We start from the raw sequence: 55928 nt of genomic DNA on the forward strand, positions 1-55928 counted from the left end.
CGGGATCGAGGGACTCGCCTGGGTCATCGGCGTGATGCTGAGCGTGGTGACGCTCGTGTTCCTGCTGTTCCTGACCGCCGGCCTGCTGGAACGCGCCCTGGGGCGGACCGGCATCAACGTCATCACCCGCCTTCTGGGGATGCTGCTGGCCGCGCTGGCGGTTCAGTTCGTGCTGGACGGATTGAAGGGGTTTGGGCTGGCGGGCTGACGCGCCGCTGCTTATATCTTGCGCCATGACCGGAGATGACACCGCACGACTGATCTACCTCGCGCTGCTCGGCGCAGCAGTCGTCGCGTGGTTTTTCGCGCAGAACCGCACCTCGCTGGGCAAGAACATGCAATATGTCGTGGTCTGGGGTCTGATCTTCGTGGGCGCCATCGCCGCCGTCGGGCTTTGGGGCGATATCCGCAACACCGCAAGCCCCGCATCCTACACGACTTTGGGCGAAGATCAGATCGAGTTGCGCCGGGCGCTGGACGGGCATTACTATGTCACGGCCGAGGTGAACGGCGCCCCGGTGGATTTCGTGGTGGACACCGGCGCGACGCTGATCGTGCTGACCCGGGCCGATGCCGAGAGCGCCGGCCTAAACACGGACGACCTCGCTTTCATCGGGCGGGCCGGCACCGCCAACGGCACGGTCAGCACCGCGCCGGTGCGCCTGGACAGCCTGAAGATCGGCCCGCTGGAGGACCGCGGCATCGCGGCGTCGGTCAATGGCGGCGAACTGGACCGATCGCTTTTGGGCATGAGCTATCTCGAGCGGTTCTCGAATGTGCAGATTTCCGACGGAAAGATGATCCTGACCCGCTAGACGGAAGCGCGTCCCTCACGCCTCGGCTTTCTTCTCCCACCGGCCCGACTCCTCGGACCAGTATTGCGCAGAACAACTCGCGCCAGTCAGGGTCTTCCACTGGCCACGGGCGTGGTTCAGAGCCTGGTCGTCGTTGCCGTCGAACAGGATGCAGGTCCGTTCCAGCGCCTGCACCTCGTCGGGTGACACCTCGGCGCCGTCGACGCTCATGATGCAGACGGCGCCGTTGGTCACCGCGCCGGTGCTCAGCAGGATCGGCTGGCGGGTATCATGCGGCCCGCCCGCGCGCCCGTGCGGAAGAAAGCCCTCCTCGGGCCCCAGCCACAGTTTTTCGTCCAGCCAGTCCAGCCGCGCCTCCTGCGTGCCGCGCACCAGCACGCGCCATCCCGCGCCGCGCGCCTTGTCCAGCAGCATCGGCAGCGTCGCCTCCAGCGGACGGCGGGTCAGGTGATAGAAATAAACCGCGCCCATCACTCCCCTTCGTATTGATCGGCCACAAGCCGGTCGAGGCTCATGACGCCCCAGCCGGTCGAGCCCTTGGGGGCGAAATCCGTGTCCTTGGTCACCCGCGCCACGCCCGCGATATCAAGGTGGATCCAGGGCGTCCCTTCCTCGACAAAACGTTGCAGGAACTGCGCCGCGGTGATCGAGCCGGCGGGCCGTCCGCCCACGTTCTTCATATCGGCGATGTCGGACTTGAGCTGCTTGTCATAGGCCTCGCCCAGCGGCAGGCGCCAGGCCCCCTCGCCCTCGTTCTTGGCGGCACGCAGGAACTTGTCGCAGAAATTGTCGTCGTTGGAAAAGACGCCCGCGTTCTCATGCCCAAGCGCAATGATCATCGCCCCCGTCAGCGTGGCGAGATCGACGATCGCGGAGGGCTTGTAGGTCTGCTGCGCGTACCACAGCACATCGGCCAACAGCAGGCGTCCCTCGGCGTCGGTGTTGATGATCTCGACCGTGTCACCCTTCATCGAGGTAAACACGTCACCGGGGCGATAGGCCTCGCCCGAGGGCATGTTCTCGACCAGCCCGACAAGGCCCACGACATTGGCCTTGGCCTGGCGCAGCGCGAGGGCGCGCATCGTGCCGACGACCACGCCTGCGCCGCCCATGTCCATGGTCATGTCCTCCATGCCCGTGGGCACCTTCAGCGAAATGCCCCCGGTGTCGAAAACCACGCCCTTGCCGACCAGCGCCAGCGGCGCATCGCCGTCGCGGCCGCCAGACCATTCCATCACTGCAACCTTCGTGGGCGAAGCCGACCCCTGCCCCACGGCCAGCAGCAGCCCCATCCCCTGCCTTTCAAGCTCGTCTTCTTCAAGGATGGTGATCTTCAGCCCTAGGCTCTCCATCTCCTTGATGCGCTTGGCGAATTCGGCGGTGGTCAAGTGGTTCGCCGGTTCCGACACCAGGTCGCGCGTCATCAACACGCCCTCGGCCACCGCCAGGGCGGATTTCGCCGCCTCGGTGGCCTCGTCGGGCTTGCCGACCATGATTGACACCGCGCCCGGTTCCTCGGGTTGCTTCGACTTGCGCGCATCGAACGAGTAAGCCCGCAGTGCGATCCCCTGCGCCAGCTCGCCCAGCCGCCGCGCGGTGCCCGCCAGCACCAGAAGCGGCGCCTCGCCCTTCAACTTGCCCAGGGCCGCACCAGCCTTGCGCGTCTCGACCGGGTCCGCCCCGCGCTCCAGGCACAGCACGTCCAGCGCCTTGGCAGCCAGGCCCGTGGGCCAGGCCAAGGTCACCACTTGCCCGGGTTTGGTCTTTTCCCACGCCTCGCTTTCCAGCAGGCGCTTGACCGCCCCCTTGGTCAGCCGGTTCACGCGCCGCGCACCGGGGCCCATCTTGCCGCTGGGTGTGACGATCACCGCGACGCGGCCTTCCGCTGCGGCAATGGCGTCGAGGTCCAGGTCGGTGAAGGTGACGGAAACGGGCGTGCTCATGGGATGCTCCTTGCGCGGAAATTGTCTGTCTTTCGTCACCAGACCTAGCGCCTCGCGAAGTGGAAGGCCAGTGCCGGCCGCAAACCGCCGGCCCGCGTCGCTTTATCGGTTTTCCCCCGCAATCAAATCGCATAACTTCCCCTGAAATGCTGCTAGACCGCGGGGGGAAAGCGTGACCAGATTCGACAGGTACATGCTGTCGCAATTCATGGTGCTGTTCGGGTTCTTCGCACTTGTGCTGGTGTCGATCTTCTGGATCAACAAGGCGGTGCGGATGTTCGACCGGCTGATCGGCGACGGCCAGCCTGCCTGGATCTTCCTCGAGTTCACCGCCCTGACCCTGCCCGGCGTAATCGGCGTGGTCCTGCCCATCGCGACCTTCGCCGGGGCGGTCTATGTCACCAACCGGATGACCACGGAGTCCGAGATGACGGTGATGCAGGCCACCGGCTATTCGCCCTGGCGCCTGATCCGCCCGGTGCTGATCTACGGGATCCTGATCGCGCTCATGATGTCGGTGCTCAGCCACTACCTGATCCCCAAGAGCCTGAGCCAGTTGCGCCTGCGCCAGGCCGAGGTCAGCCAGAACATCACCGCCAAGCTCCTGACCGAGGGAGAGTTCCTGCACCCGGCCCCCGGCATTACCTTCTATATCCGCGACATCACGCCCGAAGGCGAATTGCGCGATGTCTTCCTGTCGGACCGGCGCAACGCCCAGACGCCGGTAACCTACACCTCCACCCAGGCCTATCTCGTTCAGGAAGGCGGCGGTACCAAACTGGTGATGGTCGAGGGGCTGGCACAGAACCTGCGCGCCGAGGGCAACCGCCTGTTCACGACCCATTTCGACGATTTTTCCTATGACATCAGCAGGCTCATCTCGCGCGATCCCACGAACCTGAACCGCGTGGACTTCGCGCTGACCGGCGATCTGCTCTTCCGCTCGGCCGAGATGGCCGAGATCACCGGCAGAACGGTGCCCGAGGTTCTCTACGAGGCGCATGGCCGCATTGCGCAGGCCCTGATGTGCATCGTCGCCGCCCTGATCGGGTTTGCCACGCTGCTGGTGGGCACCTACAGCCGGTTCGGCGTCTGGTGGCAGATCGTGGGCGCCTTCACCTTGCTGGTGATGATCAAGATGGTCGAGGGCGCCGTGTCGGGCGCGGTCCTTGCGAGCGCAACCGCCTGGCCCCTGATCTACCTGCCGACCGGCATCGGCGCGGGGCTGACCGTGATCCTGCTCTACCTTGCGGCGCATCCCGGCTTCGTGCGGCGGCTCTGGCCGTTCGGGCCGCGCCGCGGCCCCTCGGGCCCGGCGGAGGGCGCGGCATGATCCTGCACTATTATTTCGCCCGCAAGTTCCTGTGGACCTTCGTCGCCATCGCATCGGTCTTCGTGATCCTTCTGGCCTTGATCGACCTCGTGGACGAGCTTCAGGACTTTCCCGACCTGCCCTTCGTGGATGTGCTTGGCGTCGTATTGCTCAACGTGCCGCACGCCAATTACGAAATCCTGCCGCTGGTCGTGATCCTGTCCGCCGTCGCCCTCTTTCTGCGGCTGGCGCGGTCGTCCGAACTGGTCGTGACGCGGGCCGCGGGCCGCTCGGCCCTGCGCAGCCTGGCCGCACCCGTCACGGTGGCGGCGCTGATCGGGGTCTTGTCGATCACCATGCTCAACCCGCTCGTCGCGGCGGCGTCGAAACGCTACAACGACGTGGTGAACACCTACATGGGCGGCGGCACCAGCGTTCTGGCCATCGCGTCCGAGGGCCTGTGGCTGCGCCAGGGCAGTTCCGAGGGCCAGACCGTGATCCACGCCGCTCGGGCCAGTTCCGACGTCACCACGCTCTATGACGCGACGTTCATCAACTTTTCCCCCGAGGGCGAACCCGAGCAGCGCATCGTGGCCGAGACGGCAAGCCTCGCGGCCGGCCAGTGGGACCTGAAGAACGCCAAGATCTGGGATCTTTCGCCAGGCCGGAATCCCGAGGCGTCTGCCGAGGAGATCGCGCAGCTAGAGCTTCCGTCGGCGCTCACTCAGGACCGCATCATCGACAGCTTCGGCAAGCCGGAATACATCTCGCTGTGGGACCTTCCCGCGTTCATCAATCAGCTGGAAGAGGCCGGATTCTCGGCCCGCAGGTACGCCGTGTGGTTCCAGATGGAGCTGTCGCGCCCGCTCTTTCTGGTGGCGCTCGTCATGGTCGCCGCCGCCTTCACGATGCGGCACGCGCGGCTCAGCAACACCGGCGTCTCGGTGCTGATCGCGGTGATGCTGGGCTTTACCCTGCATTACATCCGCAACTTTGCTCAGATCCTTGGAGAAAACGGACAGATCCCGGTCTACCTCGCGGCCTGGGCCCCGCCGGTGGCGTCCTTCATGCTGGCGGCTGGCATCCTGCTGCACCTGGAGGATGGATGAGGCGCGGGCTGGCCATATGCGCGGTGCTGACTGCACTTGCCTTCGGCTATGGCGCCGGCGCCGATGCGCAGGGCCGAGTCGACGGCGCGCTGCCGGCCGGGTCCGGGGAATCGGCGCAGCCGGCAGTGCTGGTGGCCGATGACGTGTTCCTCAACGGAAACGAGCAACTGGTGGCCACCGGCAATGTCGAGGCGCTCTACGACGGTCGCAGGCTCAAGGCATCACGGATCGTCTATGACCGGACAACCGAGACCCTGAGTGTCAGCGGACCGATCTCGCTGGAAGAAGCCGACGGCACCATGTTCGTTCTGGCCGACAGTGCGGAACTGGACCGCGAGATGCGCAATGGCCTGATGACCGGAGCCCGGATCGTGATGGACGACCAGATTCAACTGGCCGCCAACGAGCTGGCGCGGGTTAACGGCCGCTACAACCAGCTTTACAAGGCCGCCGTCACCTCGTGCCGGGTCTGCAACTCGCAAAGTCCACCGCTCTGGCAACTGCGCGCGCGCCGGGTCGTTCACGACCAGCAGGAAAGGCAGCTTTACTTTGACGGTGCCCAGTTCCAAGTGTTGGGCACGCCGGTCTTCTACCTGCCCCGCCTGCGCCTGCCCGATCCGACGCTGGAACGCGCCACCGGATTCCTGGTGCCGACGCTAAACAACTCGTCGCTTCTGGGCTTCGGGGCGCGGGTGCCGTATTTCATCCGCATCGGCGATCACAAGGACCTGACCGTGACGCCGTATATCTCGACCGAAACCCGCACACTGGAACTGCGCTACAGGCAAGCGTTCCGTAACGGCCTAGTCGAGGTCGAAGGCGCGCTCAGCGACGATGATATCGGTGGGCGCAGCTTCAAATCCTACGTTTTCGCCGAGGGTACCTTTGCCCTTCCGCGCGATTTCACCCTGCGCTTCGACATCGAAGCCGTGAATGACGACACCTACCTGCTGGATTACGGGTATTCCGGCAAGGACCGGCTGGACAGCGAGATCTCGGTCGAGCGCGCCCGGCGCGACGAATACATCCGCGTGGCACTGACAGGGTTTCGGTCGCTGCGCGCCGGAGAGAGCAATTCGACCCTGCCCACAATCGTGTCGAACGGGGAGTACGAAAAGCGCATCCAGCTGGCCTATGCTCCGGGCGGAGAGATTCGCCTCGGCTTTCTCAGCCACGCGCATTATCGCTCGTCCGACCTTGCGATCGACGGGCCCGATTTCGATCCCTTCGCCGATGGGCGCGACGTGGGCCGCTTTACCCTCAGCGCGGACTGGCACCGAAGCTGGACCCTTGGCCCCGGCGTGCTGGCCTCGGCGCAGGTGGGCTTGGCAGTCGACAGTTTCCACATTAGACAGGCCGGTCTCACCAGCCGGTCGGACGCGGTCGAAGTCACGCCCTCCGCCTCGGTCGAGCTGCGCTGGCCGCTTGTGAAAACCACCTCGAACGGTGCAACGCACGTCGTTGAACCGGTGATGCAGCTGGCCTGGGTCGGGGGCAGCAACCCCTTTGTGCCCAATGACGAAAGCACGCGGATCGAATTCGACGAAGGCAACCTGTTCGCCACATCCCGCTTTACCGCGCCGGACCGGCGCGAACGCGGCTTCAGCTCCGCCTACGGGCTAAGCTGGACCCGCTATGGGAACAAGGGCTGGCAAAGCACGTTCGCCGTCGGACAGGTGGTCCGCGACGAGGTGCAAATCGATCCTGCCGGCGGGTTTGCCTTTACCAATTCCTCGGGCCTGCAGGACCGCTATTCGGACCTTCTGATTGCGGGACAATTCAAGACCGACGACGGCCTGGCCATCACCGCGCGCGGTCTTTTCGACGACGATTTCGTCACGACCAAGGCCGAGGCGCGGGCAAGCTGGCGCAACGACCGCGCCCAGGTGGGCGGCACCTATATCTGGCTGCGCAATGACGTGGCCGAGGCCCGACCGAACAATATCTCCGAATGGGCGTTCGACGCCTCCTACCGACTGTCCCGGCACTGGACCGGCAGCGCCGACTGGCGTTACGACGTGGCCAGCGACGAATCCGTCCGCGCCGGGATCGGGGTCACATACACCAACGAGTGCGTGGATATCTCGCTTTCGGCCTCGCGTCGGTTCACCTCTTCCACTATCCTCGTGCCATCGACCGATATCAGTTTCACGGTGGGGCTTCGTGGCTTCACCACCAAGACAAGAGACAAGAGTTACGTCCGGACATGCGAGCAATGATGCCAAGACCTTCCTTTATTCACTCCGCGCTTCTCGTGCTGTTCGCAATTGCGGCCGGCACATTTTCCGGCGCGGCGCAGGCGCAGCAAAATCCCTTCGAGGCCGTGATCAAGGTCAACGACCTGGCCATCACCCGCTACGAGGTCGCCCAGCGGGCGCGGATGCTTCAGCTGTTCCGCGCCCCGGGCAACCCGCAGAAACTGGCCCGCGAGCAGCTGATAGAGGACCGCCTGAAGCTGGACGCCGCCACCAACGCCGGTTTCGTCCTGGAGGATGAACAGTTGATGGCCGGGATGGAGGAATTCGCCAGCCGCGCCAACCTGAGCGCGGAAGAGATGGTCACATCCCTGGGACAGGCGGGCGTGGACGAATCGAGCTTTCGCGACTTCGTCCGAGCCGGGATGACATGGCGCGAGTTCTCACGCGCGCGGTTCGCACCTCAGATCAACGTCGACGAAGACGACATCGCCCGCGCCCGGCTGTCGATCGGTAACCAGACCAGCGTGCGCGTGCTTTTGTCAGAGATCATCATGCCGCTGGGCAACGGCGACCCGCAAGCGATCCAGGACCGTGCCAACCAGATCAGCCAATACACCACCGAGGCGGAATTCGCCGCCGCCGCGCGCCGTTACTCGGCCACTGAGAGCGCCGGCCGTGGCGGCCGCATGGAGTGGGTCGCGATCAACGATCTGCCCGAAGGTCTGCGTCCGGTCGTGCTGGGCCTTGCCCCGGGCGAGGTCAGCGACCCCTTGCCGCTGCAGGGGGCCATTGCGCTTTTTCAGCTGCGCGACATCGAGGAAACCGACCAGCCCGCGCGCGAGTACGAGGAAATCGAGTATGCTGCCTATTACATCGACGGTGGCCGCACGGAGCAGGCCCTGGCCCGCGCCGCCCGGATCGACGCCGATACCGACACCTGTGATGACCTCTACGGCATCGCCCATGGACAACCCGAGCAGGTGCTGGAACGCGGCAGCAAGGCACCAAGCGAAATCCCGGACGACATCCGTCTGGCGCTGACAAAGCTGGATCCGGGCGAAATATCGACCGCGGTGACCCGGTCGGGCGGTCAGACGCTGGTCCTGCTGATGCTGTGCAGCCGAACCCCCAAGACCGACGGCGAGGCGCCCGGCGTCGAACAGCTCACCAATTTCATCCAAAGCCGCCGTCTGGACAGCTACGCCAGTGCCTATCTCGAGGAATTGCGGGCCGAAGCGCGGATCGTCGAACTGGAATGACCGCAAGGTCCGCCGCGTTGCCTGTCGCCATAAGCTGTGGCGAACCCGCGGGCATCGGGCCTGAAATCGCGGCCCGTGCCTGGCACGCGCTGAAAGAGGAGGTGCCGGTCCTCTTCCTGGGTGACCCGGACCACCTGCCCATGGATGTGCCGGTTACCCGGATCGACGCCCCGGAAGACGCGCCTCAATATGCGACAAGCGCCCTGCCGGTGCTCGCGCATCGCTTCGAGGGGCCTTTGACGCATGGGCAGCCAAACCCCGACCATGCCCGCTCGGTCATCGAGATGATATCGACGGCGGTCACCCTGCTGCGGCGCGGCGCCGTCAGCGCGCTTTGCACCGCGCCGATCCACAAGAAAGCGCTTCAGGACGGTGCGGGGTTCGCCTTTCCGGGACATACAGAGTTCCTGGCGGACCTTGCAGGTGAAAAGCATGTCGTGATGATGCTGGCCAGCGACCAATTGCGAGTCGTGCCCGCCACCATTCACATGCCGCTGTCTCAGGTGCCCGCCGCGTTGACGCCGGACAGCCTCGAACACACGATCCGCATCACCCATGCCGGTCTGATCCGCGACTTCGGAATCGTGGTTCCGCGCATCGCGGTTGCGGGGCTCAATCCCCATGCCGGCGAAGGCGGCAAGATGGGGCGCGAAGACATCGAGATCATCGCGCCCGTTCTGGACAAGCTGCGGAGCGAAGGCATGGACCTGCGCGGCCCGCTCAGCGCCGACACCATGTTTCACGCCGGCGCCCGAACCGGCTATGACGCGGCGATCTGCATGTATCACGACCAGGCGCTCATCCCGATCAAGACACTGGATTTCGACCGCGGCGTCAACGTCACGCTGGGCCTGCCCTTCGTGCGCACCTCGCCGGATCACGGCACGGCCCTGGATATCGCAGGAAAGGGCGTAGCGAACCCGACATCGATGATAGAGGCGGTCCGCCTGGCCGCCCGCATGGGCGCCGCGCGCGCATGAGCGCGATCGACTCGCTGCCCCCCCTGCGCGAGGTCATCGCCACGCACGGACTGACCGCGCGCAAGTCGTTGGGGCAGAATTTTCTTCTGGATCTCAACCTGACAGCCAAGATCGCGCGTATGGCCGGTGATATCGGCACCGCCGATGTCCTGGAAATCGGCCCGGGCCCGGGCGGGCTGACCCGCGGATTGCTGGCCGAGGGCGCGCGCCGCGTTCTGGCGGTCGAGAAGGATGCGCGCTGCATCCCCGCGCTGAAGGATATTGCCGCCGCCTATCCCGGGCGGCTCGACATCATCAACGGCGACGCGTTGGAGATCGACGCGGCCGCTCTTTTGACGCCGCCCATCAAGATCGCGGCCAATCTGCCCTATAACGTGGGAACCGAGCTTTTGGTGCGGTGGCTGACGCCAGCCACCTGGCCGCCTTTCTGGGACAGCCTGACACTCATGTTCCAGCGCGAGGTGGCCGAGCGTATCGTCGCGCAACCGGGATCCAAGGCCTATGGTCGGCTGGCCGTGCTGGCCCAGTGGCGCAGCGACGCGCAGATCGTGCTGCAACTGCCGCCAGGGGCGTTCACTCCGCCACCGAAAGTGTCCAGCGCAGTCGTCCACATCAAGGCGCGGCAAACCCCGCGATTCGAGGCCGCCCCAAAGGTGCTGGAACGTGTCGTCGCCCGCGCCTTCAACCAGCGGCGCAAGATGATGCGAGCGGCGCTGAAGGGTCTTGCACCCGATCTCGAGGATCGGCTGATCGCCTCTGGAATCCAGCCCACCGACCGGGCCGAAACCGTCGGCCTGGAACAGTTCTGCGCCCTTGCGCGCACGTTTGATGACTGAACCACAGAACGTCCCGGATCGCGAACGCAGTCCGGGCAACGGGCACGCGGCCCCAAGACTGCCCGGGGGCTACTCTGCCGCGGCAGACGGCTCGGACCCGCCCTTGTCGCCCTGCTCGCCGCCGCCACCCTCGTTGCCACTGTCCGGCTTCTTGCGAGGCTTGCGGGCGCGCTTGGGTTTCTGCGGTTTGTCGTCCGACTGGCTTTCCGGGGTTTCGACCAGACCGCTGTCGCCGAAGGAGTCGCTTTGCAACGAATCCGTCGACGCGTCGTTGCCGGTATCGCTCTCGCCGTTCGACTCGCGCTCCTGGCGCTGTGCGCGTTCGCGGTCGCGTTCGGCCTGACGCTCCCGGTTCTGGCGCTCCTGCTCTTCGCGCTTCTGATCCTGCTCCTTCTGGGCCGATCCCAGAAGCCGCAGGTAATGTTCGGCGTGTTGCTGGAAATTTTCGGTCAGAACCCGGTCGCCCGCCAATTGCGTGTCGCGGGCAAGCTGGTTGTACTTGTCGATGATTTGCTGCGGCGTGCCGCGCACCTTTCCCTCGGGGCCGGAACTGTCGAACACGCGGTTGACGACATTGCCCAGGGGCGAACGGTTGCGGTTGGACTTGTTCCGCGAACGTGACTTCGATGATCTCATAAGTGGTTGTCAGCCCTATTGCTTGAAGCGCTGTTTGTTCCGGGTGACGCCCCTTGCGTCTGTGAAGACCGGATCAATGTGCTGGCTTGAATTCACATACGGGTGTCGCAAGGACCCACGGCGTTGTGATACGTCCAGTAAACATGCCGCGACGGTTTTCACAAGGGCTTAGGTCGAAATTTCGGCAAAAACCATGCAAAACAGCCCGATTCAGGGGGGTCCAGCCGGCATTTTGCCGCTGACGACTCGGTCGCGCCCCTCTAAATCGCGCCTCACCGCGTTCTCGCGAAAGCCCGCAGTTTCGAACAGCCGGGTCACATCCGCCGCTTGCGTGTGGCCGATTTCCACCAACAGGCGCCCGTCCGGGCGCAGGTGCGCAGGGGCACCGGGCACAAGTCTTCGGTAAGCCTCAAGGCCGTCGCTTTCATCGGTCAGCGCGATCCGCGGCTCGTGCGACAGCTCGGGCGCAAGCCCTGTCATTTCGTCGACCGCGATATAGGGCGGATTGGACACGATGAGGTCGAACCGGCCTTCGACCGCCTTGTACCAGTCCGAGCGCAAGAGCATCACGCGGTCGGCCAGGTTCAGCCTGCGGGCATTGCGGTCGGCCACGGCAAGGGCCTCGGGCGAAACATCCGTGCCCACCCCCGCCGCGCCGGGCCGGGCCGCCAAGAGCGACAGCAAGATACATCCCGATCCCGTCCCGAGGTCCAGCACGTGTTCGAATGGCTGCTCCAAAGCGGCCTCGACCAGCGTTTCCGTATCGCAACGCGGGTCCAGAACCGCACTGCTGACCTCGAAACGGTGACGATAGAAGTCGCGCCACCCGGTCAGGTGGGTCAGCGGAACACGCGCAACGCTGCGGCGCTCAAGCAAGGCTTCCAGGCGCGCCATGGCAGCAGCCGGCGCTGCGTCCCGTGCCATCACGCTGATCCGGTCGGCCTGTGTTTCCAGGGCAAGGGCCACAAGGCTGCGCGCCTCGCGCGGGGCGTCCTCGATCCCCGCGGCCTTCAGCACGACCCCGGCGTGGCGCACAAGGTCGGCAACCGTCTGGCTCACCCTTCCATCTCCGCCAGGAGCGCCGCCTGGGCATCGGCGGTCAGCGCGTCGATCACCTCGTCCAGGTCGCCCTGCATCACCTGGTCCAGCTTGTAGAGCGTCAGGTTGATCCGGTGATCGGTCATGCGTCCCTGCGGGAAATTGTAAGTTCGGATGCGTTCCGAGCGGTCGCCCGAGCCCACCTGCGCCGCACGGCTGGCCGAGCGCTCGTCATGCATCTTCTGGCGTTCCATGTCGAACAGGCGCGTTTTCAGCACCTGCATCGCGATCTCGCGGTTGCGGTGCTGCGATTTCTCGGAGCTCGTGACGACGATGCCGGTGGGAATATGCGTGATCCGCACGGCGGAATCGGTGGTGTTCACGTGCTGTCCGCCCGCACCGGAACTGCGCATCGTGTCGATCCGCAGGTCGTTGGGGTCGATCTGGATATCCACGTCCTCGGCCTCGGGCAGCACGGCCACCGTCGCGGCGGAGGTATGGATGCGCCCGCCCGATTCCGTTTCCGGCACGCGCTGCACCCGGTGCACGCCGGATTCGAACTTCATCCGCGCAAAGACGCCCTCGCCCTTGATGTTGGCCACGACCTCCTTCACCCCGCCCAGCTCGGTCTCGCTGTATTCGATGATGTCGAAGGTCCAGCGCCTGCTTTCCGCATAGCGCTGGTACATGCGCAAGAGATCACCCGCGAACAGCGCCGCCTCCTCGCCGCCGGTGCCGGGCCGGATCTCGATAATGGCAGGCCGTGCATCGGCCTTGTCGCGCGGCAACAGCGCCAGTTGCAGCCGCTCTTCCAGAGCCGGTCGCTGCTCTTCCAGCGCGTCCAGCTCTTCGGCGGCCAGTTCCTTCATTTCGGGATCGTCCAGCATGGCGCGGGCGCTCTCGATCCCGTCCAGCACCGCATCATAGGCGCGGATCTCCTCGACCACCGGGCGCAGCTCCGCGTATTCCCGGCCGAGCTGCGCGATATCGCCCGTCCCGGCCGACATCTGCGCCTCGATATACTCGAACCGCTGCGTGATCTCGCGAAGTTTGTCCAAAGGCACCATCCGCGCGGTGTTGCCTATTCGTGGCGCTTGGTCAAGTCGGCAAAGCGTGCTAGCATCGTATCATGAAACGGATTTTTATCCTTCTTTTCGCGTTCACTCCGGTGCTGGCCACGGCACAGGGCAAAACCGTCGAATGCTACTGCACCGACAAATCCGGCGCGCGGATCGAGATGGGTGAAACAGTCTGCATGCAGGTCGACGGGCGCAGCTTCATGGCACAATGCCAGATGTCGCTGAACGTACCGATGTGGCGCAAGGTGTCCGACGGCTGCCTCAGCTCATAGACGCGCCAGCCATCCGTCCAGCCGCTTGGCGTTGACACCCATGTCAGACTTGCCGAACCGCAGCCGACCATAGAGTACGATCTGACCGCCCTGTCGCGCGACCGTAGTGTAGTCGGGGAATCCCCACAGCGCCGAACGGGTGATGTAGGTGACCATCCCTTCCTCGACCGACCCCGCCAACACGGTGGTCCGTGGCGTGTCGCGAATGATGCCGTCCAGCCGTTCGAGCGTGTCGCCATCGTCCGGCACCACACGCACGGCGTGTCCCGGGCCGTCACCGGGTTCCAGACCGTTCGGCATATCGTGCCAATCCTCGGCATAGGACGGCGCAAGCCGCACGTAGACACCAAGCGCGATCAGCGCCAGCACCAGAAAGACAATGATCCGCGTCAGAATATACATAGCAGCTCCCTTTTACCGCCGCGTCCAGCCCCAGAGGCACAGCATCTCCATCACCACATGCGCGCCCGCAATGGCCGTGGCCCCGGTCGTGTCGAACGGTGGCGAGACCTCGACCATGTCCCCGCCCACAAGGTTGATCCCCGCGATATCGCGCAGGATGGCGGCGGCCTGCCAACTGGCCAGCCCGCCCCAGACCGGCGTGCCCGTCCCAGGCGCAAAGGCCGGGTCGAGACAATCTATATCGAAGGTCATGTAGGTCGGCGCGTCGCCCAGCACATCCTTGATCCGTGCGGCCACGGCGGCGGGCCCCATCTCGTGCACCTCCCGCGCTGTCAGGGTCGGCACACCCAGGTTATCCTCATTCACCGTGCGGATCCCCACCTGGATCGAGCGTTCGGGGTCCACCAGGCCTTCCCTGACCGCCTTGTAGAACATGGTGCCGTGATCGATGCGCTCCATGTCGTCATCCGCCCAGGTGTCGGAATGCGCATCGAAATGCAGCAGGGACAGGGCCCCGTATTTCTCGGCATAGGCGCGCAGGATCGGGAAAGAGATATAGTGATCGCCGCCAATCGCGATGCTGGCCGCCCCGCCCTTCAGGATGCCGCGGATATGGTCGGTCAGGGCGGCGGGAAACTCCGACACCTTGGCATAATCGAATGCCAGATCGCCGTAATCCACGATCGCCAGCGCCTCCAGCGGGCTGTAGCCGTCCCAGTAAACCGGCGGATCGAAAGGTTGCAGGCTCGACGCCTCGCGCACCGCGCGCGGCCCCAGCCGCGTGCCGGTGCGGTTGGTCACCGCCTGGTCGAACGGGATGCCGGTGATAGCCACGTCCACGCCGCTGAGATCCTTGCTGTATTTCCGCCGCAAGAAGGACGGCGCTCCGCCAAAGGCGTTCTCGAACGTGAGGCCACGCAAGTCGTCCCGCGTGAACGCCTGGTCCACCTGTTTCTTCGCGTCCTCAAGCGCCATCCTTGCGCCCTCCCTCGTTATCCGTTCAGCGGTTGCGCCCGCTCCACCAGCCGGGCAAGGAACGACGCCCCCACCGGCGCCACCGCGTCATTGAAATCAAACCCGGGGTGGTGCAGCGCCGGCCCCTCGCCCTGTCCCAGGAACAGGTAGGCCCCCGGCCGCGCGTTCAGCATGAAGGCGAAATCCTCCGCCCCCATCTCGCGCTGGCGGTCGGTCTGAACCATGTCCGGGCCCGACACCTCGCCCGCCACTTCGGCGGCAAAACCCGTCTCATCGGCATGGTTCACCGTCGCCGGATAGCCCACCTCGATCCGCAAGGCCGCCTCGACCCCGTAAGAGGCCGCCTGCCCCGCGATGATCTCTGTCAGCCTAGTATGCACCATCTGCTGCACCTCCGGCGCAAAGGTGCGGATGGTTCCGTTCACATAGGCCGTCTCGGGCACGATATTCTCGGCGCTGCCGGTGTGGATCTGCGTCACCGAGACGACGAGGTCCTGCAAGGCATGGTGATTGCGGCTGACGATGGTCTGGATCGCCTGCACCATGCCCGCCGCCGCAACGACCGGATCGCGCGTCTCGTGCGGAAAAGCGCCGTGCCCACCCTGCCCGGTGATGTCGATATGGAACGTGTCCACCGCCGCCATGATCGGCCCCGGCGTGGTGCTGAACCGCCCTTCGGCATCCCCCGGCATGGTGTGCAGGGCATAGACCTGGTCGATGCCGAACCGCTCCATGACGCCCTCCTCGACCATGATCCGCCCGCCACCCGGCCCGGCCTCTTCGCTGGGCTGAAAGATCAGCGCGACACGGCCTTTGAAATTGCGCGTCTCGGCTAGGTACCGTGCAGCTCCCAACAGCATCGTCGTATGCCCGTCATGCCCGCAGGCGTGCATTGCCCCGGGCGTCTGCGAGGCATAGGGCACGCCCGTCGTCTCATGAATCGGCAACGCGTCCATGTCCGCCCTCAAACCGATGGTCGGCCCCGGCCCCTGCCCCTCGATCACCGCTACCACGCCGGTCCTGGCGATCCCGGTCTCGATCTGCGTGATGCCGAACTCCCGCAACCGCTCCACCACGAAGGCCGCGGTCTCAAAGCAGTCGAACCCAAGCTCGGGCCGCTGGTGCAGATGCCTGCGCCACGCCGTCATGTCCTCGGCAAATCCTGCGATCCGGTTGATGATGGCCAAGCGTCTGGACTCCTCTTTGCTCTGCGGTCAGGGTCCACTCAACGCCAGAAAGAAGGACGGTGCAATGCCCGATGACCTGATCCATGACCCCAAGGGCGGGATGCCCCGGCTGCGCGCGATCATGCGGGCGCTGCGCGATCCCGACACCGGCTGTCCGTGGGACATAGAACAGGATTTCGGCACCATCGCCCCCTACACCATCGAGGAAGCCTACGAGGTCGCCGACGCCATCGAGCGCGGCCAGTGGTCCGAGTTGCGCGACGAACTGGGGGACCTCTTGTTGCAGGCCGTGTTCCACGCCCAGATCGCTGACGACAAGGGGCTCTTTGATTTCGACGACGTCGCCAACGGCATCGCCGACAAGATGGTCGCCCGCCACCCGCATGTCTTTGGCGACGAGAACCGCGACAAATCCGCCGAGCAACAGACCCGCGACTGGGAAGCCGTCAAGGCGGCCGAGCGGGCGGCCAGGGCCCAGACCGGCGTGCTCGACGGCGTCGCGGCCGGCCTTCCCGCTCTCATGCGCGCGGTAAAGCTACAGAAACGCGCGGCTCGCGTGGGCTTCGACTGGCCCGATGCCTCGCACGTCCTGGACAAGATCACCGAAGAAGCGCAGGAACTGCAAGAGGCCGCCGACACGCTTGGCCCCGACGAGGTCGAGGAGGAGTTCGGCGATCTGCTCTTTGTCATGGCCAACCTCGCGCGGCATATGAAGGTCGACCCCGAGCAGGCTCTGCGCCGCGCCAACGCCAAGTTCACCCGCCGGTTCGAGCGGATCGAGGCGCTGCTGGCCGAACAGGGAAAAACGCCGCAGGACTCGAACCTGGCCGAAATGGATGCCCTCTGGGACCGCGCCAAGACCGAGGAAAAGACCTGATCTCAGGTCGCCGCCGCGCCATTCCGGTCGCCGCCGGTCTCTTCCGCGGCACCCTCCGCGCCCGCCACCACGATCTGCCGGTAGAGGTGCCACGTGGCATGGCCCAAAAGCGGCAGCACCACGAATAACCCCAGGAAGGCCGGGGCAAGGGCCGCGAAGGTCAGCACTGACACGATCGCGGCCCAGCACAGCATCGGCACCGGGTTGCCCGCCACCGTCTGGATGCTGGTGATCATCGCGGTCACGAAATCCACCTCGCGGTCCAGCAGCAGCGGCAGCGCCACCACCGTCATGGAAAACAGCAACAGCGCAAAGGCGGCACCCACGGCACTGCCCACGGCCAGCATCGTCAGCCCCTCGCGCGTCAGGTAGATGTCGTAGGAGGTCGAGACGTTGGTCATGGTCGAATAGCCCAGGAACAGCGCGAAGATCATATGCGCCAGGAAGAACCAGAACAGGAACACCACGATCACCACGGCGCAGATCGACGGCAGCTGCCGGTGCCTCTGGTCAAAGATCACACCCAGAATGTCCCTCGCGACAAGTGGCTCTCCCTGCTCCAGCCGGTGACTGACCTCGTAAAGACCGACCGCCGCGAACGGTCCCACCAGCGGAAAGCCCACGGCTGCGAAGACCAGCCAGTATGTCTGTCCCGTCACCCACGTAACCCAGATCATGACCCATCCGATGGACACGTACACGCCCGCGAACAGGATCGCATAGCCGGGCGCCCGGCACATATCCCGCCAGCCCCGGCGCAGCGCCGTCCCCAGCATGTCCAGCCGGACGTCGCCAAGCTCGGGCACACCCAGCGGCCGCGCGTGCTGTTCCCTTTCGCCCATGGCATCCTCCCTCGGGCGACAAGCCTACAACCTGCCCGCGCGTCGGCAAAGCCGAATTTGGGTTTGTAATTCCTACAGTGTCGGCGGCCGCGTCTCGGGCCAGCGCGTCGCGCGGTGATAGGCCTCGGCCAGCTCCAGCAGGCGCGCATCGTCGCCGTGCCGTCCGATCAGCTGCAGCCCCATCGGCAGGCCCTGCGGCCCGAACCCGGCGGGCACCGCAACGGCGGGCAGACCCAACAGGCTCGCGGGCACCACCACCTCCATCCAGCGGTGATAGGTGTCCATCCCCTGCCCGGCGATGGCCTTCGGCCAGTCCAGCGTCTTGTCGAACGGCCAGACCTGCGCCGTGGGCAAAGCGATGACGTCAAACCGCTCGAAAAACGCGTCTGCGGCGCGCAGCCAATCGGAGCGCAGCACACTCGCCGCGTGCACGTCCAGCGCCGACAGCGCGCGGCCCTGCTCGATTTCCCAGATCGCCTCGGGCTTGAGATGCCGGCGCAGCGTTTCATCCTCGTACATCGGCGACTTGTCCGACGCGATGGCCCAGCTGCGCAGCGCGGTCCAGGATTGCCACAACGCCTCGCGGGAAAACGGCGCGGCGGGGCTGTCCACGGCGCAGCCCACCTGCCCCAGCACATCCAGCGCCGCCTCACACAGCAGCAGGATACCGTCCTCGAACCGCAATGCGCCGTTCCAGTCCGCCAGCCAGGCCACGCGCAAGCCTGCCGCCTCGCCGCGCAGCGCGCGGACCGGTGCAAAATCCGGGCCCCGCAGGCCACCCTTTTGCGGCACCGACATCACGTCCAGCTGCAACGCAAGATCGCCGGGGCAGCGGGCCATCGGACCGTTGGTGGCCAACCGGTGCAAAAAGACATCGCCCTCGGCCCCGCCCGGCACCCGGCCCCAGCTGGGGCGCATCCCGTAAACATTGCACCACCCCGCCGGGTTGCGCAGGCTGCCCATCATGTCCGAGCCGTCGGCGATCGACAGCATCCCCGCCGCCAGCGCCACCGCCGCGCCGCCCGACGACCCGCCGCAACTGCGCGTCAGGTCATAGGGGTTCGAGGTGACACCATGCACCGGGTTGTAGGTGTGGCTGCCCAACCCGAATTCCGGCGTGTTGGTCTTGCCGATGACAATCGCGCCCGCCGCGCGAAGGGGGGCGATATGCGGGCTGTCCACGGCGGCGATCTGCCCGGCGAACGCGGGCGAGCCATGGCTGGTGGGCAAGCCCGCCGCATCCGCCAGATCCTTGACCGCGAGCGGCAGACCGTGAAGCGGGCCTTTCGCCTCGGTCCTGTCCGCCGCACGCGCCTCGGTCATCAACGCCTCACGCTCGCGCATCGACACGATGGCATTGAGCGGGCCGTTCACGGTATCGATCCGGTCCAGTGTCGCCGCCATCAGGTCGGCCGCGCGCAACCGCCCCTCCCGAATCGCGCGCGCCTGGTCCGCGGCGGTCAGTGTCAGCGGATCACTCGACATCGGAACAGATCGGTGGACGCGGCGTGCCACGCTCGGTTGCGTTGATGCCCTCGACCCAGCCCGCGCCGATGGCCAGCATCATCATATCCATCATCGTCCAGGCATTGACCACTTCACCGTCCGTGACATCCGCCAGGGTCTGCCCCACCTCGACGGTGACCGGCGCCACGTTGGCCTCACACGTCACGCGGCTGGCATTGTCGCGCACCAGCGTGTCGAAATGCTCCAGCATCAGCGCCTGGCTGCGCCGGATGGCGTCGATTCTCGGCACATCCGCACAGGCGCCCGTCAGCACCTGAAACCCCATCGGCGTGCGCAGCGGATCGTCGGAGAAAAAGCTGACACGGCCCGACCGCACGCCCTCCGCGATGATCCTGTAATAGGCGACCGCCGCCGCGTCGCGGGTGAGGCCGTCCTGCTGCACAAGCGCCTGCTGCATGTCCTCGCCCACGATGAAACAGCCGTATTCCGCGAACTCCGCGTGGGCGTCGACCGCCCCGATCCCGCGCTGAACCACCGGCGAGGCGATGTCGTAGCGGGTGTCGATCTTCGGCGGCTGAATGGTGCAGATCCCGGGTCCAAGCACGATCCAGTCGCCGTGCCTCTCCGCCTCGCCCCGCGCCAGCGCCGCCTCGGCATAGGTTGTCAAAGTGGCGCGAAACTCCGGCGTCGGCATTTCCTGCGCCATGCGTGACTGCGGCCCGACGGCGCAGCCATTTTCCGACAGGTAGGCCCGCACCGAGGCGTCATCGGCCCAAGCGCCACCAGCGGCCAGCATCATCACGAGGCCCGCTGCGGCAATCGCCCTAGACATCCTCGCCCTGCGCCTCGGCCCGCGACTTGCCCGACACGTCCAGCGCCAGCGTGGCGGCCATGAATGGGTCCAGGTCGCCGTCCAGCACGCCCTTGGTGTCGCTGGTCTCGTGCCCGGTGCGCAGGTCCTTAACCATCTGGTAGGGCTGCAACACGTAAGACCGGATCTGGTTGCCCCAGCCCGCGTCGCCCTTGGCCTCGTGCGCGGCGTTGATGTCGGCGTTCCGCTTGTCCAGCTCCAGCTGGTACAGCCGCGATTTCAGCGCCTTCATGGCGATATCGCGGTTCTGGTGCTGCGACTTTTCCGAGCTGGTCACGACGATGCCCGTGGGATGGTGGGTGATCCGCACCGCCGAGTCGGTCTTGTTGACGTGCTGCCCGCCCGCGCCCGAACTGCGATAGGTGTCGATGCGGATATCGTTGGGATTGACCTCGATCTCGATATTGTCGTCCACCACCGGATAGACCCAGACGGAACTGAACGAGGTGTGCCGCTTGGCCGCCGAATCGTAGGGCGAGATCCGCACCAGCCGGTGCACGCCCGATTCCGATTTCAGCCAGCCATAGGCGTTGTGCCCGCTGATCTTGTAGGCCGCCGACTTGATCCCGGCCTCGTCGCCCGGCGTCTCGGACTGCAGCTCGACCGAATACCCGTGCTGCTCGGCCCAGCGGACATACATCCGCGCCAGCATGTTGGCCCAGTCGCAGCTTTCCGTGCCGCCCGCGCCCGCGTTGATTTCCAGGAACGTGTCGTTGCTGTCGGCCTCGCCATTCAGCAGCGCCTCCAGCTCTTTCGCGGCCGCCTTCTTGGCCAGCCGCCGCAGCGCCTCCTCGGCCTCGGCCACGACCTCGTTGTCGTCTTCCATCTCGCCAAGCTCGATCAGGCCGGTCTGGTCCTCAAGCTCCGCCTTGATCGAATCGTGCGTCTCGACCGCATCCACCAGCGCCTGCCGCTCACGCATCAGCGCCTGTGCCTTGGCCGGGTCGTCCCACAGGTTGGGGTCCTCGACGCGGGCATTGAACTCTTCCAGCCGGTGCTGCGCGGTCTCCCACCCCATGCGCTGGCGCAAAAGCTCCAGCGAGGTCTCTATCTCGGCAACAAGTGTCTGTATCTCGGCGCGCATTGTGGCGATGTCCTTGGGTCTGCTCAGGGCTTGGTGATATCAAGGCGTCAAGGCACCGACAAGTCAGCCTGCGCAAATCACGATGATGATCTATGTACTATGAAGAGCTTGTTTATCAGACTTGCACGTCTTGAGGACCTCAAGGCGATAGAGAGGCTAAGTGACATTGTGCAAGCAATACACGCAACGTCACGCCCGGATGTGTTTCGCATGCCCGTCGATACAGAAGGTCGCCGCGCGTTTTTCTCGGCTTCGATTTCGGACGACAGGTGGCGAGTCTGGCTGGCGTCGAAGGACGAGCGTGTCCTCGCCTTCTCCATGTCGGAAGTTATCGATAAATCCGGTCCGATCCGCTCACCCCACTTTGAAGGCCACCTGCATCAAATCTGCGTAGACCCAGCAGACCGTCGGCAAGGCGTCGGCATGGCATTGGTTCAACATACCGTCCGTGATCTAAAAGCGCGGGGCGTGGATCGTATCACAGTCAACTACTGGAACTTCAACACCGCTTCCCGCGCGCTGTTCGAGGCCGCCGGTTTCGCCCCCGTCGAGACCAAGGCCGAACTTCTCTGACGACGGCACACCGTTTCGTCTTGTACCCGGATTCAATAAAGCCCGCCCGAGCTCATGTTGCCAAAGCTGGATTTCTGCCCGACCTGCGCCTTGTTCCCGGTCGAGGTCGTGACCTCGCGCACCTGCTCGGTCTCGCCCGCCTGGAACAGGTCGAAATCGCCGCCCATCGCGTAGCCGCCGTCGAACATGATCCCGAACAGCGGGTCTTCGCCTTCGCGGAAACATTCCGACACCACGTTGGGGCCGGACGCACCGTCGGGCAGGCGCGAGCCGGAATAGCGGTCGATGTTGATGAAATCGCAGCCCTCGGGGACCTTGAACTCCGAGCCGCCGTATTTCTGGATCGCCTTCTCCATGAACGCCTGGAAGACCGGGCCGCACATCGACGAGCCATAAGCGCTCCGCCCCATGCCGCGCGGCTGGTCATAACCGATGTAACAGCCCGCCGCGATCGTGGACGAAAAGCCCACGAACCACACGTCGCGCGCGTCGTTGGTGGTGCCGGTCTTGCCGGCAATCGGCACCGGAAGGTTGATCGCACCGCGGGCCGTCCCCCGGTCGACCACGCCTTTCATCATCGACGTCAACTGATAGGCCGTCACCGGGTCCATGACCCGCTCGCGGTTGGACACGATGCGAGGGCTGCGCGACCGCGGGATACCCGGATCGCCGCAATCGGTGCAATCCCGCGCGTCATGGCGATACACCGTGCGGCCATAGCGGTCCTGCACACGGTCCACCAGTGTCGGCTGCACCCGCTCGCCGCCATTGGCGAACATCGAATAGGCCGCCACCATCTTGTACAGCGTAGTCTCCTCGGACCCCAATGCGTTGGCCAGGAACGGCTTCATGTTGTCGTAGACGCCGAATTTCTCGGCATAGCTCGCCACGGTTTCCATGCCGACCTCTTCGGCCAGGCGGACCGTCATCAGGTTCCGCGACTGCTCGATGCCGGTCCGCAGCGGCGTGGGCCCATAGAACTTGTTCGACGAGTTCTTGGGCCGCCACAATCCCTGCGGCGTGTTGATCTCGATCGGCGCGTCCACGACGATCGTCGCGGGCGTATAGCCGCTGTCCAGCGCGGAGGCGTAGACGAACGGCTTGAAGCTCGACCCGGGCTGGCGCTTGGCCTGCGTCGCACGGTTGAAGACCGAGTGCTGATAGGAGAACCCGCCCTGCATCGCCAGCACGCGGCCGGTGTTGACGTCCATCGCCACGAAGCCGCCCTGCACCTGCGGCACCTGCCGCAATGTCCAGCGGATGAAGCTGCCGTCGCTGTCGGCGGTCATGCGCCGCACGTGCACGACCTCGCCCCGCTCGAAGGTTTCCTGAAAATTGCCGGGCAGCCAGGCGATGTCCTCGCGCGGCACCACATGAGGCTCGGCCTCGGTTTCTTCGACCCCCTCGATGCCAAGGCGCATCCGCTGATCCCCGATCTCCAGGATCACCGCCGGATACCACGTCCCGTCAAGCTCGATGTCGCGCGCAACCCGCGTTTCGGCCAGCGCCGCGCGCCATGCCTCTTCGCTTTCCAGCACCTCGGCGGGCAAGGTCTTGCCCGTGCCACGCCACCGGCCCGTGCCGCGATCATAGGTTTCCAACTGTTCGCGCAGCGCCTCTGCCGCGATGTTCTGCAATTCGCGGTCAATCGTGGCGCGCACCGCCAGACCGCCCGAGAAGAACTCGCCTTCGCCGAAATCCTGGCTCAGCTGGCGGCGAATCTCATCGGTGAAGTAATCGCGCGGTGGCAGCTGCGCTGAAAACGGCTCGAAATCGCCATTCTGAACCGACTTTAGCGGCATCGCCACCTCGGTCTCGTAACTCGCCTCGTCGATATACCCGTTCTCGTACATTTCCTTCAGCACGAAATTACGCCGCTTCATCAAGCGCTCTCTCTCGCGCACCGGGTGATAGTCCGACGGCGCCTTGGGCATCGACGCCAGAAAGGCCGCCTCGTGCGGCGCAAGCTCTCGCAGGGGCTTGTTGAAATAGGTCTGCGCCGCCGCCGTCACGCCATAGGAATTCTGGCCGAGGAAGATCTCGTTCATGTAAAGCTCGAGGATATCTTCCTTGCTCAGCGTCTCTTCGATCCGCGTGGCCAGGATGATCTCCTTGATCTTGCGCTCGATCCGCCGGTCGCCCGACAGCAGGAAGTTCTTCATCACCTGTTGCGTGATGGTCGACGCCCCGCGCACGTTCTGCCCGCGCGAGCGCACCGCCTCCACCACCGCGGCGGCGATCCCGCGCGCGTCATAGCCGCCATGGCTGTAGAAATTCTTGTCCTCGGCCGAGATGAAGGCCTGCTTCACCAGATCGGGGATATCCTCGGCGGGCGTGAACAGCCGCCGCTCGCGGCTGAATTCGTCGATGATCCGCCCCTCGCCCGAATAGATCCGGCTGATCGTCGGCGGCGTGTAATTCGCCAGGCTTTCGTGGCTCGGAAGGTCCTTGCCGTAAATGTGAAACACCGCCCCGATCGACAGTGCGATCACCACGACGACAAGCGTCACGAGACTGAAGATCGTGCCCAGGAATGTGGTGATGGGTCTCAGCAAGATACGGGTCCTTTCAAGATCGCCTTCCTATAGGCGCCGCGCGATGCGCCGTCAAAACACATTCCGGTGCGCCCGGGCCGTCGGCGCCTCATTGCCGCACCAGTTCCGCGTTGGCCGCATCGGCCTGGCGCCAGGCCCGGACGGCGTCGCTGACCGCCTGCGCCATCCGGGCGCGCCATTCCGCGTCCGCGATGTTGGCACGGTCCCGGTCCGAGCTCAGAAACCCCACTTCCAGCAGGACCGATGGAATATCGGGCGATTTCAGCACCGAGAATCCGGCCATCCGCATGGGCCGCGAATTGAGCGGCAGCCCCTTCTCCCTTATGCCCATCTGGATCGCCTTTGCCAGCTGTTCGGCCCGGGGCTGCGTCTCCATCCGCGCCAAGTCCATCAGCACGTCGGCCACCACGTCATCCGATCCCGTCAGGTCGATCCCGGCCAACAGGTCGGCGCGGTCATGCCGCTCGGCCAGCGCCGCCGAGGCGCGGTCCGAGGCGCTGTCCGACAGGGTATAGACCGTCGCGCCATGCGCCCGCCCCTCAATCAGCGCATCCGCGTGCAGCGAAATGAACAGCCCCGCCCCGACCTGGTGGGCAATCGCCACCCTCCGTTCCAGCGAGACGAAACTGTCATCCTCGCGGGTCAGCACCACCTCGACATCCGCCTGCCGCAACAGCACGTCCTTCAACTCGCGCGCGAAGGCCAGCATCAGGTCCTTTTCCGACAGGCCGTCCTTCTCCGCGCCCGGATCGATGCCGCCATGCCCGGGGTCGATCACCACCGTGAACAGGCCCGGATCCGCCGTGCGCGCGGCTTTGCCGGGCGACGGATCCTGCCTGTCCCAGCCCGGCACCTTCGGCGCGCCCGAGGCCGCGGCGAAGGCGGCTTCGGTCACTTCCGTCAATTCGATCGACAAGAGCGCCGCGCCCGTCTCCTGCTCAAGCGCCATGTCCGCGGCCCGCACCGCGTACGGCCCGGCCAGCGTGATCACCATGCGCGACCAGCCGGGCCGGAAACTGCCCATGCGCACCTGCCGCGCCCGTTCGGCCATGTCCAGCAGGGCCGCGTCCACACCGCGCCAGTCCACCTCGCGGAAATCCACCACCAGGCGCTCCGGCGCGTCCAGCGTGAACACCCGCCACGGCACGCCCTGGCTCAGCGCCAGTTCCAGCACCAGGCCCTGCCGCGTATCCGACAGCCGCGAGCCGTCCATGTCGACCCGCGCCAGCCCGCCGAAAGAGGACTGCGCCGCCGCCGCCACGGCCCAAAGGCACATCATCATTGCCAGAAACACCCGGATCATACTGCTCAGCCGCTTTTCGGTCTTGGTTGTCGCCACTCTACACCAGCACGACCGATTCCCACAGCCCGCTTTTCCCCTGGCCGGAAATATCCCGGGGAGGAGGCCGAAACCCGGTTTCGGCCGGAGGGGCAGCGCCCCTCCTCTCCCGAAACCTGCGCGCCGCAGGCGCACACCCGGATCACCGCGCCGCCATGAAGGCCGCCAGCCGCCCCAGGCCATCCTCGATATCCGCCGTCGACCGCGCATAGGAAAACCGCAGCGTGCCGCCACCGCGCACCGGGTCGAAATCCAGCCCCGGCGTCACCGCCACCCCGGCCCGCTCCAGGATCTCGGCGGCAAAGGCCCGGCTGTCATCGGTCAGCTGGCTGACATCGGCATAGACGTAGAACGCACCATCGGGCGGCGCGATCCGGTCGAACCCGGCCTTCGGCAGGCCCTCCAGCATCAGCGCCCGGTTGGCGCGGTAGACGTCCATGTTGGCCTGCAACTCCGGCCCGCACTCCATCGCCGCCAGCGCCGCCACCTGGCTGGCATGCGGCGGGCAGATGAACAGGTTCTGCGCCAGCCGCTCGATCCGGCGCACATGTGTCTCGGGCGCCACCATCCAGCCCACGCGCCAGCCCGTCATGCTGAAATACTTGGAGAACGAGTTGATCACGTAGGCCTCGTCGCTGACCTCCAGCGCGGTGACCGCGCGGGTGTCATACTCGATGCCGTGATAGATCTCGTCGCTGATGAACCCCGCACCGGCCTCTTGCGCCGCCCCCATCAGCGCCGCCAGCGCGTCCCTGTCCAGCATCGTCCCCGTCGGGTTCGCCGGGCTGGCCACCAGCAGGCCGTCCAGCTTGTGCGCCGCCACATCTCCCGGCACGGGCTGATAGCGGTGCCCGGGGGTGGTCTCGATGTCCACCGGGCAGAGATCCAGCGCCTTCAGGATCTGGCGATAACTGGGATAGCCCGGCGCGCCGATGCCCACGCGCGCCCCGGTATCGAAAAGCGCCGTGAAGGCCAGGATGAACGCCCCGGACGAGCCCGGCGTGATCACCACCCGCTCGGGCGACAGGTCGATGCCGTACCACTCGCCATACAGCCGCGCGATCCGCGTGCGCAGCGCCGGCAGCCCCAGCGCCACGGTATAGCCCATCGGATCGTCCTGCGTGGCCCGCGCCAGCGCCGCCCTTGCGCCCTCGGGCGCGGGGGTGCCCGGCTGACCCACCTCCATGTGGATGATGTGCCGGCCGTCCGCCTCGGCGCGCCGCGCGGCTTCCATCACGTCCATCACGATAAAGGGATCGACCTCCGAACGGGTTGAGTTTCGCATCCTTATATCCCTACATTGCGGCCACACCCGGGTTTCACAGGGAAAACGGACGCACGTCAATGCACCTGGCCCGCCACGGCTTGACGCCATTCACGCGAAGCCCCAAACACGCCACGTATTCCGCAAAGGAGAGCCCGGATGACCCGTCCCCTCGTTACCGCGACCGCCCTCGCCCTGGGCCTTGCCCTGCCCGCACAGGCGCTCGACCTCGATGCCATGACCGATGCCGAACGCGCCGCCTTCCGTGACGAGGTCCGCGCCTACCTGATGGAGAACCCGGAGGTCATCATGGAAGCCGTCGCCGTGCTGGAACAGCGCGAGGCCGACGCCCAGGCGCAGAGCGACAAGGATCTCGTGGCCGCCAATGCAGACGCGCTCTTCGATGACGGCCATTCCTGGGTCGGCGGCAATCCCGACGGCGACATCACCCTGGTCGAATTCCTCGATTATCGCTGCGGCTACTGCAAACGCGCCCATCCCGAGGTGACGAACCTGCTGAAGGAAGACGGCAACATCCGCTTCATCGTCAAGGAATTCCCGATCCTGGGCGAGCAATCGGTCACCGCGTCGCGCTTTGCCATCGCCACGCAGCAAGTCGCCGGCGACGACGCCTACCATGCCGTCAGCGAGGCTCTCATGGCCTATTCCGGCGACATCACCGAACCGGCGCTGCGCCGGATGGCCGAACCGCTGGACCTGCCCGTGGACGACATCATCGCCGCGATGGGCAGCGAAGAGGTCACCACCGTGATCGAGGAAAACCACGCGCTCGGCCGCGCCCTTCAGATCTCGGGCACGCCCTCCTTCGTGATGGAAAATCAGATGCTGCGCGGCTACGTCCCGCAGGAAGAAATGGAAATGATCGCCGAGGAGATCCGCAACGAAGGCTGATCAGGGCGTTTCCGGGCCAACCAGCCTCACGGAATATCGCGAAACGCAGTGAAACGCGCGAAGATCACCGCGCAAGCCGTTGACCGGACATCATTCCGCGGCTTGCGCTCCCTCCCCGGCCGCCTCGATCTCGGCGGCCTTCTTCTCGACCTCCTCGACGATGTGCTCGATCATCTGATCGTTCGACATCTTGTGGCTGGCCTTGCCGGCAAGATAGACCATGCCGCTGCCCGCGCCGCCGCCGGTAAAGCCCACGTCGGTCATCAGTGCCTCGCCCGGCCCGTTGACCACGCATCCGATGATGCTCAGGCTCATCGGCGTCTTGATATGCTCCAGCCGTTCCTCCAGCGCCTCGACCGTCTTGATCACGTCGAATCCCTGCCGCGCGCAGCTGGGGCAGGAAATGATGTTCACGCCCCGGTGGCGCAGGCCCAGCGATTTCAGGATCTCGTAGCCGACCTTGATCTCTTCGACCGGGTCGGCGGACAGGCTGACGCGGATCGTGTCGCCGATCCCCATCCACAGCAGGTTGCCCAACCCGATGGCGCTCTTGATCGTGCCCGAGGTCAGCCCGCCCGCCTCGGTGATGCCAAGGTGTATGGGTGCGTCCGTTGCTTCGGCCAGCGCCTGGTAAGCGGCGGCGGCCATGAACACGTCCGACGCCTTGCAGCTGATCTTGAACTCGTGAAAGTCGTTGTCTTCCAGCACCTTGATATGATCGAGCCCGGATTCCACCATGGCCTCGGGCGTGGGCTCGCCGTACTTGTCCAGCAGGTGCTTTTCCAGGCTCCCGGCATTCACGCCGATCCGCATGGAACAGCCGTGGTCGCGCGCCGCCCTGATCACTTCGCGCACCCGGTCCTGGCTGCCGATATTGCCCGGGTTGATCCGCAGGCAGGCCGCGCCCGCCTCGGCGGCCTCGATCCCGCGCTTGTAGTGGAAATGGATATCCGCCACGATCGGCACCGGGCTTTCGCGCACGATCTCCTTCAGGGCGCGGGCGCTGTCCTCGTCCGGCACCGAGACCCGCACGATATCCGCCCCCGCATCGGCGGCAGCCTGCACCTGCGCGACCGTGCCCTTGACATCGGTCGTCGCCGTGTTGGTCATGGTCTGCACGCTGATCGGGGCGCCGCCGCCCACCGGCACGTTGCCCACCATGATCTGGCGGCTTTCCCTGCGATAGATATTACGCCACGGGCGGATGTGGTTCAGCGACATCAGTACAGGTCCAGACAAGTTTCAATCCTGCGTCCAAGGTAAGGATGCAGCGCGGCTATGACAATGAAAGGATCGCGAATTAAGGGTCCGGCCCTTCAGGCGCGGATCAGTCCTGTGTCGGCGGTGTCTCGGCCCGCGCTTCGAGTTCGGCCACGTAGCGCGAAAGGTCCTGGTCGGAGTCCAGGTTCGCCACCGGCAGCGCATCGGCCAGCATCTTCGAATCCAGCGGCAGGCCAGAGGTCACCTGCCCGCGCTGCCCGGCCGGGCCATGGTGCACGCCGTTCACGGCGAAATAGATCGCGCCGCTTTCCCCGATCCGGATCGTCGGCGCATCTTCCATCACCGGCACGTCCCAGGTGTCGCCCGCGTTCATGATCGTCTCGTAGATGACACTGCCATCGGGTGCCTGCACCCGGACCCACGCGGGACGGACGGCCACCATCTTCACGCCGGCGGGCTGCTCGGCCAGAACCTGTGGTCCCTGGCGCTCTTCGCCGGTCCGGCCCGTCTGGCCCGTCCGGGGCACATCGGCGATCTGCGCGGCACCGGCCGTGGCCGTCGCGTAATCGGGCGAGGTCCGGTCCGCCTCCGGCAGCGTGCCGCTGAACGCCCCCACATCGGCAGGGTTCAGCGTGGAAATCGGCGCGTCGCGCGCGACCATTACGGGCACATCCAGCGCCTCGGGCCGGTACAGCCGGTCCAGCCGCTCGTCGCGCGGGGCGTCGAACACCGACGCCGTCGTCGCGGGATCGTTCTCGCGCGTCTCGCCGTCGCTCTGGGCCGGTGCGACGGCGCCGTCCAGCGGATCGAGGTCGCTCAGGACCGCAGGTGTGTTCTCGACCGGGGCGAACTGCACGCGTTGCACCTCGTTCAGGATGCTCCACGCGCCATAGCCCAGGCCGCCGATCAGCAATGTCAGCACCATCGCCGACCCGATCGCGCCCGGCTCGATCCGGGCCAGAAACGATTCAGTGGCCGGCACGAACGGTGTCTTCGGCAAGGCGATGGGATCTTCGCTGCGGGCCTTGCGCCGCATCGGCATCGCGTCGGGGCGGCGGATACTGCTGGCCTCGGCCGACATGCCATGCGCGATGGAAAACCCGCTTTCCGCGCAGAAGCCGGCAAAGGCCCGGTCGGGATCCATGTTCAGATAGCGCGCGTAGGACCGCACGTAGCCGGGGATGAAGCCCGGCGTGTCGAACGCATCGGGATCGCAATTCTCGATGGCGGCGATGTAGGAGGCCTTGATGCGAAGCTCGCGTTCAACATCCAGAAGGGATTTGCCCAGTGTCGCGCGCTCACCGCGCATAAGGTCGCCCAAGCGCAACTCAAACGCGTCGAAACCACGCGGCTCGACGTCCGGTTCCCCAGTATATCGCTTGGATCGGAACCCTATCATCAGGTTCTGCCCTCTAACTTCGTGCCTGCGTTTATCCCGCCGCGCGAAACCCTTCATCCGGGTCTGTCCGATTCGCGCGATGCCCTTTTTCTTTATGCACTCTTAGCATAGCGCAAGAAACAATGCACCTGTGACGAAATTATGCTGACAGTTCGGCACGATTCAGCGCGCAATGACTCCAGAGTTCATCCATCGCGTTAACCAGATGGTCCATCTCGCGCGGGCCATGCACCGGCGAGGGGGTAAAGCGCAGCCGCTCGGTGCCGCGCGGCACGGTCGGGAAATTGATCGGCTGCACGTAGATGCCGTAGCGCTCCAGCAGCATGTCCGACAGTTTCTTGGTGTGCACCGGATCGCCCACGATCACCGGCACGATATGCGTGCCGTGATCGATGATCGGCAGGCCCAGCCCCTTCAACCGCAGCTTCAGGATCCCGGCCTGGGTCTGGTGCCGGTCGCGCAGGTCCTGATCGTGCTTGAGATGCGCAACCGACGCGGCCGCACCGGCGGCGACGGCCGGCGGCAGCGACGTGGTAAAGATGAAGCCCGGCGCATAAGACCTTACCGCATCGCACATTTTCTCGCTCGCGGCGATATAGCCGCCCATCACGCCGAACGCCTTGGCCAGCGTGCCGTTGATGATGTCGATCCGGTGGGTCAACCGGTCGCGTTCGGCCACGCCGCCGCCGCGGGGACCGTACATGCCCACCGCGTGCACCTCGTCCAGGTAGGTCAGCGCGCCGAACTCGTCCGCGATGTCGCAGACCGCCTCGATCGGACCGAAATCGCCATCCATCGAATAGATCGATTCGAAGGCGATCAGCTTCGGCGCCGCGGGATCGTCCGCCGCCATCATCTCGCGCAGATGGTCCAGGTCGTTGTGCCGGAAAATCCGCTTGGACCCGCCGTTGCGGCGAATGCCCTCGATCATCGAGGCGTGGTTCAGCGAGTCCGAATAGATGATCAGCCCGGGAAACAGCTTCGGCAGCGTCGATAGCGTGGCATCGTTGGCGATATAGGCCGAGGTGAACAGCAGCGCCGCTTCCTTGCCGTGCAGGTCCGCCAGTTCGGCCTCCAGCCGCTTGTGATAGACCGTCGTGCCCGAGATGTTGCGCGTGCCGCCCGACCCTGCGCCGGTGGCGTCGAGCGCCTCGTGCATCGCCGCCAGGACGACAGGGTGCTGCCCCATCCCGAGATAATCGTTGCCGCACCAGACGGTGATCGGCTGCTCGCCCCCGTCGGGCCGCTTCCAGGTCGCGTGCGGGTACTGGCCATTCGTCCGCTCGATATCGATGAAGGTGCGGTACCGCCCTTCCTCGTGAAGTCGGTTCAAGGCGATATCGAGCTTGGCAGTGTAATCCACGCGGATCTCCTCCTGGCAGTCTGACGAGGCGCGGCGCGGAGGCGGCCAGCTTCGCCCTTGTTGCGCCGGATATAGTTTTAAGGCTTGGCGCGCAACAGGTTACAAATTGCCACGCCCCTGCCCCCGTGACAACCGCGCCCGGCCCCTCCTTTGGTCGCAGGCGCAAGGGGCCGGCGCCCCGATCCCGCTGGACAGTCCGGCGCGCGGTGGTAGGGTCCGGCCAACATTTCCTTCAGACCGGAGTTCGCGCATGTCCCTCGACGCCATCCTCACCCGTATCGACGACCAGTTGCCCGACGCGATGGACCGCCTGACGGATCTCCTGCGCATCCCTTCCATTTCCACCGATCCGGCCTTCAAGCAGCCCACCGAGGACGCCGCCGACTGGCTGGTCGCCGACCTGCAAAGCCTGGGCATCAAGGCCGAGAAGCGCCCCACCACCGGCCACCCCATGGTGGTGGGCCACGCCGACGGACCCAAGGGCGGCACCGGCCCGCACCTCCTGTTCTATGGCCATTACGACGTCCAACCCGTCGACCCGCTTGAGCTTTGGAAGACCGACCCCTTCGATCCGCAGATCCAGGACACCGACACAGGCAAGGTCATCCGCGGCCGCGGCGCCTCGGACGACAAGGGCCAGCTGATGACCTTCGTCGAGGCCTGCCGCGCCTACAAACACGTCACCGGCGAGATGCCCTGCCGCATCACGTTTTTCTTCGAGGGCGAAGAGGAATCGGGTTCGCCCTCCCTCATCCCCTTCATGAAGGAAAACGCCGAAGAGCTTCAGGCCGATCTTGCACTGATCTGCGACACCTCCATGGTGGCCCCCGGCGTGCCTTCCATCGCCTCGCAGCTGCGCGGCATGATGAAGGATGAATTCACCATCCACGGCCCCCGCATCGACCTGCATTCGGGCCACTATGGCGGCCCCGCCCTGAACCCGCTGCGGGAAATCTCGCGCCTCATCGCCTCGTTCCACGACGACACCGGGCGCGTTGCCGTCGACGGCTTCTACGACGGGGTGCAAGAGGTTCCGGCCGAGCTTCTGCGCCAATGGGAAAGCTGCGGCTTCGACGAAAAGGAATACCTGTCCTCGGTCGGCTTCACCCAAGCGCATGGCGAGGCAGGCTACAGCACGCTCGTCCAGCAATGGGCCCGCCCCACGCTGGAAATCAACGGCCTCTGGGGCGGCTATCAGGGCGCCGGCACCAAGACGGTGATCCCCGCCGAGGCGCATTGCAAGCTGACCTGCCGGCTGGTCGACGACATGGACCCCGACGCCCTGCGCGAGAACATCCGCAAGCATGTCGAAGACCGCCTTTCGCCCGACGCCCGCGTCACCTGGAACGACGATCTCGACGGCTCGCCGGCGGCGAAGATGAACACCGACCGCCCCGAGTTCGAGGCCGCCCGCCAGGCACTCTCCGATGAATGGGATCGCGAGGCGGTTTTCACCGGCATGGGCGGCTCGATCCCCATCGCCGGCTTCTTCAAGGAAATCCTGTCGCTCGATTCCATGCTGATCGGCTTTGCCCAGGAAGACGACGCGATCCATTCGCCCAACGAGAAATACAACGTCGAGAGCTTTCACAAGGGCACCCGCAGCTGGGCGCGCGTGCTCGACCGGCTGTCGCGCTAACCCGTGCCCATCCCCGGCTTTCGCCACGCGACCGCGCAGGTCAACGGCATCCACGTCGCCTACAGCATCGGCGGCTCCGGCCCGCCGCTGCTGCTCTTGCACGGTTTCCCGCAGACCCGTGCGCTCTGGGCCCACGTGGCCCCGGCGCTGGCTCAGACCCATACGGTCGTCTGCCCCGACCTGCGCGGCTATGGCGACAGCGATAAACCCCGGGATGTCGCCGCCTGCAGCTTTCGCGAAATGGCCCGCGACCAACTGGCGCTGATGTCACACCTTGGCCACGACCGCTTCGCCGTCGCAGGCCATGATCGCGGGGCGCGCGTGGCGCACCGGCTCGCGCTCGACGCGCCCGACGCCGTGACCTCGCTATGCCTGATGGATATCGTCCCCACGCACACCCTTCTGACTAAATTGCGGATGGACGTGGCGCAGACCTATTACCACTGGTTCTTCCTTGCCCAGCCCGGCGCCCTGATCGAGGACATGATCGCTGCCGACCCGGACGCCTATTACCAGTCCTGCCTCACCGGCTGGGGCTCCGCCGCGCTCGATGATTTCGCCACGGATCAACTGGCCGCATACCAGCGCAGCTGGCGCAACCGCGACACGATCCGCGGCATGTGCAACGATTACCGCGCCGCCATTGCCCATGACGTGCATGACGATGCCGCCGATCTCGACGCCCGCATCGCCTGCCCCACGCTGATCCTCTACGGTCGCGACGGGGCGATGGCCCGCCACTATGACGTGCCGGCCACGTGGGAGCCGAAATGCGCCGACATGCGCTCCGGTACGGTCGAAGGCGGCCATTTCTTCATCGACACCGCGCCCGAGGCGACCATCGCGGCGCTGCGCCGGTTCTTCGACTGAATGCAGGGGATGACGTGGCGCGGTTGACGGGGCTCGAACCCGCGACCCCCGGCGTGACAGGCCGGTACTCTAACCAACTGAGCTACAACCGCGCGAAGGTCGTAATGTTTTGCAGCGGTGGCGCGGTTGACGGGGCTCGAACCCGCGACCCCCGGCGTGACAGGCCGGTACTCTAACCAACTGAGCTACAACCGCCCGCTGCAAACCCGAAGCCATGCCCCGAGCGTGAGAGGGTGTTTAGGCGGCGCGGCCCGTCCCGTCAAGCGTTCACCGCGTCAAATCGACAGGTTTTTCCACACCCGCTCCGACGCAGGTTTTCAAGCGTTTCGTGACGTTGCGTCAGTCTTCGGAAACAGTGTTTTTCTTTGGATTCAGGTGCACAGGTGCCAAGCGTTGGGGCTAAATACTTTACTGGCGAAGTGTCAATCGCTATTTGACGTTACTGCAATAGACCTCTTATAAATGACTCGTGATCCGTAAAACAGGATTGGTATCTCGTGCTGGATTTCCATGATCGACTGAAGACCTACATCAAGGGCTCGTCCTATGATTACAAAGGCCTGTCTCTCGAGATCGGACAGGGCGAGCGTTATATTTCCAACCTCCTGTCCTCGAAAAGTGACCCGGGCTATTCCAGCGTCGTCAAGATCTGCTCCGCCCTCGGCATCACGCCGAACCAGATCGCCGGTCTCAACGACCAGATAACCCTGGCCGGCGGCGAGATCGACAACCGCATCGTCACGGCCCAGGCCGAGCGGATCCTGACCTCCGTCACCCGCGAGGCGCATCGCAAGCTGTCGCAACGAGGCGCCCGCCCCCTCCTGGACGACGTGCTGACCTGGTGGCACCAGCAGGGCGGCGTTCTGACCAATTTCGACACGCTCAGCGAACATGTCGATCTCTACCTTGCGCCGGACGAGCATTCGCGCCTGCCCGAACCCTACAAGATCGGCCACCAGAGCCTCGCCGCGCAAAGCTTCGGCATCCAGACGGCCGAGCACCTGCGCTATCTCTTCACCACCTTCGATGACAAGCTGTGCGAAAGCGTCCGGCTGGCCCATGTCGAGGCCACGCGCGGCGAACCCAAGCTGACGATCGAGGAAATCGACGTCATGCTGCCCGGCCACAGCTTTCCGCTGCGCTTCACCTACAAGCGGCTGTTGCTGCCGGTGCGTGATGGCGAAGGCAACAAGTACGTGCTGAACTACTCACAAGCTCTCGAGTGAGCCGGCGTAATACGCCATCATGTGAGACAGGTGCTCCGACGACAGCGCCACCAGCCATTCGCTGTCGCCCCGCCCCGCGGGCGCCGGATCGGCCCATCTCGCCACGCCCGGCACCTGCACGGTGAAACCATACGTGGTTGCGAATCCCGCCATCACGTCCCGGTCCCGCATCATCGCATAGGTCCAGTCCACCGGCCATTTCGTGGCGATACAGCAATGCAGCAGCAACATCAGCTGCCGCAGGCGCTGCCGCGACCCCCGCTGCCCCGGGGCGACGAAAAGCTCTCCGATATAGGCCATGCGCCCGTGAAACCCCGGCGGCAGCGCCGTGGTGAAGTCCAGCAAGGTGTCGCCGGACGGGTGCGGATAATGCCGGCGCATCGTCCGGCGCATGTAGTCGCCCATGTTCTCGCGTCCGACATTGTCGAACCGCGTCGCCACCGCGGCCACGAAGGTCTCGCCCTCGCGCAGCACCAGCCAGAAGCCGGACTCTTCGGTGAAATCGTTGTAATGCGCCGACAGTTTCGCGGTGACGCTGGTCTTGCCATGCTCCCGCACCAGCTGTTCCACGGCCTCGAAATCCGACACCGTCTCGATAGCGTACCCGTTGCGCGCCAGGCCCGAGACGCAGGCCCCGCCGACCTTGATAAGGTCCAGTGAATTCTGCATGTGCTCCTGCTTCCCCTGCATCGAGCCTTGCCGTGGCAACCGTCGGCCCACCGGCATCCGCAAACATGGTTAACAGCGTGGAATGCAGGTTGGAATGACTCCGATCCTCAAAAACGGAATGTTTCTCCAAGCGAAACAACCCCCGGCACGTGTTTCGACATCGGAAAGCGCGCGTCTGCCATCCTGTTTCCATTAGGGGGAATGGTGGGCGGTGAGGGACTCGAACCCCCGGCATCTTCGGTGTAAACGAAGCGCTCTACCAACTGAGCTAACCGCCCCTCGTTGCGCTCCTCTAGCAACACCGCAATGGCCTTGCAAGATGCTTCGCACCCGACCGCCCCGCCGACTGCGCCGTCGAACTTTCCCGCAACAGGCCGGGCAAAAATGAACACGGGCGTTCCGAAATCTATTCAGAACGCCTGTGCCCGTGCCTAAGGTCGTCGGCAACGAAGAAAAAGACTGCGCACGAGCATGGCCCTCACTCTTCTTGCATTCGCACTCCCGGCGGCGCTCTTTCTGGTGCTGGCCCTCCTGCCCCATGGCCGGCCCGCCCTGCTGGCCGCCCTGGCGATGGCGGCAGCCCTCATAATCCTGTGGGGCGCGCATTATCTCGACGTCCTGGGGCTGGGCAGGCACGGCCAGGGCAATGCCCGGATCATCGCATTCTTCATGCTCCTCGGCCTCACCCTCGCCTGGTTCATGGCGACGTCGCTTCAGATCCTGCGCCAACGCTTCCCGCCGCACTGGCCAGGCTGGAGCTGGCCCGCCGTGGTCGTCGTGACCCTGCTGGTCATCGGCTACGGGCTCTGGCGGATGCTGAACGTATAGAGTGGGAAATGGTGGGCGATAGAAGATTCGAACTTCTGACATCTTCGATGTGAACGAAGCGCTCTACCACTGAGCTAATCGCCCGCCGGAGCCGCTGTTTAGCGCCCCTTCGAGATCGGTGCAATAGCAAAGCCGCATGATCCGCGCAGGGAATTTCACCCTGCAGGCGGATCCAGGCAAACCTAGCCGTTGCCGCTGGTGTCGTCGTCCTTCGATTGCCGGATCTTCGCCACGGTGACCCGCGCGTTGCCGACCTCTTTCTGGCGGTTGATCTTCACCTTGCCCAGCGGCTTGAGGTTCAGTTCGCGCCCTTCGGCCAACGCCTCGCCCAGTACTTCCAGCATGGCCTCGACCACCGGCTTCACCTTGTTCTTGTTCAGATCGGCACGGTCCGCCACCAGCTGAAGCAGCTCCTGCTTCTTGAGTTCGGTCGAAACGATCTCCGCCGCGGTCGTCTCCGTGACCACGTCCAGATCCGCCTTGGCCGGGGCGGCGGGCGCCGTGGCCGCGGCCTTGGATTTCGGGCTTGTCGTACTGCGCGATGCCATTTTGGGCCTCTAATATTTGCACTTTTGACACACGATACCGGATTTGGAACGGAATACCACCGCCGAGTTGACGTGCCGGCAACCGGGCCGCATAAACTGTCGCCAATTATCACTGGGGATCACGCAATGAAGAAAGTTATTGTCGCCGCCGCTGTCGCCTCGCTGCTTTTCATCGAACCCGGCCTTGCCGGAAACTTGTCAGACCCCGTGCTCGATCAGCAGGTTATCGCGGATGCCGCCGTCGAAGATTCCACGGCCAAGGTCGATGCGCTGATGCTGACGTTGTTTTACGTCTTCCTCTTCGCGGCGGCCGGCGGCGCGTTCTAGACTGCGAAACCGCGCAATCGGGCCCCCGAACCGACCGGCCGGTCATCCGGCGCCTGCGCCTGCGCGGCCTGCGGCAGGCGGCCTTGAATAAATCTGCCCGGATGAAAAAAAGGCGCCCGACCGGGGCGCCTTTCTCTTTTCACTGAACGGTTGGGCCGGCCTAGTGGGTCACCGCCCCTGCCCCGTCATCCCGCGACTTTCGCGCGGCCTCGGCGGCAGCCGCCTCCTCGGCGGCTTCGTCCCATTCGACCGGCTCGGGCGCCTTGACCAGCGCCAGCCGCAGGACATCGCTGACATGTTCGACCGGTATGATCTCCAGCCCCTCCTTCACGTTGTCGGGGATTTCGGTCAGGTCCTTCTCGTTTTCCTGCGGGATCAGAACCGTCTTGATCCCGCCGCGCAGGGCCGCCAGCAGCTTCTCCTTCAGCCCGCCGATGGCCAGCGCATTGCCGCGCAGCGTGACCTCGCCGGTCATGGCGATGTCCTTGCGCACCGGGATCCCGGTCAGCACCGACACGATCGACGTCACCATCGCCAGGCCCGCGCTGGGGCCATCCTTGGGCGTGGCGCCCTCGGGCACGTGCACGTGGATGTCCCAGTTCTCGAACCGCGGCGGTTTCACCCCGATCTGCGGGCTGATCGACCGGACATAGCTTGAGGCCGCGTCGATCGATTCCTTCATCACGTCGCCCAGCTTGCCGGTGGTCTTCATCCGGCCCTTGCCCGGCAGGCGCAGCGCCTCGATGTTCAGCAATTCGCCACCCACCGACGTATAGGCCAGCCCGGTGACGACACCCACCTGGTCCTTCTCCTCGGCAAGCCCATAGCGGAACTTCTTCACGCCCAGGAACTCGTCGATATTGTCGCCGGTCACGTCGACGCGCTCGGCCTCTTTCTTGATGATCTTGGTCAGCGCCTTGCGGCAGACCTTGCTGATCTCGCGTTCGAGGTTCCGCACGCCCGCCTCGCGGGTGTAATGCCGGATGATCGCCGTCAAGGCACTGTCATCCAGGCTGAACTCCTTCTGCTTCAGACCGTGGTTCTTGATCTGCTTGGCCAGAAGGTGCTGCTTGGCGATCTCGCGCTTTTCGTCCTCGGTGTAGCCGGCCAGCGGAATGATCTCCATCCGGTCCAGCAGCGGCCCCGGCATGTTGTAGGAGTTCGCCGTGGTCAGGAACATCACGTTCGACAGGTCGTATTCGACCTCCATGTAGTGGTCGACGAACGTACCGTTCTGCTCGGGGTCCAGCACCTCCAGCATGGCCGACGCGGGATCGCCCCGGAAATCCTGGCCCATCTTGTCGATCTCGTCGAGCAGGATCAGCGGGTTGGTCGTCTTCGCCTTCTTCAGCGACTGTATGATCTTGCCCGGCATCGAGCCGATATAGGTCCGGCGGTGACCGCGGATCTCGGACTCGTCGCGCACGCCGCCCAGGCTGATGCGGATGAACTCGCGCCCCGTCGCCTTGGCGACGGATTTGCCCAAGCTGGTCTTGCCCACGCCCGGCGGGCCGACAAGGCACATGATCGGGCCTTTCAGCTTTTTCGAGCGTTGTTGCACCGCGAGGTACTCGACGATCCGCTCCTTGACCTTCTCAAGGCCATAGTGGTCGTGGTCCAGCACGTCCTGCGCCCGGCCCAGATCCTTCTTCACGCGGGATTTCGTGCCCCACGGAATCGACAGCATCCAGTCCAGGTAGTTGCGCACCACCGTCGCCTCGGCACTCATCGGGCTCATGTTCTTGAGCTTCTTCAGCTCGCCCTCGGCCTTCTCGCGGGCTTCCTTGCTGAGCTTGGTGTTCTCGATGCGCTCTTCCAACTCGGCAATCTCGCCTTCGCCGTCCTCGCCATCGCCCAACTCCTTCTGAATGGCCTTCATCTGCTCATTCAGGTAATATTCGCGCTGCGTGCGCTCCATCTGGGACTTCACGCGCGTCTTGATCTTCTTTTCGACCTGCAACACGCTCATCTCGCCCTGCATCAGGCCATAGACCTTCTCCAGACGCTCGCTGACGCTCAGCGTCTCCAAGAGTTCCTGCTTCTGCGCCACCTCGATGCCCAGGTGCCCCGACACCAGGTCGGCCAGCTTGGCGGCATCGTCGGCCTCGGTCACGGCGGCCAGCGCCTCTTCGGGGATGTTCTTCTTGACCTTGGCATAGCGCGCGAACTCGTCCGAAACGGTCCGCAGCAGCGCCTCGATCGTCGCGGCGTCGCCCGGCATCTCGGCCAGGTACTCGGCCCGCGCCTCGAAGAAATTCTCGTTTTCCAGGTATTCGGTGATCTTCACCCGCGCCACACCCTCGACCAGCACCTTCACGGTGCCGTCGGGCAGTTTCAGCAGTTGCAGCACGTTGGCCAGCACGCCGGCCGTGTAAATGCCGTCCGAATTCGGGTCGTCCTCGCCCGGGTCGATCTGGCTCGACAGCAGAATCTGCTTGTCGTCCTGCATCACCTCTTCCAGCGCCCGGACGGATTTCTCGCGTCCCACGAAAAGCGGCACGATCATGTGCGGGAACACCACGATATCGCGCAGCGGCAGCACGGGGTAAGAGGCGTTAAGGGGATCTTGCATGCTCGGTATCCTGTATTGGCAAGAAGGCTCCGGTCCCGACTTGGCGGCAACCACCGGCCTTCTCCGTTTCGATAGGCTTAATCTGGGCGCTCTCGGACCAGTTTCAACCTCGGCCCACAAGGGGGCTGGTGCCAGCATGACTCGCGGCGCAGACAGGCACAAGCACCAAATATACGCGTTCTTAACAGTGATTGCGCATTTTCGCGCAGGCGCGGCCCATGCGTGGACGCGCGTCTTGGCGCGTCCCTGGCGCGGCACGGTCAGGCCAGCAGCACCGCCGCCAGAACCGCCATAGAGGCCCAGGTGAAGGTGAATACCGCATATGTCATATGATCGCTCCCAGCCTGTCACGGTGTCGTGATGCCTCTGGGTCGCGCTCTGCCGGCAAAGCGTTCAAAAAAATGAATCGGTCCGGTGCGTGGTGCCGGTCTGAAATTCAGGGCTCGGAGGGTCCGTCGCGTGCCTGAACTAGGCGAGCAGCACGGCCGCGAACAGCGCGACGGACATCCAGCTAAAGGCAAAGGCAGCATAAGTCATTGTAATAGTACTCATTTCCCCAGTAATGACATCAGGATAAGCGGAAAACCGCCCACCACCTAGAGAAATCGGATCACGTTTTGGAAACAGTTTGGAGCCAAAAGCCGGTGGATCGGCCAAGCCATTGCGAAAGCTCTTAAATCGGCGTGATATCCCCCTCGGCCCGCCCGCCGTGAAACTCTGCTTCCCAGGCGGCGAACCGGCCCTCGGCGATGGCCTCGCGCATCCCCGCCATGATCTCCTGGTAGTAATGCAGGTTGTGCCAGGTCAGCAGCATCGAACTGATGATCTCCTGGCTGCGAAACACGTGATGCAGGTAAGCGCGCGAATAGTTGCGGCAGGCCGGACAGGTGCAGGCCTCGTCCAGGGGGCGCGGGTCGTCCTGGTGCCGCGCGTTCTTGATGTTCAGCACGCCGCGCCGGGTGAACACCTGCCCCGTCCGCCCCGACCGCGACGGCAGCACGCAATCCATCATGTCCACCCCGCGCTTCACCGCGCCCACGATGTCGTCGGGCTTGCCCACCCCCATCAGGTAGCGCGGCTTGTCCTCGGGCAGATACCCGGTGGCATAGTCCAGCACGCCGAACATCGCCGCCTGCCCCTCGCCCACGGCCAGGCCGCCCACCGCGTAACCGTCAAACCCGATATCCACCAGAGCCTTCGCGCTTTCCTCGCGCAGATCCTGCGTCACGCCGCCCTGCATGATCCCGAAAAGCGCATGCCCCGGCCGGTCGCCAAAGGCGTCCTTCGACCGCGCCGCCCACCGCATCGACAGGCGCATCGCCCGCGCCACCTCGTCTTCGCTCGCCGGCAGCGCGGGGCATTCGTCGAAACACATCACGATATCGCTGCCCAACAGGCGCTGGATCTCCATCGACCGCTCGGGGGTCAGCTCGTGTTTCGACCCGTCGATATGGCTCTTGAAGGTGACCCCAGCCTCGGTCAGCTTGCGCAACCCCGCCAGGCTCATCACCTGGAACCCGCCACTGTCGGTCAGAATGGGCCGTTCCCAGTTCATGAACCGATGCAACCCGCCCAGGGCGTCGATCCGCTCCGCCGTGGGCCGCAGCATCAGGTGATAGGTGTTGCCCAACAGGATATCCGCCCCGGTCTCGCGCACACTTTCGGGCATCATCGCCTTGACCGTGGCGGCGGTCCCCACCGGCATGAAGGCCGGCGTGCGCACCTCGCCGCGCGGCGTGCGGATCACCCCTGTCCGCGCTTGCCCGTTCGTTGCGCCCAGCTCGAAAGCGAACCCGTTCGTCATATCATCACCCTCTGACCTCACCGCGCCCTCCATAACGCCTTTGGCGAAAGCTTCAATCACCCCGGTTTTCGAACCCGGACCGGTCCGCGCGGAAGAAAATGAACCAAATCGGCACGGGCCGGGTTATGCTGGCACGAAAACGACGGGACCCGTGACCAGACCGATGCACATTATCGCCGCCTCGCTGCGCAGCCTCCTGGCGGCGCTCTTCATCCTCGTGTCCGGTGCGGTCGCGTCACTTGCGCAGGAGCCTCATTTCGAGATCGACCTGCTGAATCCCGGCCTGCCCCAGCCGCCTGAATCCCTCGACCGCGACACGCCCCGCTCGACGGTGGAATCCCTCCTCGCCTTCTTCGAAAAGGAAGAGTACGGCGCCGCGGCCCACCTGCTGGACCTGGGCGATCTGCCGCTCGAAATGCAGGCCAACCGCGGCGCCGATCTCGCGCGGCAGCTGAAGATGATCATCGACCGCCAGGTCTTGATCCCGTGGACCGACCTGTCGGACCGTCCCGACGGCTGGCTCGACGGGGCCGAGGAAGACCCCGGCGCCGGCCGCGTGCGCCGCTCGATCCTGCTCAACATGCTGGAGCTGGACAAGCGCCCCGTGCCCCTGCGCCTCAACCGCGTGAAACCCGCGAACGGCGATGCGGTCTGGCTCATCTCGCGGCAGAGCGTGCGCGACATCCCCGCGCTTTACGAGCGCTTCAAGCCGACCGAGCTTGAAATGGCGATGCCCCCCTGGGCGCGCGAACGCGGCCCGTTCGGGATGTATATCTGGGAATGGCTGGCGCTGCCCGTCATCACCGTCGTCGCGTTCCTGCTGGGCTACATCGCCTATCGCCTCGTCGGCTGGCTGGGCCAGTTCTCCAGCCGGCGGATCGTGCAGGCCTGCGTCCGCGCCTTCCGCCTGCCCGCCACGATCATGGTGATTTCCGCCGTCATCGGCTTCACCACCAACCGCCTGCTGGTGGTCACCGGCCCGATCAGCGTCGTCGTCGGCCCCCTGGTCCTTCTGGGCTATGTCATCGGCTTCGCCCTTGCGGCCGTGCGCGTCGCCGACGAGATCTTCGACCGCGTCAGCCTCAACAGCCCCGAGGAACTCGCCAACCCGGGCAACGCGCATTATCGCAACATGGCCACCATGCTGTCGGGCTTCCGCAAGTTCGTCATCATCCTCGCCGTCATCGCCGGCGCCGCCACGCTGCTCAGTTCGGTGCAGGTCTTCAACTCGCTGGGCTACACCCTGCTGGCCGGGGCCGGTGCGATCACCATCGTCCTGGGCTTCGCCGCCCGCGAGGTGCTGGGCAACCTCTTGGCCGCCGTGCAGATCGCGCTCAACCGCTCGGCCCGGATCGGCGACCAGATCATCTTCGAGGATCGCTTCTGCACCGTCGAGCGCATCCATTTCACCTATGTGCAGCTGGCGATCTGGACCGGCAACCGCTTCATCGTGCCGGTCAGCCACTTCGTCAAGCATCCCTTCGAGAACCTCTCCGCCGGCGACCGCGAGATGACCCGGCCGATCCGCCTCACCTTCGCCCAGACCGCCGATGTCGGCGCGCTGCGCACGGCGTTCTTCCAGATCATGGACGAAATCGACGACGGCACGCTGGGATCGAAGGACGACGCCGGCGTCTGGGTCGAGGATCAGGACATCTTCGGCAAGAAGGTCCTCTTCGCCCTGCCCACCCCCGACCAGTCCACCTTCTGGGATCTCGAAACCGCCTGCCGCGAACGCCTGCTGACCCGCGCCGCCGAGCTTGAAAAGGAAACCGGCAAGCCCTTCCTGCCGCAGGGTCCGGTGCAGGATTATCCCGGCGGCTGACCCCGCGCGCCCGACGGATCGAAGCCTTGCATTGGCGCGCGCGCTGGCCCTATTAAGCCGGGACCTTTTCAACGGGGATCCCGATGACCGAAGACCAGATTATCGACCTGCTCTCTTCCAACCTGTCCTACATCCTGCTCGCCCTGCTGCTGTTCCTCGTGATCTTCAAGGGCGTGAAGATCGTGCCGCAATCCGAACAGCACGTGGTCGAACGCTTCGGCCGCCTGCGCTCGGTGCTGGGGCCGGGGATCAACTTCATCGTGCCCTTCCTCGACAAGATCCGGCACCGCGTCTCGATCCTCGAACGCCAGCTGCCCAATGCCAGCCAGGACGCCATCACCCGCGACAACGTGCTGGTCGAGGTGGAAACCTCGGTCTTCTACCGCATCACCAACCCCGAAAAGACCGTCTATCGCATCCGCGACGTCGACGCCGCCATCGCCACCACCGTCGCCGGGATCGTTCGCGCCGAGATCGGCAAGATGGATCTCGACGACGTGCAGGCCAATCGCTCGCAGCTGATCGACACGATCAAGCAGCATGTCGAGGACGCCGTCGACAATTGGGGGATCGAGGTCACCCGGGCCGAGATCCTCGACGTCAATCTCGATCAGGCCACGCGCGAAGCCATGCTGCAACAGCTCAACGCCGAACGCGCCCGCCGCGCCCAGGTGACCGAGGCCGAGGGCAAGAAACGCGCCGTCGAACTGGCCGCCGACGCCGATCTCTACGCCGCCGAGAAAACTGCCGAGGCCCGCCGCATCCAGGCCGACGCCGAGGCCTACGCCACCGGCGTCGTGGCCCGCGCCATCGCCGATAACGGGCTGGAAGCCGCGCAATACCAGGTCGCGCTGAAGCAGGTCGAGGCGCTCAACGCCCTGGGGCAAGGGCCGTCATCGCAGACCGTCATCGTGCCCGCCCACGCGGTCGAGGCCTTCGCCAATGCCTTCACCATGCTGAAAGGCAAGCCATGATCGACCTGCTGTCGCACTGGTGGGTCTGGCTCTGCGCCGCGCTGGCCATCGCCATCCTCGAACTGCTGATGCCGGGCTACATCTTCCTCGGCATTGCCGTGGGCGCCGCGGTCATGGCCCTGCTGGTGGCTCTGCTCGGGCCGTTCGCGGCCCCCACTCTCGTCGCTCTCTTCGCCGGCGTCTCGCTCGTCGCATGGCTGGTACTGCGCCGCCTCTTTCGTGCGCCCGACGACCAGACCCGCTACTTCGACGAAGACATCAACAAGTAGCTTCACGCGCCGCGCCCGCGACCGTCATCCCACCGTAACCTTGTGCCGACATGGATTACGTGGTGAAACTTGCAGTTCCACCGTCGACCGATCCACAATCAAAAGGCCACCCCATGACAGCATCCGCCGACAGCCCCGAGATCCTGAACTTTGGCTGGGAAGAATGGATTTCCCTGCCCGGACTGGGCGTTCCGGCGTTGCGGGCCAAGGTCGACACCGGCGCGCGCACCTCGGCACTCCACGCCTTCGACATCGAAACCTTCGGGCCCTCCTCGAAACCCAAGGTCCGGTTCACCGTCCACCCGATCCCGGGCCGCGACGACTTGGTGATCCCCTGCTCGGCCCCCATCGTCGACCGGCGCGAGGTGGCGTCCTCGAACGGCGAGAAGGAACTGCGCTACGTCATCGAAAGCAAGCTCGAGGTCTCGGGCCAGTCCTGGCCGATCGAGATCACGCTCACGAACCGTTCCACCATGAACAGCCGGATGCTCCTTGGCCGCACCGCGCTCAAGGATCACATCTCGATCGTCGCCACCGACCGCTTCCTTCAGCCCGAGCTCAACTACGACGTCTACCACACCAAGAAGATGCGCGAGGCCCAGCCCAACCGCTCCCTGCGCATCGCGGTGCTCTCGCGCGAGGACAACTACTCCACCCGCCGCCTCGTCGAGGAAGGCGAGAAGCGCGGCCATTCCGTCGAGGTGATCAACACCACCCGTTGCTACATGGCGATCAACACGCTGGCGCCCGAGGTGCATTACGACGGCAAGCGCCTGCCCCGCTACGATGCCGTGATCCCGCGCATCGGCGCCTCGATCACCTCCTACGGCGCCGCCGTGGTGCGCCAGTTCGAAACCATCGGCACTTACTGCGTGAACCCTTCGGCCGGTATCTCGTCCAGCCGCGACAAGCTCTACGCGCATCAGCTCATGGCCCGCGCCAAGGTGGGTATGCCCAACACCGCCTTCGCCGCCTCGCCGCAGGACACCGGCAACCTCATCGGCCTCGTCGGCACTGCGCCCCTGATCGTCAAGCTGCTGGAATCGACCCAAGGCAAGGGCGTCGTGCTGGCCGAAACCAAGAAGGCCGCCGAGTCCGTGATCGACGCCTTCCGCGGCCTCAAGGCCAACTTCCTCGTGCAGGATTTCGTCAAGGAGGCCGCGGGCGAGGATATCCGCTGTCTCGTGATCGGCGGCAAGGTCGTGGCGTCGATGAAACGCACCGGGGCCGAGGGCGATTTCCGCTCCAACCTGCACCGCGGCGGTTCGGCCAAGTCTGTGCGCATCACCAAGACCGAGCGCGAAACCGCCCTGCGCGCCGCCCGCGCCTTCGGCCTGGGGCTGGCGGGCGTCGACCTTCTACGGGCCGAGGCGGGGCCCAAGGTGCTCGAGGTCAACTCCTCGCCCGGCATGGAGGGGATCGAAAATTCCACCGGCAAGAACATCGTCGGGATGCTCTACGACGATATCGAGGCCCGCGTGCGCCCCGAACCCGTGCGGCGGCGACGCACCAGCAAGTGACCCCGGGGAACGCAACGTCACCCGGCGCGCGTTAACCCTTTCGGGCCGCCCGATGCCGCGCCGCGGCGGTGCACACCCGGTGCACGCGGGGTGCACGCATGTCACCCCCGCCCGATCCGGCCGATATCGGGGCGTTAATCCACCGCACCCCCTCTGGACGCGGCGCTCTCATATCCTTATATATTCAGTCGGATAACGGCACAGGACGTGACATGACCCAACAGCCAGAACCTCTCGAAGGCGCGCCGCTGATCGCGCCCTCCAGCACGGATCACCCGCTTTACGACCAGATCGTCGAAGCGTGCCGCTCGGTCTATGACCCTGAAATCCCTGTGAATATCTATGACCTCGGCCTGATCTACACGATCGACATCACCCCCCAGAACGAGGTCAGCGTCATCATGACCCTGACCGCCCCGGGCTGCCCCGTCGCCGGCGAGATGCCCGGCTGGGTCGCCGAGGCGATCGAGCCGTTAGCAGGTGTGAAACAGGTTGATGTTGATCTGACCTGGGAGCCGCCTTGGGGCATGGACATGATGAGCGACGAGGCAAGGCTCGAACTCGGGTTCATGTAAGGCAAGCAAAAACGCTTGCATTTTGCAAAAGCAAGTAATATTACTTGCCTATGATTTGGACCGTCCTCACCGGCGATATCGTCGACTCCGCCGCCCTTTCGGCGGACCGCCTGGACGATGTCATGGCCTGCCTCGACCGGCTGTCAGATGACATTTCCGCTTGGGGCCAGGGCGCCACGATTGCCTTCGGACGACGCGGCGGGGACGGCTGGCAACTGGCGGTCAACGCGGCTGAATACACCTTCAGATCAACGCTTTACCTGCAATCCAGCCTGATGGCGCTGGATCCTGCAGTGCAAACGCGCATCGCCGTGGCGACCGGCAAAGGCACCCTCTCCGACGCCAACCCCAACAGCGCCCACGGCCCCGCGTTCAGCGCCTCTGGCCGCCTGCTGGAAACGCTCTCGGGCAACACGCTCCTCGCCCACGCCGCCGGTGGCCCGCTCGACGCCACCTTCCGACTTGCCGACCATATCGCGCAGGGCTGGACCCAGGCGCAGGCCCGCGCCGTGGCCGCGATGCTGCCCCCCGGAACAGGACCGCGCCGTGTCGCCGCCGACCGCCTCGGCATTTCCCGCCAGGCCATTGATCAGGCGCTTCATGCCGCCGGCTACCCGGCCCTGCACGATGCCCTGACACTGCTGGAGACGTCGGAATGATCGAGACCCTGACCGCCCTCCTCTTTGCTCATGTCCTGGCCGATTTCGTCCTGCAAACCGACTGGATCCACCGCCACAAGCGCCATTTCGGCGTCATGCTTCTGCACGGGGCGCTGGTTCTGGTGGCCTCCATGGCCGCGCTGGGCCATGTGGATGCGTTGCCGGTTCTGGCCCTCGCCGCCCTGCACGTCGCCATCGACTGCGCCAAAACCTACGGCAATTTCAAGGGCCTGACGGCGTTTCTCGCCGATCAGGCCCTGCACCTACTGGTGATTGTCGCCGTCGCGTTTTACGCCCCCACCCTCTGGGCCACCGGCGCCTGGGCCGACATGCCCACCCTGTTGCCGTTGATGGCGCTTCTCTCCGGCCTGATCGCGACACTGGTCGCCGGAGAATACGCCATCGGCCTCTTGATGCGCTCGCATGGCACGCTGATCCAGCAACGTGGCCTGCGCAACGGCGGCCGCCAGATCGGGCTGATCGAGCGTGGCCTGATCTTCTTTTTCGTCATGGCAAATCAACCGCTTGGCGTGGGTTTCTTGATCACGGCGAAATCCATCCTGCGCTTCGGCACCGCCGCGCGGGATCAGAAAACGGCGGAATATGTGATCATCGGCACGCTGGCCTCCTTTGCCTGGGCCTTTCTCGTGGCCGAGGCCACCCGCGCCTGGATGGAATTGCTGCCCCCGCTTGAGATTGCCCGGTGGCTTGCTTAAATTGAGGGCAACGCAGCGAGAAAGGCAGCACCATGTTCGGAATTCCAGGCAAGCAGGCGGTCACCATGACCCCCAAAGCGGCGTCGATGATTGCCCGCCTGATGGACAAGGACGGCCACCAGGGCCTGCGCATCGGCGTCAAGAAAGGCGGCTGCGCGGGCATGGAATACACCATGGATTATGTGACCGAGGTCGACCCTAACGACGAGGTGGTCGAACAGGACGGCGCCCGCGTCATGATCGCGCCCATGGCGCAGATGTTCCTTTTCGGGACCGAGATCGACTACCAGACCTCGCTACTGGAATCGGGCTTCGTCTTCAACAATCCCAACGTCACCGAGGCGTGCGGCTGCGGCGAGTCGATCAAGTTCGAAGGCATGTAGCCGTTGCCCCGCCCGGCCCGAGCCGCTACCACTCCGGTCAATTAACCGGGAGGTAAGGAATGGCGCGTAAGCTGGCGGCTGGTAACTGGAAGATGAACGGCACGCGCAGTGCCTTGCAGGAATTGTCCGCTCTCGCACAGGCGCATCCCGATCCGTCCGTGGACATTCTCATCTGCCCGCCCGCCACGCTGATACATCCGGCTGCGGCGCTTATGGCGGACGCGTCCGTTCAGATCGGAGGACAGGATTGTCACGCGCAGGTCAGTGGCGCCCATACCGGCGATATCTCTGCCCAGATGCTGGCCGACGCCGGCGCCACCAGCGTCATCCTCGGACATTCCGAACGGCGCGAAGATCACGGCGAAAGCAGTGACGCCGTCAACGCCAAGATCCGCGCGGCCCACGCCGCCGGGCTGGTCGCCATCGTCTGCGTGGGCGAGTCGCTGGCGCAGCGCGAGTCGGCCAGCACGCTCGAAATCATCGGCGGCCAGCTCGCCGCGTCCCTGCCCGATGCCTGCACCGCGGCCAATACGGTGATCGCCTACGAGCCGATCTGGGCCATCGGCACCGGCAGGATTCCCACGACCGACCAGATCGACGAGGTTCACGATTTCATCCGCGCCGACATGATCCGCCGCTTCGGCGCAGAGGAAGGCGGTGCGATCCCCCTGCTCTATGGCGGATCGGTGAAACCCGACAACGCCGCCGAGATTTTCGCCACCGACAATGTCGATGGCGCCCTCGTCGGCGGCGCAAGCCTCAAGGCCGCGGATTTCTCGCCCATTATCAAGGCGCTGGAGCAATCGACATGATCGGCTAGACCGGCAACATCGTCGTCGATTTGATCTCTTCCATCGACAAGAGCGCGGTAACGTTGTGCACTTTCACCTCTGAAATCAGCGCCTGGTAAAAGGTGTCGTAGGCCCGCGCGTTGCTGACCACGACCTTCAGGATATAGTCGATATCGCCCGCCAGCCGGTGCGCCTCCATCACCTCGGGCCGGGTTCTCAGCGCATTCAAAAACCTGTCCTGCCACTCCTTGTCGTGCTCTGACGTGCGGATCAGGACAAAGAAACAGGCCTCCAGTCCCAAGGCTTCTGGATCCAGCAGAAAGGTCTGCTGGCGGATCACACCGCCTTCCCGCATCTTGCGAATCCGGTTCCACACCGGCGTCTTCGAACTGCCCACGGATTTGGCGATATCGTCCAGCGACTGCCCGCCGTCCTTTTGCAGTTCCAAGAGGATTTTCCGATCCAGTTCGTCAAGGCGAACACTCATTCCACAATTTCCCTTTTCCCGGAACACGCCCTGTCCGCTGAAAGCATTTTGGAACGCATGTCCTTATTCGCGCCGACCAGTGGCGCAATACCGGGAATATTTTCTATATCTAAGGGCAAGTCAATCGCAGCCGGAGGCAAGCCCCCGTGAAACATTTTCCCATCTTCGTCGCGCTCGAGGGCCGTCGCGTCGTACTGTCCGGAGGCGGCGACGCGGCCCTGGCCAAGCTGCGCCTGCTGCTGAAGACCGAAGCGCACCTGACAGTGTTCACCCCGTCTCCCGCGCAAGAGATCGAAGACTGGCACGCCGCCGGCAAGCTGCGCCTCGTGCGTCGCGCGATGGAGCCGGGCGACACGACCTGCGCCGTTCTGTTCTACGCCGCGGACGAGGACGAGGCCGAGGATGCCCGCACCTCCGCCATCGCCCGCGCCGAGGGCGCGCTGGTGAACATCGTCGACAACCTGCAGGACAGCGCCTTCATCACGCCCGCGATCGTGGATCGTGACCCGGTGACCGTCGCCATCGGCACCGAGGGCGCGGCCCCCGTTCTGGCCCGCGCGATCAAGGCCGATCTGGAAGAGCGCCTGCCCGCCACGCTGGGCACTCTCGCCCGGATCGGCAAGGCGTTCCGCAAGGCGGTCGAGGTACTGCCCATGGGCCGCAAACGCCGCGACTTCTGGTCGGAGTATTACTTCGGCACCGGCCGGCGTGCGATGGATGAAGGCGGCGAAGAGGCCGTCACCAACGCCCTGCCCGCCCTTCTGGACAAACATGTGAAGGCCGAAGAGCGTAAGGGTCACGTGGCCTTCGTCGGCGCCGGCCCCGGTGACCCGGAGCTGCTGACCCTCAAGGCCCGCAAGGCGCTCGACGCCGCCGACGTGGTGATCCACGACCGGCTTGTCACGCCCGAAATCCTTGAACTTGCCCGCCGCGAAGCGACGCTGATCGACGCCGGCAAAACCGGCTTTGGCCCGTCGATGTCGCAGGAGGATATCAACGCGCTGATCGTCGAACACGCCGCAACCGGCGCGCAGGTGGTGCGCCTGAAAGGTGGCGATCCGACCGTCTTCGGCCGCCTCGACGAAGAAATCGACGCGGTCGATGCCGCCGGGATCGGCTGGCACATCGTGCCCGGGATCACCGCCGCCTCTGCCGGTGTGGCCGCCATCGGCCAAAGCCTGACCAAGCGCCAGCGCAATGCCGCGGTGCGTTTCGTCACCGGCCATGACATGAAAGGCTATGCCGAGCAGGACTGGGCCACGCTGGCCCAACCCGGCGAGGTGGCCGCGATCTACATGGGCAAGAAATCCAGCCGCTTCATCCAAGGCCGCCTGCTGATGCATGGCGCCGACCGCGCCACCCCTGTCAGCATCGTCGAGAACGCCTCGCGCCCGGAACAGCGCATCGTCGACACCACCGTGGCCCGCATGGCGCAGGATCTGGAAGCCGCCGATCTCGACGGCCCCGCCCTTACCTTCATCGGCCTGGCACCGCGTGCCGCCGAGGCAAGTCTTTCCCTCTCGACCCAGGAGTTCGCCTGATGCCCAGAGAATTCACCCCCAAGGTCGTCACCGCCAACGCGCTGCTGGAAGGCGACGTCGTGTATCAAACTGCCGATGACCGCTGGTCGCGGCACCTTTCCGAGGCTGAACTGATCAGCGACGAGGCGCTCGCCAAGCTGCGGCTGGCGCAGGCCGAAGGCCAGCCCGAACTGGTCGTCGGGCCCTATCTGGCCGATGCCAAACCTTCTGACGACGGCCCGCAGCCGACGCATTTCCGCGAGGAATTCCGCCGCACCGGCCCGTCCAACTATGACCATGGCAAACAAGCCGAGGTAAACTGATGTATTCCTATTCCGAATTCGACGCGGCCTTCGTCGCCGAGCGCAACCGCCAGTTTCGCGCCCAGGTCGAGCGCCGCATCGCCGGCAACCTGACCGAGGACGAGTTCAAGCCGCTGCGTCTGATGAACGGCCTTTATCTGCAATTGCACGCCTACATGCTGCGTGTGGCGATTCCCTATGGCACGCTCAATTCGCGCCAGATGCGCCAGCTCGCCCATATCGCCGAGACTTGGGACAAGGGCTATGGCCATTTCACCACGCGCCAGAACATCCAGTTCAACTGGCCCGAGCTGCGTGACGTGCCGGAAATCCTCGATGCGCTTGCCGAGGTCGAGATGCACGCCATCCAGACCTCCGGCAACACCATCCGCAACGTGACGGCTGACCATTTCGCAGGCGCCGCCGAGGACGAGATCGCCGATCCGCGCCCGGTGGCAGAACTCTTGCGGCAATGGTCCACCGACCACCCCGAATTCCAGTTCCTGCCACGCAAGTTCAAGATCGCCGTCACCGGCAGCCCGAATGACCGCGCCGTGATCAAGGCGCACGATATCGGCATCCAGATCGTCGAGCGTGAGGGCGAGATCGGTTACCGCGTTCTCGTCGGCGGTGGCCTTGGCCGGACGCCGATGATCGGCAAGGTCCTGTCCGATTTCGTCGCCCAAGAAGATCTGCTGCCCTATATCGAGGCCACGGTCAGCGTCTGGAACCTGCTGGGTCGGCGCGACAACAAGTACAAGTCGCGTATCAAGATCACTGTGCACGAACATGGCATCGACGATATCCGCGCCCGGGTTCAGGAGCGGTTCGAGATTATCCGCCCCGCGTTTTCGGGCATCGACGTCGCTCTCTTCGAAGACATCAAGGCCGCCTTCGCCCCGCCCGTCTTCCGGCAGGACGGCACCGAGGTGTTCGAGACCACGTACAAGACCGACCCGATTTTCCGGTCCTGGGCCGACACGAACCTCGTCGCCCACAAGGCGCCGGGATATTCAATCGTGCAGATCAGCCTCAAGGCCCACGGTGCCACGCCCGGTGACGCCACGGCGGACCAGATGCGGGTGATGGCCGACCTTGCCGAGTTCTACGGCCATGACGAGCTGCGCATCAGCCACGAGCAGAACGTGATCCTGCCGCATGTGCATAAGTCGCACCTGCCCACGCTGCACGCCATTCTGAAAAAGCACGGGCTGGCCACGGCGAATATCGGCCTGATCTCGGATATCATCGCCTGCCCCGGCATGGATTACTGCGCGCTTGCCACGGCGCGCTCCATCCCGATCGCCCAGCAGATCGCAACCCGCTTCGACGAATTGAAGCTGGAGCATGATATCGGCGAGCTGAAGATCAAGATATCGGGCTGCATCAACGCCTGCGGCCATCACCACGTGGGCCATATCGGTATCCTCGGGCTCGATCGCGCAGGCGTCGAGAACTACCAGATCACGCTGGGTGGCGACCACACCGAGACCGCGGCTATCGGCGACCGTACCGGACCGGGCTTCTCGGCCGACGAGATCATTCCGGCCGTCGAACGCCTCGTCGAGACCTATCTCGACCAGCGGCAGGACCGGGACGAGACGTTCCTGCAATTCTACCGCCGTGTCGGCATGGCGCCGTTCAAGACCGCCCTCTACGAACAGGACAAGGCCTATGCTGCAGAGTAAGATCGACACCAGCCTGCCGACCCGAGTCTCGGGTCTGAACGAGTGGTATCGCCTGAACTCCGCCACCGCCGTGCTGCGCCATGCGCTGGCCAGCCCCGAGGCGGGCAAGCTGGCGCTCGTGTCCAGCTTCGGCGCGGAATCCGTGGTGCTTTTGCACATGATTTCGGTGCTGAAGCGCGACACGCCGGTGATCTTTCTCGATACCGAGATGCTGTTTGCCGAAACGCTGGTCTACCAGCAGGAACTGGCCGAGCGGCTGGGTCTGAAGGACCTGCGCATCATTCGTCCAGACACCGACGCGGTGGCCAAGCAGGACCCCGACGGCACCCTGCACCAAGCCGACACCGACGCCTGCTGCACCCTGCGCAAGACGGTGCCTCTGCAATACGCGTTGCAAGGGTTCGACGGCTGGATCACCGGGCGCAAACGCTATCACGGCGGTGACCGGGCGGCGCTCGATTTCTTCGAGACCGAAGAGTCCACGGGCCGGATGAAGGTCAACCCGCTGGCGCATTGGACCCGCGAAGACGTGCAGACCTACATGGAAGAAAACCGCCTGCCCCGGCATCCGCTGGTGGCGCAGGGCTATCCTTCCATCGGGTGCAAACCCTGCACCAGCCGTGTGGCCGACGGCGAAGACGCCCGCGCGGGCCGCTGGCGCGGCTCCGACAAATCCGAATGCGGCATTCATTTCGTCAACGGAAAACCCGTCAGAACAGGAGAAACGGCATGAGCGTTATCGTGACCGATCAAGGCTTTGCAAACGACGACTGGGACGGCCCCATCGCCGCGCTGAACGACGCGCATCCTGGCTGTGCCATCGATCTTGCGTCCAGCAACGACCCCAATGAACTGGCCGGGCGGATATCTGACATCCCGATGATCCGCGTCGACTTTCCCAGCTTTTCCGACGGGCGCGGCTTCACCATCGCGCGGCAACTCCGGCTGATGGGCTTCAAGGGGCGCTTGCGTGCCCGTGGCCATGTCATCGCGGACCAATACGCCATGGCGCGCCGCTCGGGCTTCGACGAGGTCGAAATCTCGGACGACCTGGCCCAACGGCAGCCCGAGGACCAATGGCTGTTCCGGGCGGATTGGCAGGCGCATGACTACCAGGCGCGCCTGCGCGGCGCCGAGCGCGGCAGGATTCCCGCCGAATAACCCCTGTCATCTGACCTGAATCAAAGTATACGAGGAGGCGCCCGGGCTAAGACCTCGGGCTATGATTGCTGATGAACGAGACCGTGACCGTGACCGAAGCGAAACCCGTCAAAGTCCCCACCCTGCCCGACGCCCAGACCGTGACGGCGGTCAAGCACTGGACCGACAGGCTGTTTTCCTTCCGCACCACCCGGCCCGCCAGCCTGCGCTTTCGCTCGGGCGAGTTCGTGATGATCGGGCTGATGCAGAAAGACGAGAAGACCGGCAAGGAAAAGCCCCTGCTGCGGGCCTATTCCATCGCCTCGCCGTCCTGGGATGATGAGCTGGAGTTTTACTCGATCAAGGTGCAGGACGGCCCCCTGACCAGCCGCCTGCAGCATATCCAGCCGGGCGACGAGATCATCCTCCGGCCCAAGCCCGTGGGAACGCTGGTGCATGACGCCCTCTTGCCGGGCAAGCGCCTTTGGCTTTTCGCAACGGGCACAGGCTTTGCGCCTTTCGCCTCGCTGTTGCGCGATCCGCAAACCTATACCGATTATGACGAGGTGATCATCACCCACACCTGCCGCGAGGTGGGTGAGCTGACCTATGGCAAGGAGCTGATCGACGGCATCCGCACCGACGAGATGCTGGCCGAACTGATCGGCGAAGGCTTTCACGAGAAGCTGCGCTATTACCCCACCACAACGCGAGAGGAGAGCCCGAAGATGGGCCGCATCACAGACTTGATGCGCAAGGGCGAAGTCTTCGAAGACCTGGGGGTTGAG

Annotated in this window: 56 protein-coding genes and 4 tRNA genes (2 of these 60 cut by a window edge); 32 read left to right on the forward strand and 28 right to left on the reverse strand. The window is 64.9% G+C overall.

From position 1 onward, the window contains the following. Together FIU85_RS02705 and FIU85_RS02710 are read left to right on the forward strand one after the other, a co-directional pair. A protein-coding gene (locus FIU85_RS02705; protein ID WP_152492200.1) for a MarC family protein crosses the window boundary here: on the forward strand, positions 1-208 show its 3' portion. It extends 413 nt beyond the left edge of the window; the window shows 208 of its 621 coding nt (coding positions 414-621); its start codon lies off the left edge, out of view; its stop codon occupies positions 206-208. A gap of 25 nt (positions 209-233) precedes the next feature. Beyond that, positions 234-815: a TIGR02281 family clan AA aspartic protease gene (locus FIU85_RS02710; protein WP_152495760.1), complete on the forward strand. Its 582-nt coding sequence runs from the start codon at positions 234-236 to the stop codon at positions 813-815. Positions 816-830: 15 nt separating this feature from the next. On the opposite strand, the gene FIU85_RS02715 is transcribed toward FIU85_RS02710, so the two are convergent. Continuing rightward, the gene (locus FIU85_RS02715) at positions 831-1286 is read right to left on the reverse strand and encodes a DNA polymerase III subunit chi (protein ID WP_152492198.1); all 456 of its coding nucleotides are present in this window, start codon (positions 1284-1286) and stop codon (positions 831-833) included. Beyond that, positions 1286-2758: a leucyl aminopeptidase gene (locus tag FIU85_RS02720; protein WP_152495761.1), complete on the reverse strand. Its 1473-nt coding sequence runs from the start codon at positions 2756-2758 to the stop codon at positions 1286-1288. The genes FIU85_RS02715 and FIU85_RS02720 overlap by 1 nt, the downstream gene beginning before the upstream one ends. A gap of 193 nt (positions 2759-2951) precedes the next feature. Here FIU85_RS02720 and lptF point away from each other — a divergent pair, with 193 nt between their 5' ends. Genes lptF through rsmA form a run of 6 tightly spaced genes read left to right on the forward strand, consistent with a single transcriptional unit; the run spans position 2952 to position 10452 of the window. After that, complete coding sequence (gene lptF, locus FIU85_RS02725; protein ID WP_152494448.1) at positions 2952-4091, forward strand: LPS export ABC transporter permease LptF; 1140 nt, start codon at positions 2952-2954, stop codon at positions 4089-4091. After that, positions 4088-5179, forward strand: a complete 1092-nt coding sequence (lptG, locus tag FIU85_RS02730; RefSeq protein WP_152492196.1) for an LPS export ABC transporter permease LptG — start codon at positions 4088-4090, stop codon at positions 5177-5179. The genes lptF and lptG overlap by 4 nt, the downstream gene beginning before the upstream one ends. Positions 5180-5202: 23 nt before the next feature. Then, entirely contained in the window at positions 5203-7398 is a 2196-nt protein-coding gene (gene lptD, locus FIU85_RS02735) for an LPS-assembly protein LptD (protein WP_254702993.1), read from the forward strand. 35 nt (positions 7399-7433) lie between these two features. Then, a complete protein-coding gene (locus FIU85_RS02740; protein WP_254702994.1) occupies positions 7434-8636 on the forward strand; it encodes a peptidylprolyl isomerase in 1203 nt (400 codons plus the stop codon). Further along, complete coding sequence (pdxA, locus tag FIU85_RS02745; RefSeq protein WP_152495764.1) at positions 8633-9616, forward strand: 4-hydroxythreonine-4-phosphate dehydrogenase PdxA; 984 nt, start codon at positions 8633-8635, stop codon at positions 9614-9616. The genes FIU85_RS02740 and pdxA overlap by 4 nt, the downstream gene beginning before the upstream one ends. Next, entirely contained in the window at positions 9613-10452 is an 840-nt protein-coding gene (gene rsmA, locus FIU85_RS02750) for a 16S rRNA (adenine(1518)-N(6)/adenine(1519)-N(6))-dimethyltransferase RsmA (protein WP_152495765.1), read from the forward strand. The genes pdxA and rsmA overlap by 4 nt, the downstream gene beginning before the upstream one ends. A gap of 69 nt (positions 10453-10521) precedes the next feature. Here rsmA and FIU85_RS02755 read toward each other — a convergent pair whose 3' ends face one another. From FIU85_RS02755 to prfA, 3 genes are all read right to left on the reverse strand, one after another. Next, entirely contained in the window at positions 10522-11088 is a 567-nt protein-coding gene (locus tag FIU85_RS02755; protein WP_152495766.1) for a DUF4167 domain-containing protein, read from the reverse strand. Between the two features lie 210 nt (positions 11089-11298). After that, on the reverse strand, positions 11299-12147 hold the full coding sequence (gene prmC, locus FIU85_RS02760; RefSeq protein ID WP_152495767.1) for a peptide chain release factor N(5)-glutamine methyltransferase: 849 nt from the start codon (positions 12145-12147) through the stop codon (positions 11299-11301). Then, positions 12144-13193: a peptide chain release factor 1 gene (gene prfA / locus FIU85_RS02765; protein ID WP_152495768.1), complete on the reverse strand. Its 1050-nt coding sequence runs from the start codon at positions 13191-13193 to the stop codon at positions 12144-12146. The genes prmC and prfA overlap by 4 nt, the downstream gene beginning before the upstream one ends. Positions 13194-13255: 62 nt before the next feature. On the opposite strand from prfA, the gene FIU85_RS02770 reads away from it, so the two are divergent. Further along, positions 13256-13477 carry a hypothetical protein gene (locus tag FIU85_RS02770; protein WP_152492188.1) on the forward strand — a complete coding sequence of 74 codons (222 nt, stop codon included), beginning with the start codon at positions 13256-13258 and terminating at the stop codon, positions 13475-13477. Here the strand turns inward: FIU85_RS02770 and FIU85_RS02775 are convergent. The 3 genes from FIU85_RS02775 to FIU85_RS02785 are packed head-to-tail and all read right to left on the reverse strand — an operon-like array spanning position 13472 to position 16041. Then, positions 13472-13879, reverse strand: coding sequence for a DUF1499 domain-containing protein (locus FIU85_RS02775; RefSeq protein ID WP_152495769.1), 408 nt, complete (start codon positions 13877-13879; stop codon positions 13472-13474). The genes FIU85_RS02770 and FIU85_RS02775 overlap by 6 nt on opposite strands. 12 nt (positions 13880-13891) lie before the next feature. After that, positions 13892-14854, reverse strand: coding sequence for an agmatinase (speB, locus tag FIU85_RS02780; protein WP_152495770.1), 963 nt, complete (start codon positions 14852-14854; stop codon positions 13892-13894). Positions 14855-14871: 17 nt separating this feature from the next. Continuing rightward, positions 14872-16041, reverse strand: coding sequence for a M20 aminoacylase family protein (locus FIU85_RS02785; protein WP_152495771.1), 1170 nt, complete (start codon positions 16039-16041; stop codon positions 14872-14874). A gap of 64 nt (positions 16042-16105) precedes the next feature. Between FIU85_RS02785 and mazG the strand changes: the two genes are divergently transcribed. Beyond that, positions 16106-16918 (forward strand): nucleoside triphosphate pyrophosphohydrolase, encoded by an 813-nt coding sequence (gene mazG, locus FIU85_RS02790; RefSeq protein WP_152495772.1) that lies wholly within the window; start codon positions 16106-16108, stop codon positions 16916-16918. 2 nt (positions 16919-16920) lie between these two features. On the opposite strand, the gene FIU85_RS02795 is transcribed toward mazG, so the two are convergent. The 4 genes from FIU85_RS02795 to prfB form a co-directional block, all read right to left on the reverse strand. Beyond that, complete coding sequence (locus FIU85_RS02795; protein ID WP_152495773.1) at positions 16921-17760, reverse strand: DUF2189 domain-containing protein; 840 nt, start codon at positions 17758-17760, stop codon at positions 16921-16923. A gap of 72 nt (positions 17761-17832) precedes the next feature. Next, positions 17833-19245 carry an amidase gene (locus FIU85_RS02800; RefSeq protein WP_152495774.1) on the reverse strand — a complete coding sequence of 471 codons (1413 nt, stop codon included), beginning with the start codon at positions 19243-19245 and terminating at the stop codon, positions 17833-17835. Then, entirely contained in the window at positions 19235-20059 is an 825-nt protein-coding gene (locus FIU85_RS02805; protein ID WP_152495775.1) for a hypothetical protein, read from the reverse strand. Before FIU85_RS02805 ends, FIU85_RS02800 begins: the two co-directional genes overlap by 11 nt. Then, the gene (gene prfB, locus FIU85_RS02810; protein ID WP_152495776.1) at positions 20052-21182 is read right to left on the reverse strand and encodes a peptide chain release factor 2; all 1131 of its coding nucleotides are present in this window, start codon (positions 21180-21182) and stop codon (positions 20052-20054) included. The genes FIU85_RS02805 and prfB overlap by 8 nt, the downstream gene beginning before the upstream one ends. Before the next feature lie 99 nt (positions 21183-21281). On the opposite strand from prfB, the gene FIU85_RS02815 reads away from it, so the two are divergent. After that, entirely contained in the window at positions 21282-21755 is a 474-nt protein-coding gene (locus FIU85_RS02815; RefSeq protein ID WP_152495777.1) for a GNAT family N-acetyltransferase, read from the forward strand. A gap of 32 nt (positions 21756-21787) precedes the next feature. On the opposite strand, the gene FIU85_RS02820 is transcribed toward FIU85_RS02815, so the two are convergent. The 3 genes from FIU85_RS02820 to FIU85_RS02830 all read right to left on the reverse strand — a co-directional run bounded on the left by FIU85_RS02820 (position 21788) and on the right by FIU85_RS02830 (position 26934). Further along, positions 21788-24310 carry a penicillin-binding protein 1A gene (locus FIU85_RS02820; RefSeq protein WP_152495778.1) on the reverse strand — a complete coding sequence of 841 codons (2523 nt, stop codon included), beginning with the start codon at positions 24308-24310 and terminating at the stop codon, positions 21788-21790. A gap of 88 nt (positions 24311-24398) precedes the next feature. Then, a complete protein-coding gene (locus FIU85_RS02825; protein ID WP_152498163.1) occupies positions 24399-25613 on the reverse strand; it encodes an N-acetylmuramoyl-L-alanine amidase in 1215 nt (404 codons plus the stop codon). A 178-nt stretch (positions 25614-25791) separates the two neighbouring features. Further along, positions 25792-26934: a pyridoxal phosphate-dependent aminotransferase gene (locus FIU85_RS02830; protein WP_152495779.1), complete on the reverse strand. Its 1143-nt coding sequence runs from the start codon at positions 26932-26934 to the stop codon at positions 25792-25794. Positions 26935-27072: 138 nt separating this feature from the next. Here FIU85_RS02830 and FIU85_RS02835 point away from each other — a divergent pair, with 138 nt between their 5' ends. After that, complete coding sequence (locus FIU85_RS02835) at positions 27073-27825, forward strand: DsbA family protein (RefSeq protein ID WP_152495780.1); 753 nt, start codon at positions 27073-27075, stop codon at positions 27823-27825. 90 nt (positions 27826-27915) lie between these two features. Here FIU85_RS02835 and ispG read toward each other — a convergent pair whose 3' ends face one another. The 3 genes from ispG to hemA all read right to left on the reverse strand — a co-directional run bounded on the left by ispG (position 27916) and on the right by hemA (position 31808). Next, positions 27916-29046 (reverse strand): flavodoxin-dependent (E)-4-hydroxy-3-methylbut-2-enyl-diphosphate synthase, encoded by a 1131-nt coding sequence (ispG, locus tag FIU85_RS02840; RefSeq protein ID WP_152494447.1) that lies wholly within the window; start codon positions 29044-29046, stop codon positions 27916-27918. A 106-nt stretch (positions 29047-29152) separates the two neighbouring features. Beyond that, a complete protein-coding gene (locus FIU85_RS02845) occupies positions 29153-30445 on the reverse strand; it encodes a helix-turn-helix domain-containing protein (RefSeq protein WP_152495781.1) in 1293 nt (430 codons plus the stop codon). Between the two features lie 139 nt (positions 30446-30584). Then, positions 30585-31808, reverse strand: coding sequence for a 5-aminolevulinate synthase (gene hemA / locus FIU85_RS02850; RefSeq protein ID WP_152492174.1), 1224 nt, complete (start codon positions 31806-31808; stop codon positions 30585-30587). A gap of 250 nt (positions 31809-32058) precedes the next feature. Here hemA and FIU85_RS02855 point away from each other — a divergent pair, with 250 nt between their 5' ends. Together FIU85_RS02855 and FIU85_RS02860 are read left to right on the forward strand one after the other, a co-directional pair. Beyond that, positions 32059-33447: a dipeptidase gene (locus FIU85_RS02855; RefSeq protein WP_152495782.1), complete on the forward strand. Its 1389-nt coding sequence runs from the start codon at positions 32059-32061 to the stop codon at positions 33445-33447. A gap of 3 nt (positions 33448-33450) precedes the next feature. Beyond that, the gene (locus FIU85_RS02860) at positions 33451-34317 is read left to right on the forward strand and encodes an alpha/beta fold hydrolase (protein ID WP_152495783.1); all 867 of its coding nucleotides are present in this window, start codon (positions 33451-33453) and stop codon (positions 34315-34317) included. A 15-nt stretch (positions 34318-34332) separates the two neighbouring features. On the opposite strand, the gene FIU85_RS02865 is transcribed toward FIU85_RS02860, so the two are convergent. Continuing rightward, positions 34333-34409: transfer RNA gene (locus FIU85_RS02865), tRNA-Asp, on the reverse strand. A 26-nt stretch (positions 34410-34435) separates the two neighbouring features. Then, positions 34436-34512, reverse strand: a tRNA-Asp gene (locus tag FIU85_RS02870). A gap of 302 nt (positions 34513-34814) precedes the next feature. Here FIU85_RS02870 and FIU85_RS02875 point away from each other — a divergent pair. Then, positions 34815-35543 (forward strand): helix-turn-helix transcriptional regulator, encoded by a 729-nt coding sequence (locus FIU85_RS02875; RefSeq protein WP_152492171.1) that lies wholly within the window; start codon positions 34815-34817, stop codon positions 35541-35543. On the opposite strand, the gene FIU85_RS02880 is transcribed toward FIU85_RS02875, so the two are convergent. After that, positions 35526-36212 (reverse strand): hypothetical protein, encoded by a 687-nt coding sequence (locus FIU85_RS02880; protein WP_152492170.1) that lies wholly within the window; start codon positions 36210-36212, stop codon positions 35526-35528. The genes FIU85_RS02875 and FIU85_RS02880 overlap by 18 nt on opposite strands. A gap of 202 nt (positions 36213-36414) precedes the next feature. Then, positions 36415-36490: transfer RNA gene (locus FIU85_RS02885), tRNA-Val, on the reverse strand. Positions 36491-36683: 193 nt separating this feature from the next. Here FIU85_RS02885 and FIU85_RS02890 point away from each other — a divergent pair. Continuing rightward, positions 36684-37040: a hypothetical protein gene (locus FIU85_RS02890; RefSeq protein WP_152495784.1), complete on the forward strand. Its 357-nt coding sequence runs from the start codon at positions 36684-36686 to the stop codon at positions 37038-37040. Between the two features lie 9 nt (positions 37041-37049). Here FIU85_RS02890 and FIU85_RS02895 read toward each other — a convergent pair. Continuing rightward, a tRNA-Val gene (locus tag FIU85_RS02895) sits at positions 37050-37124 on the reverse strand. Between the two features lie 98 nt (positions 37125-37222). Then, positions 37223-37588 (reverse strand): HU family DNA-binding protein, encoded by a 366-nt coding sequence (locus FIU85_RS02900; protein ID WP_152492168.1) that lies wholly within the window; start codon positions 37586-37588, stop codon positions 37223-37225. A gap of 126 nt (positions 37589-37714) precedes the next feature. On the opposite strand from FIU85_RS02900, the gene FIU85_RS02905 reads away from it, so the two are divergent. Then, positions 37715-37915 carry a hypothetical protein gene (locus FIU85_RS02905; protein WP_152495785.1) on the forward strand — a complete coding sequence of 67 codons (201 nt, stop codon included), beginning with the start codon at positions 37715-37717 and terminating at the stop codon, positions 37913-37915. 160 nt (positions 37916-38075) lie between these two features. Here FIU85_RS02905 and lon read toward each other — a convergent pair whose 3' ends face one another. From lon to tgt, 3 genes are all read right to left on the reverse strand, one after another. After that, on the reverse strand, positions 38076-40487 hold the full coding sequence (lon, locus tag FIU85_RS02910; RefSeq protein WP_152495786.1) for an endopeptidase La: 2412 nt from the start codon (positions 40485-40487) through the stop codon (positions 38076-38078). A 468-nt stretch (positions 40488-40955) separates the two neighbouring features. After that, on the reverse strand, positions 40956-41144 hold the full coding sequence (locus FIU85_RS02915; protein ID WP_152492165.1) for a hypothetical protein: 189 nt from the start codon (positions 41142-41144) through the stop codon (positions 40956-40958). A gap of 16 nt (positions 41145-41160) precedes the next feature. Next, positions 41161-42291: a tRNA guanosine(34) transglycosylase Tgt gene (tgt, locus tag FIU85_RS02920; RefSeq protein ID WP_152495787.1), complete on the reverse strand. Its 1131-nt coding sequence runs from the start codon at positions 42289-42291 to the stop codon at positions 41161-41163. A gap of 151 nt (positions 42292-42442) precedes the next feature. Between tgt and FIU85_RS02925 the strand changes: the two genes are divergently transcribed. The 9 genes from FIU85_RS02925 to tpiA all read left to right on the forward strand — a co-directional run bounded on the left by FIU85_RS02925 (position 42443) and on the right by tpiA (position 50024). Continuing rightward, complete coding sequence (locus FIU85_RS02925) at positions 42443-44116, forward strand: mechanosensitive ion channel family protein (RefSeq protein ID WP_172978782.1); 1674 nt, start codon at positions 42443-42445, stop codon at positions 44114-44116. An 83-nt stretch (positions 44117-44199) separates the two neighbouring features. Next, positions 44200-45090, forward strand: a complete 891-nt coding sequence (locus FIU85_RS02930; protein WP_152492162.1) for an SPFH domain-containing protein — start codon at positions 44200-44202, stop codon at positions 45088-45090. Then, the gene (locus tag FIU85_RS02935; RefSeq protein WP_152492161.1) at positions 45087-45359 is read left to right on the forward strand and encodes an NfeD family protein; all 273 of its coding nucleotides are present in this window, start codon (positions 45087-45089) and stop codon (positions 45357-45359) included. Before FIU85_RS02930 ends, FIU85_RS02935 begins: the two co-directional genes overlap by 4 nt. Before the next feature lie 113 nt (positions 45360-45472). Next, on the forward strand, positions 45473-46879 hold the full coding sequence (gene rimK / locus FIU85_RS02940) for a 30S ribosomal protein S6--L-glutamate ligase (RefSeq protein WP_152495789.1): 1407 nt from the start codon (positions 45473-45475) through the stop codon (positions 46877-46879). A 212-nt stretch (positions 46880-47091) separates the two neighbouring features. Further along, positions 47092-47454: an SUF system Fe-S cluster assembly protein gene (locus FIU85_RS02945; RefSeq protein WP_057794000.1), complete on the forward strand. Its 363-nt coding sequence runs from the start codon at positions 47092-47094 to the stop codon at positions 47452-47454. 50 nt (positions 47455-47504) lie between these two features. After that, the gene (locus FIU85_RS02950; RefSeq protein WP_152495790.1) at positions 47505-48113 is read left to right on the forward strand and encodes a MarR family transcriptional regulator; all 609 of its coding nucleotides are present in this window, start codon (positions 47505-47507) and stop codon (positions 48111-48113) included. Further along, positions 48110-48829 carry a DUF3307 domain-containing protein gene (locus FIU85_RS02955; protein ID WP_152495791.1) on the forward strand — a complete coding sequence of 240 codons (720 nt, stop codon included), beginning with the start codon at positions 48110-48112 and terminating at the stop codon, positions 48827-48829. Before FIU85_RS02950 ends, FIU85_RS02955 begins: the two co-directional genes overlap by 4 nt. Before the next feature lie 32 nt (positions 48830-48861). After that, complete coding sequence (locus FIU85_RS02960; protein WP_057794005.1) at positions 48862-49212, forward strand: iron-sulfur cluster assembly accessory protein; 351 nt, start codon at positions 48862-48864, stop codon at positions 49210-49212. Positions 49213-49271: 59 nt separating this feature from the next. Beyond that, positions 49272-50024 carry a triose-phosphate isomerase gene (tpiA, locus tag FIU85_RS02965; protein WP_152495792.1) on the forward strand — a complete coding sequence of 251 codons (753 nt, stop codon included), beginning with the start codon at positions 49272-49274 and terminating at the stop codon, positions 50022-50024. Positions 50025-50028: 4 nt separating this feature from the next. Here the strand turns inward: tpiA and FIU85_RS02970 are convergent, their stop codons facing one another. After that, positions 50029-50490 (reverse strand): Lrp/AsnC family transcriptional regulator, encoded by a 462-nt coding sequence (locus FIU85_RS02970; protein WP_057794009.1) that lies wholly within the window; start codon positions 50488-50490, stop codon positions 50029-50031. A 146-nt stretch (positions 50491-50636) separates the two neighbouring features. On the opposite strand from FIU85_RS02970, the gene cysG reads away from it, so the two are divergent. From cysG to FIU85_RS03000, 6 genes are all read left to right on the forward strand, one after another. Then, a complete protein-coding gene (gene cysG / locus FIU85_RS02975) occupies positions 50637-52031 on the forward strand; it encodes a siroheme synthase CysG (protein ID WP_152495793.1) in 1395 nt (464 codons plus the stop codon). Beyond that, positions 52031-52333, forward strand: coding sequence for a DUF2849 domain-containing protein (locus FIU85_RS02980; RefSeq protein WP_152495794.1), 303 nt, complete (start codon positions 52031-52033; stop codon positions 52331-52333). Before cysG ends, FIU85_RS02980 begins: the two co-directional genes overlap by 1 nt. Further along, complete coding sequence (locus tag FIU85_RS02985; RefSeq protein ID WP_152495795.1) at positions 52333-54000, forward strand: nitrite/sulfite reductase; 1668 nt, start codon at positions 52333-52335, stop codon at positions 53998-54000. The genes FIU85_RS02980 and FIU85_RS02985 overlap by 1 nt, the downstream gene beginning before the upstream one ends. Further along, complete coding sequence (locus tag FIU85_RS02990; RefSeq protein WP_152495796.1) at positions 53987-54733, forward strand: phosphoadenylyl-sulfate reductase; 747 nt, start codon at positions 53987-53989, stop codon at positions 54731-54733. The genes FIU85_RS02985 and FIU85_RS02990 overlap by 14 nt, the downstream gene beginning before the upstream one ends. Next, positions 54730-55161: a DUF934 domain-containing protein gene (locus tag FIU85_RS02995; protein WP_152495797.1), complete on the forward strand. Its 432-nt coding sequence runs from the start codon at positions 54730-54732 to the stop codon at positions 55159-55161. Before FIU85_RS02990 ends, FIU85_RS02995 begins: the two co-directional genes overlap by 4 nt. Before the next feature lie 71 nt (positions 55162-55232). Further along, on the forward strand, positions 55233-55928 hold the 5' portion of the coding sequence (locus FIU85_RS03000) for a ferredoxin--NADP reductase (RefSeq protein ID WP_152495798.1). The gene runs 150 nt beyond the window's last position; only the first 696 of its 846 coding nucleotides appear in the window; its start codon is at positions 55233-55235; its stop codon lies beyond the right edge, outside the window.

The sequence above is a fragment of the Roseovarius sp. THAF8 genome (assembly GCF_009363735.1).
GTDB lineage: Bacteria > Pseudomonadota > Alphaproteobacteria > Rhodobacterales > Rhodobacteraceae > Roseovarius.

Coding starts and splice junctions, on each gene's coding strand:
- FIU85_RS02805 (WP_152495775.1), bottom strand. CDS start 20,059: ATGTCTAGGGCGATTGCCGCAGCGGGCCTCGTGATGATGCTGGCCGCT.
- FIU85_RS02880 (WP_152492170.1), bottom strand. CDS start 36,212: ATGCAGAATTCACTGGACCTTATCAAGGTCGGCGGGGCCTGCGTCTCG.
- rsmA (WP_152495765.1), top strand. CDS start 9,613: ATGAGCGCGATCGACTCGCTGCCCCCCCTGCGCGAGGTCATCGCCACG.
- FIU85_RS02830 (WP_152495779.1), bottom strand. CDS start 26,934: ATGCGAAACTCAACCCGTTCGGAGGTCGATCCCTTTATCGTGATGGAC.
- FIU85_RS02970 (WP_057794009.1), bottom strand. CDS start 50,490: ATGAGTGTTCGCCTTGACGAACTGGATCGGAAAATCCTCTTGGAACTG.
- FIU85_RS02855 (WP_152495782.1), top strand. CDS start 32,059: ATGTCCCTCGACGCCATCCTCACCCGTATCGACGACCAGTTGCCCGAC.
- FIU85_RS02710 (WP_152495760.1), top strand. CDS start 234: ATGACCGGAGATGACACCGCACGACTGATCTACCTCGCGCTGCTCGGC.
- rimK (WP_152495789.1), top strand. CDS start 45,473: ATGACAGCATCCGCCGACAGCCCCGAGATCCTGAACTTTGGCTGGGAA.
- tgt (WP_152495787.1), bottom strand. CDS start 42,291: ATGACGAACGGGTTCGCTTTCGAGCTGGGCGCAACGAACGGGCAAGCG.
- FIU85_RS02890 (WP_152495784.1), top strand. CDS start 36,684: ATGGCCCTCACTCTTCTTGCATTCGCACTCCCGGCGGCGCTCTTTCTG.
- FIU85_RS02955 (WP_152495791.1), top strand. CDS start 48,110: ATGATCGAGACCCTGACCGCCCTCCTCTTTGCTCATGTCCTGGCCGAT.
- FIU85_RS02715 (WP_152492198.1), bottom strand. CDS start 1,286: ATGGGCGCGGTTTATTTCTATCACCTGACCCGCCGTCCGCTGGAGGCG.
- FIU85_RS02845 (WP_152495781.1), bottom strand. CDS start 30,445: ATGATAGGGTTCCGATCCAAGCGATATACTGGGGAACCGGACGTCGAG.
- FIU85_RS02835 (WP_152495780.1), top strand. CDS start 27,073: ATGACCCGTCCCCTCGTTACCGCGACCGCCCTCGCCCTGGGCCTTGCC.
- FIU85_RS02770 (WP_152492188.1), top strand. CDS start 13,256: ATGAAACGGATTTTTATCCTTCTTTTCGCGTTCACTCCGGTGCTGGCC.
- lptF (WP_152494448.1), top strand. CDS start 2,952: ATGCTGTCGCAATTCATGGTGCTGTTCGGGTTCTTCGCACTTGTGCTG.
- FIU85_RS02985 (WP_152495795.1), top strand. CDS start 52,333: ATGTATTCCTATTCCGAATTCGACGCGGCCTTCGTCGCCGAGCGCAAC.
- FIU85_RS02825 (WP_152498163.1), bottom strand. CDS start 25,613: ATGATCCGGGTGTTTCTGGCAATGATGATGTGCCTTTGGGCCGTGGCG.
- FIU85_RS02990 (WP_152495796.1), top strand. CDS start 53,987: ATGCTGCAGAGTAAGATCGACACCAGCCTGCCGACCCGAGTCTCGGGT.
- FIU85_RS02945 (WP_057794000.1), top strand. CDS start 47,092: ATGACCCAACAGCCAGAACCTCTCGAAGGCGCGCCGCTGATCGCGCCC.
- mazG (WP_152495772.1), top strand. CDS start 16,106: ATGCCCGATGACCTGATCCATGACCCCAAGGGCGGGATGCCCCGGCTG.
- FIU85_RS02800 (WP_152495774.1), bottom strand. CDS start 19,245: ATGTCGAGTGATCCGCTGACACTGACCGCCGCGGACCAGGCGCGCGCG.
- FIU85_RS02960 (WP_057794005.1), top strand. CDS start 48,862: ATGTTCGGAATTCCAGGCAAGCAGGCGGTCACCATGACCCCCAAAGCG.
- FIU85_RS02795 (WP_152495773.1), bottom strand. CDS start 17,760: ATGGGCGAAAGGGAACAGCACGCGCGGCCGCTGGGTGTGCCCGAGCTT.
- pdxA (WP_152495764.1), top strand. CDS start 8,633: ATGACCGCAAGGTCCGCCGCGTTGCCTGTCGCCATAAGCTGTGGCGAA.
- lptG (WP_152492196.1), top strand. CDS start 4,088: ATGATCCTGCACTATTATTTCGCCCGCAAGTTCCTGTGGACCTTCGTC.
- FIU85_RS02980 (WP_152495794.1), top strand. CDS start 52,031: ATGCCCAGAGAATTCACCCCCAAGGTCGTCACCGCCAACGCGCTGCTG.
- lon (WP_152495786.1), bottom strand. CDS start 40,487: ATGCAAGATCCCCTTAACGCCTCTTACCCCGTGCTGCCGCTGCGCGAT.
- FIU85_RS02755 (WP_152495766.1), bottom strand. CDS start 11,088: ATGAGATCATCGAAGTCACGTTCGCGGAACAAGTCCAACCGCAACCGT.
- FIU85_RS02775 (WP_152495769.1), bottom strand. CDS start 13,879: ATGTATATTCTGACGCGGATCATTGTCTTTCTGGTGCTGGCGCTGATC.
- FIU85_RS02995 (WP_152495797.1), top strand. CDS start 54,730: ATGAGCGTTATCGTGACCGATCAAGGCTTTGCAAACGACGACTGGGAC.
- tpiA (WP_152495792.1), top strand. CDS start 49,272: ATGGCGCGTAAGCTGGCGGCTGGTAACTGGAAGATGAACGGCACGCGC.
- FIU85_RS02950 (WP_152495790.1), top strand. CDS start 47,505: ATGATTTGGACCGTCCTCACCGGCGATATCGTCGACTCCGCCGCCCTT.
- prfB (WP_152495776.1), bottom strand. CDS start 21,182: ATGCGCGCCGAGATACAGACACTTGTTGCCGAGATAGAGACCTCGCTG.
- FIU85_RS02900 (WP_152492168.1), bottom strand. CDS start 37,588: ATGGCATCGCGCAGTACGACAAGCCCGAAATCCAAGGCCGCGGCCACG.
- FIU85_RS02930 (WP_152492162.1), top strand. CDS start 44,200: ATGACCGAAGACCAGATTATCGACCTGCTCTCTTCCAACCTGTCCTAC.
- speB (WP_152495770.1), bottom strand. CDS start 14,854: ATGGCGCTTGAGGACGCGAAGAAACAGGTGGACCAGGCGTTCACGCGG.
- FIU85_RS02720 (WP_152495761.1), bottom strand. CDS start 2,758: ATGAGCACGCCCGTTTCCGTCACCTTCACCGACCTGGACCTCGACGCC.
- FIU85_RS02905 (WP_152495785.1), top strand. CDS start 37,715: ATGAAGAAAGTTATTGTCGCCGCCGCTGTCGCCTCGCTGCTTTTCATC.
- FIU85_RS02815 (WP_152495777.1), top strand. CDS start 21,282: ATGAAGAGCTTGTTTATCAGACTTGCACGTCTTGAGGACCTCAAGGCG.
- ispG (WP_152494447.1), bottom strand. CDS start 29,046: ATGTCGCTGAACCACATCCGCCCGTGGCGTAATATCTATCGCAGGGAA.
- FIU85_RS02935 (WP_152492161.1), top strand. CDS start 45,087: ATGATCGACCTGCTGTCGCACTGGTGGGTCTGGCTCTGCGCCGCGCTG.
- prfA (WP_152495768.1), bottom strand. CDS start 13,193: ATGGTGCCTTTGGACAAACTTCGCGAGATCACGCAGCGGTTCGAGTAT.